The sequence below is a fragment of the Pseudoalteromonas sp. Cn5-37 genome, assembly GCF_021532495.1.
GTDB lineage: Bacteria > Pseudomonadota > Gammaproteobacteria > Enterobacterales > Alteromonadaceae > Pseudoalteromonas > Pseudoalteromonas simplex.
The window spans coordinates 403,700-461,370 of record NZ_JAKGBA010000001.1; the positions used below are offsets into that span (position 1 = coordinate 403,700).

The window sequence follows — 57,671 nt, forward strand, 5'->3', positions numbered from 1 at the left end:
GATGCAATGTGTGGGTAATTTGCAAATGTGCTTTCGATGTAAGTTTGCGAGAAAGTTACACCAATTTGACGCATGTATTTAGCGTAGGCACGAAGAATAGACGCTTCACGACCTGTTAAGCCACCCATTAATACTAAACGGTTGAAGCCATCATTTTCTAAACGGTTATTCCACACGTTCGTTAACGCTGCACGGAAACGCGCTGACACTTTATCAAAATCAGCAATGCCCTTGTTGTCAATTAGCATGGTGAAATCCATGATCCAATTAACTTTACCGTCAGTCGTTTTCACTGAGTAAGGTGTTTCACCAACTACGCGTAAACCAAAGTTTTCTAACATTGGCATAACGTCAGACAGGTGGATTGGCTCATCTTTATGGAATAAGCTTAAACGAACAACATTAGTGTTTGCTTCTTCTTGTGGACGGTAGAACAACATTTCTAGTTTGTTCTCGTCATTCAGAAGTTCTAGCTTTTCAATATCAACAACCGCTGCACTTGGTAAAACCTGATCTTTATACGCACTTGCAAACGCTTGTGCATATTTACGGTTTAATTCTTTACCGCGTGCTTCACCTGCGCTTTCAAGTAGTGCAGATTGGAGTCTATCTTCCCAAGTACGGGCAGCTTCAATTAGGTTGTTTTCGATGTCTTTCACGTTATATTCAATATTATTGTCAGTCACACGCACCGTGTAATGTGTACGGGCTAATGTTGACTCAGAGAAGAAAGTAGTAAATTCGACTTTATCGTCAGAATTAAATGCATTGGCTAAGATACGTTGCGTTTCACGACGTAGTGCTGTGTTATAGCGCTCACGCGGTACATAAACCATGCAAGAGAAGAAACGGCCATATGCGTCTTTACGCACAAAAATACGGCACATATCACGCTCTTGTACTTGTAATACGCCCATGGCAACTTCAAGTAGTTCAGCTTCACGTGCTTGTACAAGTTCATCACGTGGATACGTTTCTAAAATATTTAATACCGCTTTGTATGCATGGGTGCCTTTTGCAAAGTCACACATTTCCATAATGCGGTTAATCTTACTTTTCAGTACAGGTACATCAGCGGCGCTGTTGTTGTAAAAGCTTGATGAGAACAAACCAAGGAAGCGGTCTTCACCAATTACATTGCCCTCATCATCAAAACGCTTAATACCTACATAATCGATATACGCTGGACGATGTACACGTGACACTGAATTTGTTTTCGTTAAAATTAATAAGTTGCTGCTACGGGCTTCTTGGCGCGCTACTTCAGGTAACTCAGAAAGTAAACGGCTATGCTCTTCGTCTGTGTTTTTCATAAGACCAAGGCTGGTACCTTTTTTACCTTTTAACTGGTAATCACCCTGCACTGGCGAAAGTTCATACTCACGGTAACCCATTAGCGTAAAGTTATCTTTAGCTAACCAATCTAAAAACTCTACCGTTTCTGCAACTTCGCTTTCGTTATTGTTATGGTGGCGTTTTGGTAAGTCTTTCGTTACCGCAATAAGCTTTTCACGAATTGGCTGCCAATCTTCTACAGCGATAGATACGTCAACTAACACAGACTCAAGTTCTTTTTTGAAAGACTCAATTACTTTTGCATCTGTTTGACGATCAATCTCGATAAAGAACACAGTTTTTGTCGACGTTGATTCTTGCTCTGCTTTTAAGCTTGAAATACCGGTGATTTTAGCATTTTTATCACGTTGGATTTTCAGCGGAGAGTGAAGTAATAAGTGAGAAGCGATGTTTGCGCGAGTCATAGCCATGCGCACAGAATCAACGAGGAAAGGCATGTCTTTCGCGATGATTTCAACAATAGTGTGCGATGACTGCCAGCCATCTTTTGCTACTTCAGGATTGAAAACACGGACAACCGCGTCATCAGAATTATTTTTTTCTAGCGAGTTCCATAGGCTTAGTGCAGCGCCATATAAGTCACTATCGTTGCGATGAGCCAAATCCTCTTTAGACATATTGCTGTACAAGGCTTTGGCGAATTTCTCAACGAGTAACACATTATCAGCGTGAACTTTTTTCTGGATCAGCTTACAGACATTATCTAAGATAACCGAGGCTTGCCCTTCATTTCGTGTCATTGTATGTTCCTTAATCTATACTACTTATCGATTAGTAGAATATTTGTACAGCCATTTATTAGCGTGGAGTCAGGTAAATTCTAACTCTTTTACAGCTAATAAACAGCCTTTTCGATGAAATCATTTTAAGCTTTTCAGCTATTTGGTCATCTATTCACAAAATATAGATATAAATGGCCATTACTGGCCATATCGGAGCACAATTATTCACATTATTTTTTCTGGTCAGTCCAGAGGAAGCTACCAATTGCAGGTAAAAGTAGTACTGCACCCAACATGTTAACCAAAAACATGAAGGTTAAAAGAATACCCATATCCACTTGGAACTTCAGATCAGAGAAAATCCATGTGCTAACACCAATGGCTAAGGTAATACCTGTGAACAGCACTGCACTACCTCGCTCTGCTAATGCATTACGATAAGCGACTTCCAGTGCCACACCTTGTTTTAGCTGCCCCATCATTGATGAAAGTATGTAAATCCCGTAATCGACACCAATACCAACACCTAAAGCGATAACTGGTAATGTCGACACTGTTAAACCTATTTCAAGTTGTACCATCAACGCTTGCGCTAAGGTTGATACGATGTACAGAGGTAATACAACCGCGACCGTTGCCTTAACACTTCTAAAGCTAATTAAGCATAGCAGGATTACGGCGCCGTAAACGTAAAGCATCATAGGTAGCTGTGCAGCTGATACCGATTCGTTCGTTGCGGCCATAACACCGACAGGGCCTGACGCTAGCTTAAACTTTAATTCATCGGTTTCTTCTGCCTTAGCAAACTCTTTAACTTTCGCTACCACATGGTCAATCGTTTCTGCTTTGTGATCATTTAAGAAAATAATCACTGGCATTACAGAGCAGTTTCCATCAAGTAAACCTGAGCTTGTTTCAACCCGTGAAGTAGCTTGCACTAAACTTGCCGTATTGCGCGGCAGGCTTTGCCATTTTAAGTTACCTTCGTTGAAGCCGGCGTTCACAGATTGCGCAACTGAGCTTAAGCTCACAGCCGATTGTACCCCGGCAACGTTTTCCATCTGCCATTGGAAACGACTAATACGCTCCATAACATCATGCTCCGTACACGCAGCAGGATACGCTTCTACAATCACTTTTAGGATATCTGAAGAAATAGTGTATTTATCAGAAATCAAAAAGGTGTCTTGGTTATAGCGGGCATCTTGGTGCAAAGATGGCGCACCAGCATGTAAGTCACCAATACGCATTTTGTCAGCTTGCCAGTAACCCACTGCAAATAACACAGCCGTAAAGACGATAATAAAACCTGCCGTTTTACGATCTGTGGCTTTTACTAATAGCTCGCGTAACTTGTCTAGTAGATTTGGTTTGTCTGTGTGAGTACCTGCTTGAATATGCACAGAGCCTTCAAAGCGCATGTAGGATGCCCATACAGGTAATAAAATTAAATTAGTGAAAATAATTACCGCTACACCCAAACTTGCGGTGATAGCAAGTTCACGGATAATACCAATATCAATGGTGAGTAAGGTTAAAAAACCAATTGTGTCTGATAGCAGTGCAATACCACCCGGGATCAGAAGTGCTCTAAAGCTTGCCTGACAGCAAACCCGAGTTGAACTACCCGTAGACACTTTTTTGCCGATGTCATTGATCATTTGCACGCCATGGCTTACACCAATCGCAAACACTAAAAACGGCACTAAAATTGACATTGGGTCTAGACCAAAACCTAAGCTTGAGAGCAAGCCTAACTGCCAAACAACGGCAATGATTGAACAGGCAATCGGTAAAATTGTCAGTTTTAAAGAGTGGCAGAACAGCCAAACCATCACAAATGTGAAAGCAATGGCAATAGCAAAGAATAGCAGTACGCCCTTAGCGCCCTCTGCGACATCCCCTGCCATTTTCGCAAAACCGATAATATGAATACTAACCTTGTCAGTACTGAGCGGTTCACGAACTTGTGTTTCTAGCTTTTCTGCAAATGCTAAAGTGTCGAGTTTTTCTTGCGTTTGTGGATCAGTCTCAAGTAGCTGAGCGGTTACCATTGCACACGAATAGTCACTGGCAATCATACGGCCAACGACTTTTGCTTTTTCGATGTTTTCTTTTACAACCGCAAGACCACGTTTATCAGCAGTGAAGTTTGCCGGAATAATTGGACCGCCAGCAAAACCATCTTCAACTACTTCAACAAAACGCGCACTCGGTGCGAAGATTGAATTAACTAACGGGCGATTTACACCCGGAATAAAGTAAAGCTGATCATGAACTGCTTTAAGTTGGGTGAAAAATTCCTCATTAAAAATATCACCATCTGCATCACAGACAGAAATTAAAATGCTGTTAGCGCCGCCAAACTGTTTTTCATGTTTGGTGTAAACTTTCATGTAGTCATGATTAAGCGGAATATTTTTATTAAACGACGCGTCTAATTGAATTTGTGTTGCTTTGAATAATAAGAAACAAGTGATCAAAGCAAAGGAAATAATTGCGAATAAGCGATGACGAAACACCGCTCTTTCTAAAATATCTAAAAAACCACGCATTACGGATTCAACTCCTTCACTTTAATGCCATTTTCTGAAGCCATAACTAGTTTGTCTTGAAACACAACACCATCAAGTAACGATTTACCATCGGCCATTTGTTGTTCTGATAATTGGCCATCCTCAATTTGGAAAATCACCCCGCTGTTAGCAAATAATAACCACTGGTTGTTGTATTTAATCGCGCTATTTACGGTTGCATAATTGTCGTGTGGTATTTGTTGCCACTGTTCGCTGCCTGCTTGGCGAGTGAAAATGTTGCCTCGAAGGCCTGCAACTAGGTCTTCCCCACCTTGATCCGCAGTTGACGCAAACGTAAAGAAAGAGCCCATATATATCTCCTCAAGACGCTGCCAGGTTTGACCATTGTCGACACTTTGTGCCATTAAACCCATTTCACCGGCTAGAAATAGACTCTCATCGGTTTTAACGATGCGATTAAAGTGCGGCAGTATTGAAGCAGTTTCAATTTCATAGCCTTCTGGGTCACTGTCTTTTAAATCATTGAGGTATTCACGGTCTTCTTCAAATAACAGGCTATCTAAAAAACGTTTCTGCCAAGTTTGGCCACCATCGTTAGTTTCATAAAACATTCCATATGCACCGACTGCATACCCTTGTTTGTCTGTAGTAAATAAAATGTCTAAACATGGCTTATCCATGTTTGGTAATGATTGCTGTAATTGCCACGTTTTACCTGCATCTACGGTATTGATGATGGTAGCATCATGGCCACATGCCCAACCTAAATCGCTATTATAAAAATCAACGGCTGTTAGCAGCACTTGAGTAGGCACACTGGCTTGTTGCCAGGTTTGAGCGTCTGTACTTGTGATAACCACACCGTGTTTGCCAACTGCAATGAGATTTGGGCCAGCTAGTTCAATGTCGGTGAGAAGAGTTTTGTTTGCGTTAACAGCGCTAATGGCTTGTTGCGGCATAGGCATGTCTTGAGCAAAACATGAAGCACTATAAGCAAGACAGGCATAAAGCAAATACTTCATAAAGATAAATCGCCTTCGAAAAAATAAAAAGAGAAGTCAAAAAAGTCACTGGGAAACCTAATGCGTGTACTGATGACTTACGCGAATTGCAAAAGGCACCTGGAGTCAGGTGCCTTAAATGGATTAACGACCTTCGCGGCGTAATGCGCTTGAAGTAAACTCGTTATCGTTGAATGATTGTGAGAAATCATACATTTTTTCTTGGTTATCTAAACCAATTGCTAAATAACGACGAGAGTTAAGGTCATGATAAACTTCTAACGTACTCCAATGAGTTGGTACTTCATAGTAGTTAAGACCATGTGCCATCGCTACACGATACATTTGATCACGGTTATCATAGATATCCGCTACATGTACTTGCCAGCTATCCTCGTCAATATAAAAGACACGTTTCTTATAAATATGACGCGTGCCCTCTTTTAGGTTCGCTTCAACCACCCAAACACGGTGTTTTTCATAACGAACATGCTCAGGGTTGATATGACCTGCTTGTAGAATATCATCGTAGCTTAGTTTGTCGCTGTGAAGCTTGTAGCTGTTATAAGGAATATAAAGTTCTTGCTTACCTTTTAATGTCCAGTTGTAACGATTCGGAGAACCATTGAACATATCAAAGTCATCAGTCGTACGTAAGCTATCAGCTGCTGTTCCCGGTGCATCGTAGGCAACATTTGGTGCACGACGAACACGACGCTGGCCTGAATTATATGTCCATGCTTGGCGTGGTGTTAAAATTTGATCCATCGTTTCATGTACTAATAACGCAGTACCGGCAAGACGAGCAGGCTCAGTTACCTTTTGCTTAAACTTAAACAAGATATTAGATTCTTGAAGCTTCTCAGGTGTTGCTTCAGGTGATGAGTACTCAACTAACAGTTGCTCATCAAAACCTACATAGTTATATGAACCAGAGGCTGTCGGTGCAGCTTGACCACCAGAACGTTCAATTGATAGGCCACGGAATCGCAACAAGTGGTTCCAAATAGCTTCTAAACCATCTTTAGGAATTGGGAAAGGTACACCCACAGCGGTATTTTTAATACCGTTACCACCTTCAACTAATTCAGCTGTCGTCGCATATTTTTTAGTTGCATCATATACAAACTGTGGATATGACGCACTACGACGGGTTGGGTAAATGTTCATTTTGAACGTATCAGGATAGGTATTGAATAATTCAATTTGACCTGGGCTCAAGTAGTCTTTGTACTGGGCAACGTTCGATTTATCAATCGTGAATAAAATTTTATCATCAGCATATGGATCTGGATGGTGCATACCCGGTTTGTAACCTGCTGGCGGTGTTGTGATACCACCATCCCAAGCTGGAATAGAACCGTCTTTATTCGCTGCTTTTTCAGCGCCAATTGGCGTTAAATCACTGCCTAAACGTGCCGCTTCATCAGCGGTAATTTTTGCAAGTACACTTGAGCTTGCGAAAACGCCGCAAAACGCTGCAGCAATGAGGGTAGGTTTTCTAATAATCATAATTTACCCTTAGATTGAATATTTAATATTAAATGAAACATAATCGCGATCAGAGAAAGTATTCGTCGCGCCACCACCCCAGAATGAGTTGTAGCTAAAGTCGAATGACCACGCATTTTGGTAATTGAAGTTCATAGTAACACCGAGTGATTTACGGTCTTCAATAAATAAATACATTGGATCTGGTGTAATACCATTCACATCGTGTGAGAAAACAAAACGAGGTGAGAAGTTTACGCCACTAAAAATATTGTAGTAATCACCCTTAGCGATAAGGCGATAGCCCCATGCAGACGCTGTTGGGAATGGGTTTGTTTCAGGACCATTAGACAGACCTAGGTGAAGTGTTGAATAATCATCACTTAATGGGCCTTGCATAATGCCGCTTCGACCAGTACCGGAAACGTTTAAACGGAGCTCGTCATAATCCGGCATATCGTTAATTCTAACGCCACCAACTTCACCAACTACCGCCCAGCTATCAGCACCTAATGATGGACCAAATAAGTGTGTTGCAGTAAATTGTAATTGAGCAGTGTTACGAAGAATAAATCCTTGTGCTACTTCACCAGGACCTACAACGCTAGTTGCATCACCCGGACTCATTTGCGAAATACCTGCAAAATCAGGGCGAATACCTGCAACAGCCAATTGCTCTGGCATACCCGCGTAAAGTAACTCTACGTCATCAATTTGCAGAGGCTCATCTTGACGGAAAGCAAATTCACCAGAAAAAGCCGTTTCACCAATTGATGTATTGAAGCTCAAGCCATAAAGCTTAATGTCTTCTGGGTATTCTAGCTGGCCTTTGGTAAATGCTTGTAAACTAGTTACATTATCTTCAGTGATATCTGTTGTTAATAACATACCGATATCAGCAGCGATTGCCGCATCAGTGAAGTTTGATACCTGGCCTGAAATCACAGGACGACGGCTATGGTAGTTAATGTGGTATAACGCTACTTCAGTATCGTTTAACTCAGGTAAAAACATACCCAAGCGTAAACCGTATTGACCACCATCATCAGGTTCATTTTTACCTGCACCGCCCTTACCTTTCAACGCAACTTTGGTTGGGTAAGCGAGATACATTTGCGACATCATCGCTATGCCTTGTGCTGATGTAGGGTCAACACCTTGCGAGCGAACAATATCATCTAAATTATTTAAGCTTTCTGTTAAGAATGCTAAATCGATATCTGGGTTAGACGTGAAGCCTAATTGAATATTCTGCTGATAGCCATTTTCTGACGCGAAATCGTTCGTCGAGAAGTAAGTACCAGCCGCTGGAAGGCGTGTTTCATGCCATTCATATTGGTAGAAACCTTCTAGCGTTAAGTTATCTGTGATGCCTAGTGATGCCCAAAGCATACCAACAGGTATGAAAGCTTCTTTTAACTCTGCACCTGGCGCTTTTAAACGATCGATATCAACAGGGTTAACGTTAATACCATGAGAAATCAAAGTACTCTCACCCCAGTTCACAACCTGTTGGCCTAAACGAATAGACAGTGGGTTACGGCCTTCATTTAAATCAAAATTTGCCCAAACATAGGCGTCAAGTAAACGTAAATCAGCACATACTTGTTCTTTAGTGTCGTCATCATCACAAGGGTCAACTTTTTTACCCGACGTTGGATTGGTATAAGCAAAGTCACCATCCATTAAGGCAAAATCATAAAAGTACATAAAGCGAGTGAAGAAACCAAAGTTATCTTTACTGATAGAAAGCTCATGAGTGCCTTTTAATAACTTTGAGAATGAATCTCCACTATCAAAGTTTAAGTTTCCGGCATCACCATTATTTGAGTAAGCACCTGGTTGGTTCCAAACATCAGCTGAAGAATAAATAGGGTTTAGAGCTGAGTGATAACCCGTCCAATCAAATGATGGATTATTACTTTTACCTATGTGTTGAAAGTCTCGATCTTCAACACGAATGCTTTGACCATAAGAAAAGTTAGAGTCAAAACGTATGTCAAAGTCACCTAACTCGAAATTAGCCGCGTGCAAAGATGTGCTTGAGAGACCTAGTGTTGCTGCTGCAAGCCCCAAAGCTATTTTGTTTTTAACAAAAAGCGATCGTTTTATCATTGTGTTCATCCCCCTGTAACGGGTTGTTTTGTGATCAAATTGTTGTTTTTAGTATCTTTCTAACGATAGAAGCGAAACAGTAAAATTACAATATAGAACGCGTCTAATCGGTTAATATTTATTTAAAAATGTGACGTTTACGTATTGGTAAGACGTCATACCAGATAATTTATACACGTAAATTAACAATAGAACAAATCGAATTAACAAAAATATAATAAATTTAGCGAATTGGGGATAGATAAAATTAGTGTTTTTTATGAAAAATCATCAAAAAAAAGCAGCCGTAGCTGCTTTTTTAACTAATTTTCTCGAGTTTTAAAAACTGATTTTCAGCCGTTAATGTCAACCTAAAGCGCCCTCTTATTCCTAGCGAAGAAATAAAAGGACGCAAATGGTGAGCGTCAAAGCGAACTGTCTTACCACCATCCTCTGTAACTTGCACAGATTTATATTTACCATGATAGTAATCAAGACACTCTGAGTAACTCAGATACAAGGCAAAATAATATTCTGTCATTAACTTTCGAGTGCTTTCTCTACTTTTTCAAACAGATCATCACTAAGGCCATCTAAATCAGCTAAACGTTGCAATTGTGCTTTCATTGCCGCTGAACGATTTTCATCATAGCGTTTCCATGACATAAAAGGTGTCAGCATGCGCGATGCATTTTGCGGGTTAATATCATTTAGTTTCACTAATAAGTCACCTAATAGCTGGTACCCTTCACCATCAGCTCGGTGGAACTGAGTGATATTAAAGTGACTAAAGCTACCAACCAAAGCACGCACACGGTTAGGGTTACCAAAGTCAAAACTTGGATGATCATAAAGCGCTTTGATATCGCTGATACTCGTTGCTGAATCTTTCATCGCTTGCAGTGCAAACCATTTATCCATAACGAGTACATCATGACGCCATTTAGCATCAAACTCTGTTAAAAGCGTATCACATAGTGAGTGATTTGCTTTTACAACAGCACTTAATGCAGCAAGGGCATTGGTCATATTATTACTGTGGGCTGACTCTCTGATGAGGCTATTAACATCGCTGTGATTTGTTTTCGCTAAATAGTATAAACAAAGTTGCTTAAGAGCACGCACTGCAACGGCTGTAGCGGATGTTGAACCATCATCTTCAAGCACGTTATAACAATTAACCAATGATTCTGTTAGGAAGTTGGCAATTTGCGATTCAAATGCATTTTGTACAGCAATAATGTCATCAACAGGGATGACGGCATATTCTGCTGCAAGAGTATCGTAGCTAGGCAGTTTTAACAGCTCCGCAATCAATGCAAGGTCACCTTCACGATTATCAACTAGTAGCTTTAATGCCGACAAGATATCATCAGATAAGCAAGCTTCACCACTGGCAATCGCTGCTTTCATTTCATTAGTAAATAAACGCTGCTGAGCATCCCAACGTGAAAAGTCACTGCGAGCAAAACGCATAATATGTAACAGATCAGCGGCAGATGTATTTTGATTAACAATACATGGTGCAGAGAAATCTTCGAGTAGCACTGCTACTGGGCGCTGTTTAATACCTTCGAAAACAAACTGCTGCGTTTTTTCAGTGACATTCAATACAGAATCTTGCGGCTGATTATCAATCACAAGAGGTAATGACTGCCCTTCACTATCTAAAAGCTCAATAGCAAAAGGAATGTGCAGTAAGGCATTGTTAGGCTGATTATCAGGTGCAAACTGCTCAATGCTTAATGTGAAAGTCTGGTTTTGCTCATCATACGCCTGCTCTACATTGAGCTTAGGTGTACCCGCTTGACTATACCAACGCTTAAATTGTGTTAAATCAATGCCAGACGCATCACTCATGGCTGCAACAAAATCATCACAAGTAACTGCTTGTCCGTCATGGCGCTCGAAATACAATGCCATGCCTTGTTGGAACTTTTCTTCTCCAAGTAAGGTGTGCATCATACGAATAACTTCAGCTCCTTTGTCATACACAGTCACTGTATAAAAGTTATTCATTTCAATGACTTTTTCTGGGCGAATTGGGTGCGCCATCGGCCCTGCATCTTCACTAAACTGATGAGTACGCATGACTTTAACGGCATCAATACGATTAAGCGCACGTGAACCTAAGTCGCTACTAAACTCTTGGTCACGGAAAACCGTTAAGCCTTCTTTTAACGACAGTTGGAACCAGTCACGGCAAGTCACACGGTTGCCGGTCCAGTTATGGAAGTACTCGTGCCCTACAATAGATTCAATCGTATGGTAATCTTTGTCTGTGGCTGTTTCTTGATTTGCAAGAACACATTTAGAGTTAAAGATATTCAGGCCTTTATTTTCCATTGCGCCCATGTTGAAGAAATCAACGGCAACAATCATGTAAATATCTAAATCGTATTCAAGGTTAAAGCGCTCTTCATCCCATTGCATTGATTTCTTAAGAGATGTCATGGCATGAGGCGTTTTTGATAAATTACCTTTATCAACAAACAAAGCTAATTCAACTTTTCGTCCAGACTGCGTCGTGTAATGGTCACGTAATACGTCAAAATCACCGGCGACTAATGCAAATAAGTAGCTAGGCTTTTTATATGGGTCTTGCCATTTTACAAAATGACGACCGTCATCTAAGTTACCTGATTCAACTTGGTTACCATTGGACAGCAAGTGAGTGTACTTTTTGTCGGCAATAATAGTGACATCAAAGCTGGCAAGTACGTCTGGGCGGTCAAGGTAATAGGTAATCTTTCTAAAACCTTCAGCCTCACATTGAGTACAATAAGCACCACCCGACAAGTACAAACCTTCTAGAGAGGTATTCGTTTGCGGATCAATATGGTTTTCAATTTTCAGAATAAAGCTTTCAGGCAGGTTATGAATGATCAGCTTTTCATCTTCAAGCGTGTAATCATCATACGCTTTGTCATCAACCATCAATGAAATTAGCGTTAAATCAACACCATCTAGCAAAAGATCTGCATTGCTTTCATCGGTACGATTGATTGTCATGGTTGACTGCACTGATGTTTTTAAAGGGGCTAATTCGAAGCGTAAATCGATGTGCTGGATTGAGAATTGTGGGGCTTGGTAATCTTTTAAATATTGAGCTTGAGGTTTACTCGTAGCAGACATTACTGACTCCAAATGGCCCTGCTTAGCAGGGCCTATATAGTTTATTCGGCGTTAGCTTCTTGTTTAAGATGTTTTGGGGTAATACGTAAAATTTTAATACCAAAATAGGCATAAACAACCGCTAAGAATGGATTAATTAAATTAAAGAACGCGTACATTGCATAGTCAAATGGATTGATTAGTAAAACACTTTGCATGTAAGCACCACAGGTATTCCAAGGAATAAGTGGGCTAGTAATTGTGCCACCATCTTCTAATGTGCGAGATAAATTTACAGGCTTTAAACCGCGTTTTTCATATTCGTCTTTAAACATACGTCCAGGAACGACAATCGCGATATATTGGTCAGCTGCAACCGCATTGGTACCAATACACGTTGCAATCGTTGCTGTGATAAGAGAGCCCGTGCTTTTAGCAATTTTTAAGATGCTCTTAACGAACATATCAAGTAAGCCAGTTTTTTCCATGATAGCGCCAAACATCAAGGCCGTCATAATCAGCCAAGTTGTTGTTAACATGCCAGCCATACCACCACCGCTCAATAATGAATCCATTTTTTCATCGCCAGTGTCGATGCTGAAACCATCAAAGAACGTTGTCCAAACTAATTTGAAGTAACCAATTGCTTGGCCTTGTGATGCATCAATTTGGCTATTGATTAAATCAGATTGAAATAACATAGCCCAAATTGCACCTAACACCGCACCAATTGAAATAGCTGGGAAAGCTGGCATCTTACGAATTGCTAAAAACAACAACACCACCAGTGGCACTAGCATTTCAAAACCAATATTAAAGTTTTGCTCTAATAAATTAACGATTTCATCAATACGGCCCGCTTCTGTTGAACCACCGGCATTAAAGCCCATAAAGATAAAAATAATTAACGCAATAATGAAGCTTGGCACCGTAGTCCAAAGCATGTGATGAATATGCTCAAATAAATCAGCCCCAGCCACTGCTGGCGCTAGGTTTGTTGTTTCAGAAAGCGGGCTTAATTTATCACCAAAGTAGGCACCAGAAATGACCGCGCCTGCTGTAACAACTTGTTCAAGACCAAGACCAGTTGCAACACCTAATAACGCCACACCGATAGTCGCAGCTGTGGTCCAAGAGCTACCAATACTCATAGCCACAATGCCACAAATCAAGCAGCTAGCGGCATAGAACCAGCTAGGATTGATAATTTGTAAGCCATAGTAAATTAGAGTGGGTACAGTTCCTGATAACAGCCAAGTACCGATTAAGGCACCCACCATTAACAGTATAATGATTGCTCCAAGGGATAAGGTGATCCCCTCAATCATGGCTTGTTCTAGTTTCTTCCAGGTGTAACCATTTTTTAAGCCAATTAATGCCGCGGTAAATGTAGCGAATAATAAAGCGATTTGGTTAGGACCAGATGATGAGTTATCACCGAATAAATAAACAGCAGCGCCTAGTAGGCACACGAGCACAGTAATTGGGATTAAGGCATCTAAAAAACTGGCCAGTTTAATTGGCTTCTCTTCAATTGAATTCAAAAGATAGTCTCCTACACGTCTTATGTGGCGTGTTTAATTATTATTGTAAGCTTTGACGCAAAACTTCAGTGGCCTTATGCAGCCAGATTTTGTGATTATACCAATCTAACCTGTTTTAGGTAGCAAAAAAGGCGCTTAAGCGCCTTTTTATTAATCAATATTGCTAATTAATTGCTAATTATTTCTTAGCGATACGACCATATTTTATATAATCTTGGGTGATTAATGCCGCTTCTTCTAAGAAAGGGTCTAGCTCGTCAAGGCTATCAGGTAAATCGTCAAGCTTCTCAACTGGCTTTTCACCAAGGCGAACAAGTCGTTCATTAGCACGTTCTAACGCGCGTTCTTCACCTTCGTCTTTCTCTTTTAGACGCGTCGCTTCAACCAATGAGATAGTCTTACGGTCTTTCTCTTCTTGATAGCGTTTAATGTCAGCAAATACATAACCAAACTCAGGCTCATCTGCAATACGCGCATCATGAAGCTTATTAACGTAAGCAATCGCTGGTTTTAGGTTATCAACAGAGTTGTACTTAGCACGTATGATGCTATCCCAAGGTAGCGCGTTGTCTTGTTGACTCTCACCCCACTCTGATGGCTCAATTGCTGATGGGAATGACACATCTGGGATCACGCCTTTGTGCTGTGTGCTTCCGCCGTTAATTCGGTAGAATTTTGCAATGGTATACTGCACGCTACCTAATGGGTGGTCGTATAGGTCATAAGCACGGCCAAGTGGTTTATGCTGCTGTACAGTTCCCTTACCAAAGGTTTGCTCACCAATCACAATTGCACGGCCATAATCTTGCATTGCTGCTGCAAAAATTTCTGAGGCAGACGCACTGTAGCGATCAACTAACACTGTCAGTGGGCCATCGTAAAAAGTGACGCCATCACGGTCTTTTTGCTCTTCAATACGATTATTTAGCGTATGAATTTGTACAACTGGACCTTGATCGATAAATAAGCCAGAAAGTTGCGTCGCTTCGTAAAGTGACCCACCGCCGTTTTGACGTAAATCGATAATGATACCGTCAACTTTGGCTTCTTTTAACTTCGCAATTTCAACTTTTACGTCTTGCGATAAATTGTTATAGAAACCAGGGATTTCAATCACACCAATTTTGCTGGTTAAGTCTGAATATTTTGCTTCAAATACTTCAGATTTTGCAGCACGGTCTTCTAAGCGAATTTTATCACGCGTGATTTCAACCACTTTTGGTGTACCGTGAGCATCAGCCCCTTTTAAGTATTGCAGGCGAACTTTTGTCCCTTTCGGGCCTTTGATTAAATCAACGACGTCATCTAAACGCCAGCCAATCACATCAACAAACTCTTCACCTTCTTGCGCAACACCAATAATACGGTCATCTGCTTTTATTTGTTCAGACTTATCAGCCGGTCCGCCTGGGACTAAGCTACGGATTACCGTGTAATCTTCGTCATAACTGAGTACCGCACCAATACCTTCTAATTCAAGATCCATGTCCATCTTGAATTGCTCAGCGCGACGAGGTGATAAATAAGAGGTATGCGCTTCAATGCTTCGTGCGAATGAGTTCATCACGATTTGAAAAGCATCTTCACTGTTAGTTTGTACTAAACGCTTTTGTGCATTGTGGTAACGTTTGGTCAAGACTTCTTTAATGCCTTGCCAATCTTTACCGGTCATTTTTAATCGTAAAGCATCGTATTTAACGCGCTGACGCCAAAGTTCATCAAGCTCAGCTTGGCTTGTTGCCCAGTTTGCGTCTTCGCGATCAAACAGATACTCATCTTCTTTATCGAACTTCATTTCGTTTTCAAGTAACGATAAAGAATAGTCATAGCGTTCAAAACGACGTTTTAAACTTAAGTTAAAAATATCAAAGGCAAATCCCAATTTACCTGTCGACAATGCATTATCAAATTGGTCTTTATATTGCTCAAACGAGGCAATGTCAGACGCTAAAAACACATTTTTATTGTAGTCGAGAGATTCAATATAACGATCAAAAACCTTCTCAGATAATTCATCGTTAAATTTAATTGGTTTGTAGTGTGCACGAGTAAATAAGTTTGTCACCCGTTTGCTTGCCGTACTATGTTGGCTTTCTTGCTTGAGTACTGGCAGGTCTTTTTCAGTCAGATTGTCTGATGATGCCAGTAATGAACCTGAAAACAGGGCAGCGACTAACGGAATGAGCGTAAACTTTTTACTCATACACAACTCCTTTATTTTTTACAGCTATTAAATGATATACAGGCTGTCTGCTTTGGTCTTAACTTGCATCCCTGTTACTAACTCAACGTGAACTTCATCTTTATTCACTTCAGTAATAACCGCGTTTACAAGTGCTTGGCCAAGTTTAACTTTAACTTTGCTATTAACCTTGACCTCTGAGGCAGGTAAAGGTTCAACTTTTCCTGAACGTTTTGCAGGAGCAGCTTTAGCAGGCTTATTATTTACTTTAGCGCCTTTTTCGCCAGATTTAGCGTGGTGGCCACTATTCTTTTTGTAAGATTTTGTGTCACCGTCTTTACGTGGACGTTGTGGCTTCTTACGCTTTGCCATTTTAGCGCGGCTTTCTTCTAACGCTTTTTGTGCGTGCTCAATGTGTTCTTGTTCTACTTTTTCATCTTGATTACCATCAAGATCGATACGGAACTCAGACTTAGTCACCGCTTCTAAATAGCGCCAGTTTGAGGTGTACTTTCTTAGTGCTTGACGAACCTGAGTTTTACTTACTTTCTCAGAACCTTCAATACGCTCAGCGATATCTTTAAAGATACCTACTTTAAGCGGCTGAATACCGTCTTTTTGTTTAAAACATTGTGGAAATTCTTGGTATAAGAAATCCAATACTTCATTAATATCTTTTAGCTTGTTTGTGGTTTCCATGTTAGAACCTTTTATTACATCTTTTCATCAAGTGATGAATCGACATAGTGTGTTACCCAGTCGGTCAACTCTTCGAAGTCCGCTTCAATAAGCGCTAAATCACCACGAAGGTGTTCCCAAATACCATTTATAATTTCATCAATTGATTCACAGTCAAGGTCATCTGGTAGACGCTCCCATGCCATGTGAATCAAGTCGTTGAGCCTTTCGGCAACAACTTCTTCTTCCCCTTCCCAATCACCAACATCATGGATTGCAAAGAGGTAATCTTGCACATTTAGCAGATCTTTCATTTTAGATTTGCCTCAAAGCATTTTACCAATGCTTCTAAACCAGCTTGATCATCAGCATCGAATCGCGCAATGCTTGGGCTGTCGATATCAAGTACAGCAAATACTTTACCGTCTTTGAAAATCGGCACAACTACTTCAGAGTTAGATGCAGCATCGCAGGCAATATGACCAGCAAATGCATGCACGTCTTCAATGAGTTGTGTTTGTTGTGTTTGCGCGGCAGTTCCACATACCCCTTTACCTACTGGAATACGGATACATGCAGGATTACCTTGAAACGGCCCTAGCACTAATTCTTCAGGTGAATCCATTAAATAAAAGCCCGCCCAATTGATATCCTCTAAAGAGGTAAATAACAGCGCACTAATATTTGCCATGTTGGCAATAACATTTGATTCACCAGCGGTTAGCGACTCAGTTTGTTTAACTAATGACTGGTAAAAATCTTGCTTTTGCATACCAAACTACTTCTTATTAAACATACAGTAGCTAAAGGTACTCTTTGTAGACGACAAATGAAACCTTTTAAGGGCAAAAAAAAACATTTTGCCCTCAATTTCAGTCAGCTTGATTAAATATTCTGCTATTGATGAGAAGATTGTGTTGTAAGGCCCTGTCTTAAACCAAATAAAAACAGTCCAGCTGCCAGAGCAGACATCATAGCATTGACTACAAAAGCCATACCTGTTGTAGCGCTCAGTAAGTAGCTAAAAATAGCGCCACCTAGTAAGCCAAGTGTCAGAACACCTGAATAATTAACCTTTGCATATTTAAACATAAGTAAATAACCAGGCACTACAAATGCTGCCATAGTTAAGCCTACTATGTGTGCATTGGCAATTGCGCTAACAAGTAAATTAAAGAAAATGCTAAAACCATTTCCTTCAAGTGTGAATGCATAATAAAGGCCTAAGATACAACCGATGATTACAGGCGATAATAAAGAAAGTCCTACACTCTTTGCTAAACGATGTTTCATAAATTCCCTAATGTCACAAAGATAATACGAGAAGTGTTAAGCATGGACTAACTAGTTAAAATGCGAAATATCGACAATAGTCGTAATTTGCAGAACAAATGAGAAGCTTAAGAAACAAAAAAGCCGCTGAATAAATTCAGCGGCTTCAATGATGGTGGAGAGATAGGGATTTGAACCCTAGAGGGGCTACAAACCCCTGCCGGTTTTCAAGACCGGTGCATTCGACCACTCTGCCATCTCTCCGAATGCGAGAACCTACCCGCTTACGCCAGTAGTAAAAATAATGGTGGAGAGATAGGGATTTGAACCCTAGAGGGGCTACAAACCCCTGCCGGTTTTCAAGACCGGTGCATTCGACCACTCTGCCATCTCTCCGACGGCGTGCATAATAGATAAGGCAGCCGTGTTTGTGAAGCTTTTTTTCAAAAAAACTGTTTAAGTGATTAAAAAACAATTAATTTGCTCAGCATTAGTACAATAATGTTTAGATTGTGCGCAACATTGAACTTTTCAATTATTTATCTTGTCTATTGATCCACAATAGTTTGCCCAAATATATAACTCTTGATAGGCTTAGTTCAGTTTAATAATTGGAACTAACGAACGTATAAGTTCATTTAAAGGAGCTCTAACAATGGCGTTTAATCAATCGTACAATACTGCAAGACCAGTAATGTCGACTATTGAAACCAATAAAGTTTTAAAAAATACCTATTTCTTACTGGCAATGACACTGGCATTTAGCGCAGTGACGGCAGGTATTTCAATGGCAATGAATCTACCTTATTTTATGGGGATAGTATTTAGTTTGATTGCATTCGGTGTACTTTTTGTTGTTAACAAAAAGGCTGACAGTGCATCAGGTGTTGCTTGGGTATTTGTTTTCACAGGTTTGATGGGCGCAGGACTCGGTCCAATGCTTAACTACTATGCTGCAATGCCAAATGGCCCTATGCTCATTATGCAAGCGTTAGGCTCTACTGCGTTAATCTTCTTTGGTTTGTCTGCTTATGCACTTACCACGAAAAAAGACTTCTCATTTATGGGTGGCTTTTTAACTGTGGGTTTAATCGTAGTGATTATTGCAAGCCTAGTTAACTTATTCATCGGCAGCTCAATCACCTTTATGGTTATTAATGCTGCAGTTGTACTTATTATGTCTGGTTTAATCTTATTTGACACTAGCCGTATTATTAATGGCGGTGAGACCAACTACATCCGCGCAACTGTTGCTTTATACCTGAACGTATATAATTTATTTACGTCTCTTCTTCACCTACTTGGTGCAAGTGATGACTAATTAAATAGTTCTGCTAAAATAGCCCCTTTCTAGGGGCTTTTTTATTGGATGCGTTTTGGCACAATTTGTACTTTCTCTTCATACCGCGCCGACCGATCACGACACAACTCAACGGCTAATTAAATTTGCACAGGCCTGTCTTGACTCTGGTCACTCAATTGCAGCTATCTTTCTTTATCAAGCAGGTGTTTACCACGCAAGTAACCATTTAGAACTTGCCAGTGACGAGCTGCCAATTAATCGTTTGTGGCAGTCGTTGAGTGAGCAAGAGGTCCCCCTACTGCTATGTGTCACTGCTGCTGAAAAGCGTGGCTTAGATATCGATAACACAAGCGTGTTTACCGTCGCTGGGCTTGCAGAATTTGCGATGCTTGTCAGTGAAGCGGATAAATGGGTGCAATTTAAATGAAAAACATTTTAGTGATCAGCCAGCATGGCCCATTTGATGATCAACATATTCGTGAATCACTCGACACCACACTAATTTTTGCTGCTATTGAACAAAACATTAGTTGGCTACTCAGTGGTGAAGCTGTTTTAGCTTTGAAGAAAAACCAGCAGCCAGAGCAACTTGGCATTAAAAACTATTTTAAAACCATTAAAACGCTTGAATTATACGATGTTGAAAATATATATGTATGTGAAAAGTCGTTGATGGATTTTAACCTCACACAAGAAAGCTTAATTATTGATGTTAAAGTAGCTAACTTTGAGCAACAGCGAGACTTAATTAGCCAACAGCATCAAGTGGTGACACTATGAGTACCTTGCATATTTTTTCAAAACCTTTATCGCACTACTGCAATAATATGTTGGCCAATTTAATTTCTTCAGAAGATACAGTGCTACTTGTTAGTGATGCTTGTTATAACAACATGCAGTTTAAACAGTTCTCTTCAGCAATTCATTTCCTTGAAGAAGATGCTGCAGCTCGTGATATTTCATTCAATCAAGGCGATATCGCAATAAACTATACACAGTTTGTAGAAATGACTTTAAACGCAAAAAACACGATTACTTGGTAAACCATGCTTGAATTTAATAACAAACAGATTGAAACAGACAAACAAGGCTATTTACTTGATTCAAATGATTGGTGTGAAGAGCTTGCACCCATTATTGCTGAGCAAGAGAACATTACCTTAAGTGAGCAGCACTGGGAAGTTGTGCATTTTGTGCGTGACTTTTATATAGAATACAACACCAGCCCTGCTATTCGTATGCTGGTCAAAGCAATGGCCCAAAAGCTAGGTGAGGAAAAAGGTAATAGCATGTACTTGTATAAACTATTCCCTAAAGGCCCCGCTAAGCAAGCGACTAAAATTGCAGGTTTACCTAAACCGGCTAGGTGCATTTAATGGTTAACAAAGCCAATAGCAAACCACGTCGCAGTAGCGGTCGTACTTATTCAAGACCTACTCAAAAACGCCAAGTTAAAAAGGCAATTAGTCCAGAGCAGCGCAAAGTGGTGCTATTGAACAAACCATTTGATGTGCTTTGCCAATTTACTGATGATCAAAACCGCAAAACGCTTGCCGATTTTATTACTATTAAAGACGTGTATGCCGCAGGACGCCTAGACAGAGATAGCGAAGGACTGTTGCTCCTTACCAACTGCGGTAAATTACAACACACACTTACTGAACCCAATAAAAAAACAGCTAAAACTTATTGGGTGCAAGTAGAAGGTGATGTGACTGATGAGGCTATCTTTGCACTTAACAAAGGTGTAGAGCTTAAAGATGGCATGACCAAGCCTGCTAAAGTTAGGCGTATTGACGAGCCGTCAATTTGGCCGCGTACCCCGCCCGTTCGCGAGCGTAAAAACATTCCAACCAGCTGGTTAGAAATCTCTATCACTGAGGGGCGTAATCGCCAAGTTCGCCGTATGACAGCCCATGTTGGCTTCCCTACTTTGCGATTAATTCGTTACAGCATTGGTAACTATACCCTTGATGGCTTAGACAGTGGTCAATTTAAAATAGTGAACAACCCAGATGCATAAACCCAATGTCACAGTGGCCGCCATCGTCACATACCAAGAAAAATTTTTACTTGTTAAAGAGCGCGATAAACACACAGGTGAGATTTGCTATAACCAGCCTGCCGGCCATTTGGAAGCCAATGAAACCTTAGCTGAAGCAGCTCATCGTGAACTTATTGAAGAAACAGGGATTAGTCTAAATGCTAGTCACCTTGTTGGTATCTATAATTTACACGCCACGAATGGCATTCACTATATGCGTTTTAGCTTTGCTTTTAATAGCCCAGAGCTGTTTAAACCATCTCCCAAAGATGATGACATTCTCAGCGCAGATTGGTTTAGCCTTGAGCAAATTAAAAGCCTGCCGCTTAGAAGCCCTCTGGTTTTAAAATGCATTGAAGATCATTTAGCTGGTAAAGCCTACCCACTTAGTTTGATTTACCAATAAGCGCTGTGATTTTGGCTGGTTTGGGCGTCTAAAAGCATGCTATAATATCGGCCTTTCCATAGCAGTTAAAAAATGACAGCGAATATTATGAGCGAAAATAGTCACATTAAAGTCATCGTGGGTATGTCCGGCGGTGTTGATTCTTCTGTATCAGCGTATTTATTAAAGCAACAAGGCTATCAAGTTGAAGGCCTGTTCATGAAAAACTGGGAAGAAGACGATAATGATGAATATTGCGCTGCAGCTGAAGACCTAAAAGACGCACAAGCTGTGTGCGACAAGCTAGGTATTGAGCTTCACACTGTAAATTTTGCAGCCGAATACTGGGACAACGTGTTTGAGTACTTTTTAGCAGAGTACAAAGCAGGCCGTACGCCAAACCCAGACATCATGTGTAATAAAGAAATTAAATTCAAAGCATTTCTAGAATTTGCAGCACAAGCACTTGGGGCTGATTACATCGCGACTGGCCACTATGTTCGCCGCGAAAAACGTGGTGATAAATTTGTAATGTGTCGTGGCCTCGATGACAACAAAGATCAAAGCTATTTCTTATACACTTTAAGCCATGAGCATATTGCGCAAACACTTTTCCCTGTTGGCGATATTGCTAAGCCTGAAGTACGCCGCATTGCTGAAGAGCAAGATTTAATTACGCACGATAAAAAAGACAGTACTGGTATTTGTTTTATTGGTGAGCGTAAATTTAAAGACTTCTTACAAAAATTCTTACCAGCACAGCCAGGTAAAATTGAAGATACCGATGGCAACGAAGTGGGTGAGCACGAAGGCTTGATGTACCACACACTTGGTCAACGTAAAGGTCTATTAATTGGCGGCATGAAAGAAGGTTCGGGTGAACCTTGGTATGTAGTTGATAAAGACGTTGAGCGTAACGTATTAGTGGTTGGTCAAGGTAAAGACCACCCTCGCCTGTACAGCAATGGTTTAAATGCAAACCAGCTGCACTGGGTTGACCGCGAAGGTCCGAAAGGGACCACACGCTGCACTGTTAAAACCCGCTATCGCCAAGAAGATATCAGCTGTACTTTACTTGTTGGTGAAGATGGTATGGCGCGCGTACTATTTGATGAGCCACAAAAGGCAGTGACACCGGGCCAATCAGCCGTATTCTACGCTGACGAAGTATGTTTAGGTGGTGGTATTATTGATTCGGTGATCAAATAATGACAGAGCACCAAGTCATGGCTTTAGCTGCCATGTGTCAAGTTGCTAAACAAGTACAAAAAGTTGCGCAATATGGCCAAGGCAGTGATCACGAATTAGAAAAATTACTAAACTGTATTGTTGAAACATCACCAAATAGCCCTGAAGACGTGTATCAGGGTAAGCATAATTTACGTGAAGGCTATCGCATTTTGATTGCACAGCTTTCGGCTGGCGCCGACAAAGACGTCGAAATCGTAAAATATGTGGGTGGTTTAATGCAATTAGAACGTGCATTAAGTTCAAAACAAAACAGTTTAAATGAATTAGGTCGTCGCATTGATGATGTTAAACGTCGCCTCGACCATTTTGCTATCACAGATGATACTGTAGTAGCAGCGCTTGCTGATATTTACTCATCGGTGCTAAGCCCCCTTGGGCATCGTATTCAAGTGTATGGCAAGCCAGAGTTATTAAAACAGCAGCTCACGCAAAACAAAATTCGTGCCCTATTATTGGCCGGAATTCGTAGTGCCGTGTTATGGCGACAAATGGGCGGTAAACGCCGTCACTTTTTCTTTGCAAAAAGAAAAATCCTCGCCATTGCTAAACAATCAATTTAATTATCGTTCAAACTAGACAATTTAGGAGTCATTATGGAGCTTTCAGCGTTAACCGCTATCTCTCCGGTAGATGGTCGCTATGGCAGCAAGACCACGGAACTACGCAGCATTTTCAGCGAATTTGGTTTAATCAAATACCGTGTAACTGTTGAAGTTCGTTGGTTACAAGCTTTATCTGCAGCTAGCGCAATCAAAGAAGTACCGGCTTTTAGCGACGAGGCTAATGCTTTACTTAATGCCATTGTTGATAACTTTAGCGAAGCGGATGCAGCACGCGTTAAAGAGATCGAGCGCACAACTAATCATGACGTAAAAGCAGTTGAATACCTACTTAAAGAAAAAGTAGCTGATAACGCAGAGCTCAACGCAGTTAACGAATTCATTCACTTTGCATGTACTTCAGAAGACATCAATAACCTGTCTCACGGTTTAATGCTTACTGAAGCGCGTGACAAAGTATTACTTCCATACTGTGACCAACTTCTAAATGCATTAAAAGAAAAAGCAGTTGAGTACAAGTCAGTTGCGATGATGACACGTACCCACGGTCAACCAGCTACCCCTTCGACAATGGGTAAAGAGTTTGCAAACGTCTACATGCGCTTAAAGCGTCAACGTGACCAAATTGCTAACGTAGAAATGTTAGGTAAAATCAACGGTGCTGTAGGTAACTACAACGCTCACCTGAGTGCATACCCAGATTACGATTGGCACAACCACGCTGAGCAGTTCGTAACGAGCCTAGGTTTAACATTCAACCCGTTCACAACACAAATCGAGCCACACGATTACATTGCTGAGTTATTCGATGCAGTTGCACGTTTCAACACTGTATTACTTGATTTTGACCGTGACGTTTGGGGCTACATTGCACTAAACCACTTTAAACAAAAAACAATCGCAGGTGAGATTGGTTCATCAACTATGCCTCACAAAGTAAACCCGATTGATTTTGAAAACTCTGAAGGTAACTTAGGTATTGCTAACGCTATCTTTACTCACCTTGCGCAAAAACTACCTGTTTCTCGCTGGCAACGTGACTTAACTGACTCAACAGTGTTACGTAACCTAGGTGTTGGTATGGGCTACACACTTATCGCTTACCAAGCGACATTAAAAGGTGTTAGCAAGCTTGAAGTAAACGAAGAGCGTTTATTAGCAGAACTAGACCAAAACTGGGAATTACTAGCAGAGCCAATCCAAACGGTTATGCGTAAATATGGTATCGAAAAGCCATATGAAAAACTTAAAGACCTTACTCGTGGTAAGCGCGTAAACCAAGAAATCATGGCTGATTTCATCGATGGTCTTGAATTACCTGAAGAAGCAAAAGTAGAAATGAAAAAATTAACTCCGGCTAATTACATTGGTCGTGCTGTTGAGTTCATCGACAACTTAGCTTAAATTCAAATTAAGACTTAAAAAAGCGAAAGGCCTTCCTTTCGCTTTTTTTATATCAATTCGCTTAGGTCATGTTATGTATCAATTAACCATCAATTCATTAACCCAAGAGCAATTTTTAGCTGAGTATTGGCAGAAAAAACCATTACTTATAAAGCAAGGCTTCAAGGATTTTGCTGATCCGATTGAGCCCGAAGAATTGGCCGGTCTAGCCATGGAAGAAAGCATTGAATCACGTATTGTGACCAATCACTCAGATGATTGGCAAGCATACCATGGTCCTTTTGAAGACTTTAGCTTGCTAACTGAAAAGCACTCAACATTACTGGTGCAAGCAGTTGACCATTGGCATAGCGATGCAGCGCAACTATTGGAGCCATTTCGCTTTATTCCCAACTGGCGTATCGATGACTTGATGATCAGCTACTCTACCCCGGGTGGTGGCGTGGGCCCGCATTTAGATCAATACGACGTGTTTATTATTCAAGGTGAAGGTAAACGCCACTGGCGAGTTGGTTTACCTGATGCGAACTTAAAGCAATTTGCACAAAATAAGAGCCTGTTACAAGTTGAGCAATTTCCTGCCGTGATCGACTGTGTGTTAGAGCCGGGAGATATTCTCTATATTCCACCAGGTTGCCCACATGAAGGTTACGCAGTTGAAAATGCACTTAATTACTCTGTGGGTTTTAGAGCGCCAAACCAACGCGATTTATTATCACAATTTGCCGATCACCTCATCGATACTGAGCTTGGTAATCAACGATACGGTGATGCAGAGCTTAAGTTGCGCTCATCTAAAGGTGAGCTTAACCAAACTGAAGCAGAAAAAGTAAAGCAACTTATGATTGCTGCAATTAATGATGACGCAGTATTCAAGACTTGGCTTGGTAACAGTATGAGTCAGCCAAAGCATGACATGGATTTAGCGCCTTTAGAAGAACCATATACTTTAGATGAAGTAAATGACTTACTCAATGATGAAGACGTTGTTTTTGAGCGTTTAGGTGGTACCCGCGCTATCTATCAAGTAATTGACGATAAAATACTTTTAAGTATTAATGGTGTTAATTACATGCATGATTTAACTGACCTTGAATTAATAACAAAGCTCACCGATCAGACATGGGTGACCGCTGCTGACATAAATAGTTCAAAAAATAATCACATTTTCTTGAAAACCTTTACTACACTTTTAAATGAGGGTATTTGGTTTTGTTAGGAGTGTGTTTATGGGCTATCAAATAGATGAAGTTGAATGGAGTATCGACAAGGAACTCTTACAACAAATCCGAGAGCGGGTATTTGTATATGAACTACATATCCCAAGACACATTGAGTTTGACCATCTAGATAAAATAGCACATCACGTGCTCGTTACAGATGAAGGTAAACGCCCAGTTGCTACTGGGCGTTTATGTAATGATGGCCTTATCGGCCGTATTGCAGTTTTACCAGAACACCGTAATCGTTCGGTTTATAAATCATTATTGAATTACTTAGTTAATTTGGCTGAAAAGCAAGGCTGTGATTGTGTCAGCATTAATTGCATATTGAATGAAGTAGATAGATTCAAACAAAATGGTTTTTCGGCTGATGGTTTAGTGTTTATGGAAGCTGGTATTCCAAGGCAACGAATGCTCTGCCCGATTAAGCAATTTGATACGCGGCCATTCACTTTGGTGCATTAAGGTACATGTAAAACAAAAAAGCTGAATAACATTATTCAGCTTTTTTCTTAGAAGGTATGCAGAGTTAGTTATGCTGGCTCGTTTTGCCACATTTCTTCTTTTTCAAATAACTCATATAAGCCATGGGCACGGTTGATTAACAGATTAGCAAAATCAGCTTTGGTTTTATCTACCGCACCTGATTGCATTAGCTGATCAGCCTTCATTTGCCACTGCATTGAGAAATAACGTAATACTTCACGTGCATTGTTTGCTGCACTTGCTTCAGCGTGATCGGTTGGTAAACGACCTGTGATCACCCAATAGCTCTTACCGTTTTGTGCTTTAAATTTCCAAATAGCTACTAATGGCGCAATAAAACGGCTTTCTTTTTCTACAACAGTTTGCGGAATAACGCCTTTTTCAGCTAAATGCTTTTGTGCATTTTCGAAACATTCTCTTTGCCAAATAACACTTTGTTTTTGCGCTTCAGCTTGTTCTTCTGGTGTTAATGGTCTTGCTTGTTTTTGTTCCATGGTGGTTACTCTTTTACAACATTTCTGACACTTTAAGGTTTAAAATGGCGCTGTGCAAGTGTTTACAGGCAATCAAAGAGCATTTAAATTTACTTGCGTACTATTCAATCAACCTAGAAAGAAGAGTTAGGCTCAGTTAAAAATTGCAGTTCTTCAGGAGTTGATTCGCGACCTAAAATCTTATTGCGATGTGGGTAGCGACCAAACTTATCAATAATTATTTTGTGCTTTAGTTCAAATTCATAATTACTCATGCCTTTAAACAATTGCTCAGCCTGCTGGTGAATGATTTTAGATTCACTGTGCATAAACGGCATGTAAATAAACGCAGCTTTAGAGCTAGGTAATTTTTTATCAAAGCCAAGTTCAATTGCTCTTTGCGCTAAGCTTAGTGCTTGTGGATCTTGGCTAAAAGCCTGCGCCGTATTACGATAAATATTGCGTGAAAACTGATCTAACACGATAATTTCAGCTAAAGAGCCTAGGGCATCAACTCGCCAGTCAGCATGCTCGCCTGCGATAACCTGTAAAAGGCATTCTGAAAACTCAACCGTAATCAAGGCATCAACTTCATCAGATTGCTGATACCAAGATTCTGGGCCTAATTCATTAAACCAAAAATCGATAATCCTTTGCTTATTCATAAACACTCCTTAATTACCAAGAACTTTTGCAGGATCGACACGGGTTGCTTGCCAAGCAGGATATAATGTTGCCAAAATAGCGAGGATAAAAGTCACAATCACCGTAATAACGATATCTTGCCAAACTAATTTACTGGGTAAAAACTCAATAAAATAAACCCCTTGTAACGGGTTATCGCCAAATAAATTACTTGCCCAAGTGAACAGTTCACTGATGTTTAACGCAAGCATCACACCGATAATCGTGCCTAGAATTACCCCGATTAAAGCTTGTGTAAAACCTTGCATCACAAAAGTTGCTAAAATGGTGCTATCTTGTGCGCCCATGGTTTTTAAAATTGCGATATTTGCCTGTTTTTCACGTACTTCCATCACTAATGACGAAACAATATTAAAACTCGCTACCGCAATTATTAAAAACACCACGATATACACAATCGTGCGAACCATTTGAATATCTTGATATAAGCTACCCTGGGTTCTAAACCAACTCGAGACATAGACATAATCTGGTATAACTTGCCCCACACGCATCGCCGTTTGATGGGCTGCGAACACATCAGCTACTTGTAATCGTAAACCGGTTACTTGGTTTTCATCGAAACCAAGTACACTTTGCGCTTTATCAAGGCGAATAAAAGCCGCTGTTTCATCAATTGGCCCCCCCATTTTTATAATACCCGCAAGATTCAAGCTAACACGCTTTGGAGCCAATAAAGTGTTACTTTGCTGGTTTATCTGTGGGGTTAATAAGGTAACTGGGTCGCCAATTTTAAGGCCCAATCGGTTGACTATTTGTTGCCCTAAAAGCACATCTTCTTGTTGTAGCTGGCTAACTAAGCGCCCTTCTGTGAATTGGTTTAACGCCGACACTTGGTTTTCAAATTCAGGGCTAACACCACGCACTTCAACTGCTTTTAACTCACTTTTATATTGTGCCATGCCGTTGACACTTATAAACGGCGCAGCACCTGTTACACCGGCTTGAGAGCGTAGTAGAGCAACTTTTGACTGCCAATTATTGATTGGTTTGTTAGGGGCAACATATTCAACCTGAGGTACAACCGATAAAAGCCGATGTACTAGCTGCTGCTCAAAACCATTAATCACTGACAAAGCAACAATTAGCACAGCGACACCTAAAAGTATGCCGATTGTCGATGCTTTAGCGATAAAGCTAACAAAACCGTTTTGTCCGTCTTTTTGGCCACTATGGGCACGAAATCGTTTAGAAATAAAGGCACTAAGCAACATGCTGAGACTCTTTAATAGCAAGCTTACCATCATCTAAATAGGCAATTTTGCCTAGTTTATCTGCAAGTTCTAAATCATGGGTTACCACAACAAAACTGGTTTTTAAGCTAGTATTTAATTCTTTAATCAAATCGTAAATTTTAATAGCGTTTTGTTTATCTAGGTTACCTGTAGGTTCATCGGCTAGCACTAAAGCAGGCTCAGTAACTAATGCACGTGCGATTGCAACCCGCTGCCTCTCACCACCTGATAACGCCGAAGGTTTATGTTCGCTACGATGAGATAACCCAACTTTATCTAGCATGTTACGGGCTTTTTCGGTTGCCGCTTTTGCGCTTAAGCCTTTAATTAATAATGGCATTGCAACATTTTCGATGGCAGTAAATTCCATTAAAAGATGGTGGAATTGATAAATAAAGCCCAAATTTTCATTTCGGAAACTGGCTTGTTGTTTACGGTTTAATTTAGAAACTTGCTGGCCTTTAATTTCAACCTTGCCTGAGCTTTCGTTATCTAAGGTACCCAATATATGCAGTAAAGTACTTTTTCCTGAGCCTGAGCTCCCTACAACGGCTAACATTTCGCCTTGATTAAGTGCTAAATCAACCCCTTTTAATACCGCAACCTCGTTATCGCCATCTTGATAGACTTTATTTAACTGCTGACAATTGATAACTAAATCACTCATAACGTAATACCTCTGCTGGATTCACTTTTGCAGCTTTTCTGGCAGGATACAAGGTAGCTAAAAAGCTCATCGCAATACTCCCTGCGGCAATAAAACTCAAACTCATCACATCAAATTTAACGGGTAAACTCACGCCCGCTAGTAAATTGATGCCTAACATATTCAATAATTCATTAATGTTGCTACTTAATAGCACGCCAAGTAACGCACCAACACTAGTACCGATAAGGCCGTTATATAAGCCTTGAATCATAAACACATGCTGCACTTGTAGTGGAGTTAAACCCAGTGTTTGTAAAATAGCGACTTCACTTTGTTTTTCGCTCACCATCATGGTTAATGCCGACACGATATTAAACACTGCCACGAGCACGATTAAGCCAAGTAACATCGACATAATACGCTTTTCCATTGCCACAGCGGCAAATAGTGTCCCTTGGCTAGCTCGCCAATCAGTCACTTTGTAATCGTTTAAAATAGCTAACTGAGATTGTAATACTTGTTCAACAGCAAATGGTTCATACAGCGATAAACTCAAGTTGGGTGCTGCTGACTTTGCTAGTTTCAAAACTCTGCCTAACGAATAGCCACTGGTAAATGCCAATGACATATCAATTTCTGACTGTGTTTCATAAAGTGCAGCAACGGTAAACAAGCGCTGACTAGGTACTCGACCAAGGGGAGTATATGAACTGGCATTAGGCATGATCACCCGTACTTTATCCCCAAGCGAAATACCCAATTTTCGACTCAAGTAGCGGCTAATCGCAATATGGTAGTTGCTGTCCATTACTTGTGACCAATTGCCGGCAACAATTTTATCTTTTACGTTATAGATGGAGCTTCCTTCATCATAAAGGCCTTGTAACAATACGCCGTGCAAATCTTGGTTAGTTTGTAAAATGGCTTCGCCATGGCGGTATAAGTTAACTTGTTTAACATCTTGAGAATTTGCTAGTTGCTGCTTTAACTGCAGCATGGTTTCTTTCGATTTATCTTCGGCTGATACTTCAATATGAGGAATTAAACCTAGCATGTTGGTTTTAAGGTTATTTTCAAAGCCATTCATTACTGAACTAACTGTAAACAAGGCCATTAAACCAATAGCAATGCCCGCGATAGAGAAAAATGAAATAAATGAGATAAAGGCATTGCCCTTTGAGGAGCGACTATATCTCAGCCCTATAAAAAGGCTAACAGGTTGAAACATAATAAATTATGGGTATTCCAAGGGCTAAATATGCGCTCATGTTAGCATAGATTTAGCTAGCATGGGATGCGCGAAATTGTAAAAAATAATTATAAATCTGATACTTGAACAGTAGCAACCAAATGGTCAAGTAATGCTTTTACATTGGTTGCAATAAACTGCCTTGGTGGATACACCCCCCACACCCCTTCAGGTTCAGGTGCAACATTCGAAAGAACAGCAGTCAACCTGCCATCGGCTAAGTGTTCATGGACATAGTAATCTGGTAATTGCACGATGCCTAACCCTTTGATAGCAGCGTCAACCAATGCCCAACCACTGTTACAGGCTAAACGCCCAGCCACTTTGATGTGCTTATCTTGGCCCTGCTCTTTTACCCGCCAGTAACTGTTATTACCGATAAGGCAATTGTGCTGATGTAATTCACTGACACTGTGTGGTTGGCCGAATTTATTGATATATTCAGGGCTACAACAAATAACAAGCCTGCGCTGACTGATGCGCCGTGCTTTTAAAGATGAATCTTTTAAATGACCAAGGCGAATAGCCAGATCATACCCATCTTCTAATAGATTAACTTGCTCATTACTTAAATGGCTGATCACTTCAATATCTGGGTGCTTTTGCATAAACGAATGTACCGCAGGCATGATAAAACTTTCACCGTACATCACAGGAGCTGTTAGTTTTATACTGCCTTTGGGTGTCAATTGCTGCTCTGCAAGTAATGCCGTAGCATCATCCATGGCATGTTGTAATTGTTTTGTTTGATGCGCAAATACCTGCCCCTCTTGCGTTAGCACCACTTTACGAGTGGTTCGGGTTAGCAATTGGGTGTTCAATCGCTCTTCTAATTGGCTCACATAGCGGCTTACATGAGCCACTGACATACCCAATAGCTTACTTGCTTTTGTAAAACTGCCTGTTTCTGCTACCGCTAAAAACTCATCAATTCCGTGCCAACGATTCATTATTACCATACTGTAAAAGTGTTTTAATAAAACGAAGATTATCATTCATTGAGAAACAAATAAAATAGACTAAGTTTAATACTTACTTCCAACAACTATAAGGGAACGTTATGACTGATTTTATCAAATCAAAAGCGGCTATCGCTTGGGGTCCAAATCAACCACTATCAATTGAAGAAGTGGATGTAATGATGCCTAAAAAAGGCGAAGTGCTGGTAAAGATTGTTGCTACAGGTGTTTGTCATACCGATGCATTTACTTTATCTGGTGAAGACCCTGAAGGTATTTTCCCAGCAATCCTTGGCCATGAAGGTGGCGGTATCGTTGAAGCCATCGGTGAAGGCGTAACACATGTTGAAGTAGGCGATCATGTTATTCCACTTTACACTGCTGAATGTGGTGAGTGTAAAATGTGTAAATCGGGCAAAACAAACTTATGCTCCGCGGTACGTGAAACGCAAGGTAAAGGGTTAATGCCTGACGGAACAACGCGTTTCTATAAAGATGGTCAACCAATTTATCACTACATGGGTTGCTCTACCTTCTCTGAGTACACTGTATTACCTGAAATTTCACTTGCTAAGGTAAGCAAAGAAGCGCCGCTTGAAGAAATTTGTTTACTTGGTTGTGGTGTAACAACCGGTATGGGTGCTGTTACTAAAACAGCAAAAGTTCAAAAAGGCGATACCGTCGCTATTTTTGGTCTAGGCGGTATCGGTTTATCGGCGATTATCGGTGCGAAAATGGCGGGCGCAAGCCGTATTATTGGTGTTGATATCAATACCAGTAAGTTCGATCTTGCTACTAAACTAGGTGCAACTGATTTAGTCAATCCAAATGACTTCGACAAACCAATCCAAGAAGTTATCGTTGAAATGACTGATGGCGGTGTTGATTTCTCCTTTGAATGTATCGGTAATGTTAATGTAATGCGCTCAGCTCTTGAGTGTTGTCACAAAGGTTGGGGTGAATCGGTAATCATAGGTGTTGCAGGTGCAGGCCAAGAGATCTCAACACGACCATTCCAATTAGTAACAGGTCGTGTATGGCGCGGTAGTGCATTTGGTGGCGTTAAAGGTCGCTCAGAACTACCTGAAATTGTTGAGCGTTATATGAACGGTGAGTTTGCTTTAAATGATTTCATCACACACACCATGAAACTTGAAGATATCAATGAAGCTTTCGACTTAATGCACGAAGGTAAGAGCATCCGCTCAGTTATTCATTATTAATCTTTTATTTGGCGCTAGGTTGATACCTAGCGCTTTTGTTTCAAGGATATGGTTATGCTAGAAAACATAAGCTCAACAAAAGTCAGCGGTGGCTGGCATAAACAATATACCCACCAAGCGAGCAGCACGCATTGTGCTATGCGCTTTGCGATTTTTTTACCGCCCGGTGCCAGCGAAACGAATAAAGTACCGGTGATGTATTGGTTGTCAGGCTTAACTTGTACTGATGAAAATTTTATGCAAAAAGCCGGAGCATTTAAAAAAGCGGCTGAACTAGGTATTGCGATTGTCGCTCCAGATACTAGCCCGCGCGGTGAAAATGTGCCTGACGATGACAATTACGATTTTGGTCAAGGTGCTGGTTTTTATGTCAATGCGACTCAAGTGCCTTACAATGTGCACTACAACATGTACGACTATGTTGTTTCTGAGTTACCTGCACTTATCGAAGCGCACTTCCCTGTGACGACTAAAAAAGCCATTGCTGGTCATTCTATGGGTGGTCACGGCGCATTGATGATTGCACTTAAAAACCCTAAACAATACGTCAGCGCCAGTGCTTTTAGCCCGATTGTGAACCCGATTAATTGCCCTTGGGGTGAAAAAGCGTTCAGTAATTACCTAGGTAGTGATAAAGCAAGTTGGCTTGAATACGACAGCTGTGAATTAATGAAAAATGCCGTCACTGATGATTATTTACCCATGCGTATTGATCAAGGTGAGGCCGATAACTTCTTAACTGAGCAACTCAAAACGGAGAACTTATTTGCTGTCGTGAACGAAAAAGATTACCCAGCCGAAATTAACATGCACGCGGGTTATGATCATAGTTACTTTTTTATAAGCAGCTTTATTGATGAACACCTAATGTTTCATCAAAAGTATCTGTGATTAATACTTAATTTTTAGTGTGAGGGCTTAGCTTCCTCACACTCTTTAATACTGCGAGTGATTTGCCTGCAAACTAATTGCGGTTGTTCTTCATTTGGTTTGAGTAAACCAATAACAGCGCTATCAATTTCGAAGCCTAACTTTGCGAATGAAAAGCCGTCGGCATCGGTTACAGTACTGTTAGTTTGATTTGCATTTGTAGTTGCAAGATTTGTTGGTTGTGAGTTTTTTGCATAGCCATCGACTATTGACCCCGCCACTGTACACCCCACTAATTGGTAGCTAATTAAGCAAATAACAAGTTTTGAAAAGTTAATCTTCATTAAAACTATCCATTAATGTAGGTCTTTTTTTTGGCTCAGCTTTGACCTCAACACATTCCTTTACTGTGCGACTTATTTGGCGGCATTTAAGCTCAACGTCTTTGTCTTTACTACCGCTCTCCAAGCCTTCAATAATCGCTTTGTCGATTTCATAACCTAGCATCGTCATGGTCATACCATAGTTCACTCGGTCATTATCTTTTTTATCTGCATTGGCACTGGCAGGCTGTGCTTGGCTAGCACGCCCACCAATACCATCAGCAACTAGGCCAATTGCAGTACAGCCACTGAGCAAACTAACAGAAAGTAATAGATACAGAGATTTAAGCATTGGTCCTCCAATACACTTAAGCTTATTTTATAAGCATAATAACAAACGCGTAGTTTAACTGTAAAAAACTGTAGATTAATCACAAATATCGCGAATAAACTCTTTTAAAAACCCAACCAACTGCAATAGAAATATTAATAAGAAAGGTAAAGCGCCTAAAATTGCAACGCTACGATTTAACGGCTCATCTTGTAACATTAATAATGCAAAGCTGCATAGGAATAATGCTAAACACCATGCATAGAGGGTTACGCGGTTATTTTGCTCAGAGCTAACCAGTTCTCTTATGACTAATATTGCAGAGTCAGCGGATGTGGCAACAAATATCAACAGTAATAATAAGCTGGCCCAAATAAACACGGTTCCTTGCCAGTCTAGTTGATTAAAAAATACAAATAAGCCTTGGCTGTAATCTTGTTTTATTGCGACTAAAATGCCCGCTTGGTTAAGTCTATCCCATTCAATTGCTGCCCCCGAAAAGGTCGCAAACCAAATTATAGTGACTAAAGTTGGAATACACACAACCGCCAAAATAAATTGCCAAACCTTGCGCCCCTGACTAATTTTGGCTAGGAACACACCAACAAATGGCCCCCACGCTAACCACCAAAAGTAATAATTATATGTCCAATGAGTGGCCCAGTCAGGCGTTTTTAACTGGCTATCAAATTGCCAAGTGCCGGTTGCAAGTAACTGTAAATAGTAGCCAGTTCCATCAAATGCAATCTTTATAATAGGCTCAATTGGCACCACTATTAGCAACGAAACAAGCAGACTAAATGCTAGGAGTACGTTAAATATACTCAGTGACTGTACACCGCGACGTAATCCAAATTTAACCGACAGCGAATAAATAACGGCTAACAAACAAACGATTAATGAACCTACTAATAAAGTTGAAGTAACCCCCAACTCAATTTCTACGCCTTTACTAATCAATAAAGTTGAATTAGCTATGGTGCCGACGACCCCAAAAAAAATAGCAATTATCGCAATGAGTTTCACAACAAACGACACAGTAAATTTTGCAGATTTATCTATCTGATTACCAAGCGCCGTTAAAACAGGGGCACAAATATCACCTGACTTACCACTGTATTGCGTTAATCCACCAAGCACTAAGGCAAACACCGCATAAAGCGCCCAAGCATGAGCGCCCCAATTAACCAAGGTTAAAGCAAGGCTACTGGCCAGTCTATCTGGGTATAAGCTTTGTTTAAGTGGAGGGTCGAGAGAATGTAATGCAGGCTCTGCTACGCCCCAAAAAACCAAGCCAGAGCCCATTCCTGCTGCAAACAACATGGCAAACCAACCAAAGTTTGAATACTCAACAACAGCGTGTTCGCCACCTACTTTACGGCTACCGAGTGGGCTAATGGCTAAAATAATGATGGCAAACAATAAAAAATTCACCAATAAGAAAAAACTACTACCAGTCCATTTTAAAATCATTTGTACAAACGGCTGAACTTGCTCAGTGATAACATCAGGCAAAATCACAGCAATCAGTGCACCAAACATACACAGTGCAAGCGCGGTTTTTTCAAGAGAGGAGATGGAATGTTTCAATGTGAAGCCTATTTTGTCAGCGTGTTTAGCATACTGTTAGCATGGCTGAAATTCAAACAGCCAAAAGGCTGAAAAAATGACATAGCACTGCGTAAAAATCGCAAATTATAGCAAGGCATGCTTTTAAAAACCCGGCTACATGTCCCTAGTTTCCTCATTTTATTCAATTTGTTGATCGGGTATTGAAATTGCAAAGCTATCATAATCTAGATAGCAAGGAACAAAGCATGGACTTTAATATTGATTGGCATGAAATTCTCGACAACCTAATTCATTTAGGAGTTGCCTACTTACTAGCCCTTCCTATGGCATTTGATCGAGAAAAAACCAGTAATGGTGCAGGTCTTCGAACATTTCCATTAGTCGCTGTTGCATCTTGTGGTTATGCATTAGTGGGTATGTCTGTTTTAACAAGTTCAGAGGCAGAATCAAAAGTACTCGAAGGGATCATCACGGGTATTGGTTTTATTGGCGGTGGTGCCATTTTGAAGAACAAGAATTCAACGTATGGAACAGCCACAGCAGCCAGTATTTGGAACATGGGACTCATCGGCATTGCTGTGGCATTTAGTCGCTACGAAATCGCTTTTTTAATGGCGTTGATTAATTTCGTAACGCTAAGGTATGTTAAGCGCTTAAAGTAAACGATTAACTCGCGTCATATTTAGAGTTAACGATGGCATAGCCAGTTTGTTTCACTTTAATCTCAGCAGGGTTTGCAGATTTAACTAATAAACCGCACCGTCTGCTTTGCTCATCAATAACGTAGTTAACCGATTCACTCGCTTCAAGGTCAACGACTTGATCAGCACAGCGGATCTGTAATTTAGTGACATCGCTCGCGCCCTCTATTTTGATAGAACCACGAGATAAAGATAAATAAGACAGCTTATCTTTTGAAACATTGATTTGTGAGTTAATCTGCGGTGTGCGCGCCAATAAGTCATCAATTTGCTTGATGGTGGCAAGTTTGTTTTCTTCTGAAAACTCTTTTCCTTCGATATTATCTAACGCATAAATAGCATTGTAAGCAAGATTAAAATCGCCCTTAAAGCTGTACCATTGTAGCGCACTTTTAGCGACTAAATATTGTATATCCGTTGGCAACTTAGCTCGCAGTAAATAGGCTACAGACAACTGCTCATCAAAGCCAAACCATTGTTGTTGATGATAATAATATTGGCTTTTCAACCAAGCAAACAATGCCTGCTCAGAGGTGTTTTTAGTATGGTCTTTGTATAACTCAGCCAATGCTTGCTCAACTTTATTAAACTCTTTTGCTTGTAGCATTTTATTGATTTCATCGTATTCATTAATGAAGCCACGGCTCGCTTTATCATTTGAGTAACCATTAAAATACTTACCTACTTCAAATGAAAATAGGTAACCCCCTTCTACGGTTTTACCTTCTTTTGTAGCGGGTGCAAACTCTAAGTTGGTTAAGTATTTTTCTGCATTTTCTTCACTACCCCGAGTATCAGATGCCATAATTACTTCAATGTCTTTTGCCTTACCTTGTGTATCAACCACATAAGACATTAATGCCCAGCCTTCTAGACGAGAGCCGTTATAACTACCTGGGTAACGTTTGTTTGAATTTTTAACAATATAGGCAGAGGTAGCAGCTTGAACATCAACACCTAAGTCGTTGACGTCTCGTGCTAAAGCCTGTGTTGGTAATGCGATAAGTGAACAAAGTGCTGCGAGTTTAGTGAATTTAATCATGGCAATGGCTCCAATTCCCTTTGATAGGAACATTTATAGCACTAAAAAAGGCGCTTTAAAAGCGCCTTGCTGTCAAGAATGTGCTTAAACATGCCTTGATCTTAAAACATATCCTGGTAAGGGTTTGGTTTTGATAATAAAACTTTTTTATCAAAACCAGGGATTGTCATTGAATCTTCACTAATCTCAATGTCACTTTCATCAATTAAGCCATCACCAAAACGATAAATTAGCTCATATTGACCTAAATCTGCCTGTTGCTGATAGTCAGTTTGTGCTTGGAATACCTGAGTATGACGGTCTTGATATTGCGCCATAACCTCATCACCATGACGCTTTGCAAGCATCTTTAATGTAATTGCAGGTGATAACACAGTCGCTGTAGCATTGTTACCGCCAAACCCTTTTGAATTTATAAAGGCAATATCCATGGCATCACATTGATAATGTTCAGTGCGAATATCTAAATGCTCGCTATAAACATCATCTGCCACTTTATCAATTGTGGTTATACCCGGCATAATATTGTGACTAAACACACCTAATGCCATAGCTAATTGGTCACCACTGGCAGGAGCTATAGTATGGCCAACATACGCTTTAGGTGCAGCAACCTTCCAATTATCAATTGCAAAAGTCTCTGCCACTTTATGATAGATCAGTGATTCTGTTACGCGGTTTTGTGGTGTACTTGAGCCGTGAGCTAAAATGAAACTACGCTTTTGTACTGCTTCTTGACCAACAATACTGCTCGCTAGTGCAACAGATTTGGCCATCGTAATGTAGTTACCAGGGCCCGGTGCTGTAATTGATTTTTTAATGCCATCGGCATTTACAAACACATCTGCAACACTGCCTAAGACATCTGCACCTAACTCTAATGCCAATGCATCATCCATTAATATAGCAACTTGTGCGCCTTCACCAATTGTAAAACCACAGTTTTCACCAAATGGACGACTGGTACGACGGTGATCAACCACATCTGTATTATCAAGACGCTTAAGGCCCTCTTCATTAGCAAGTGCGCTCATATTGCCAAAACCTTCAACGATTTCAGGTGTAATAGCACACTCAACAGACGCCACAATAGCTACACGCGTACGTCCTGCTTGAATATCGTTTACTGCTGCACGTAGGTTATATAAAAACGTGGCACATGCCCCTGATGTAGTAAAAGTTGTGCCCACATTGCCAGTTACATAAGCATTGATAAAGTCAGTCGACATGGTGTTTAAGCCAAGTGCAAGCTGTTTTGTACTCACACGGTCGCCCTGCTGACGCGCACGAATAAGTCCACCAAATCCTTCATCATCAACTTGACCAGCCACAGAAGCTGAGTAAGTGCCAATTTGATCAGGCTCAACGCTATTCATTACCTGCTGCCACGCCAGACCTGTCGAACGAATTGCATCGGTTGCGGCAAAGATAGTCGCTTGCAAGCCTCTTGGTTGATAACGGCTGTTATACATAGCCGAAGGTTCAAAACCTGTTGGTAATTGACCGGCCGCTTTAATTGGATTATCGCGCGTACTGTCATGCTTAATAGCAAGATCAGCACTAATTGTAACTTTCACTTTTTTATCAGTTAATTCTTCAACCTGCCAAGCACTTGGTACCGGCGTTGGTAAATCACGGCGGCGCGTTTCAAAAACAATCTGCTGTTCATCAGACGCTGTTAACGTCATTTTTTGCTGCCATGGCGTTGCATCAACATCGAAGTGATTTTTTTCAATTTTACGAATAAGTGTACCAGCTAAAATTTGTTCACCGAACTTAGCTTCGATGTCTGATTCGGCAATGGTATTGCCGTCAGCATCTTTTAGTAAACCTTCAGTAAGGGTGACTAAGTTCATTAATGTCGCTAAGCCTAAGAATGTCTCCTGACGGGCTTTAGCGTCCAAGCTGTCTAACACGATACGACGATAACCTTGATGAAAAGAAGTGCGGCCAGCGGCATTAATACCACCCATACCGACAATAACGGGTAATGCTGTCATAAAAAACCTTGAGAAAACGTGTTATGAGAATTAAGCCAAGTTTAAATGGATTAATTAACACGCTTTATGCTTAAATAGCCAAATAACCTGCATAACAGGCCAAAAATAACTGGTCGGAGCAATTAGAGTGACGAAACTTCAACAAGTAAAAGCTATTGAAATTAGTATTTTGGTTTATCCCCATTTATTAATAACCAGTTTAACCCTGCCTATCGAAATGCTCAGAGCTGGCGAGGCCTTTGCTAAAAGCCATCGTCAGCAAAACGAATTTAAACCCTTAAACATCAATTTAGTTGCAAGTAGTCTAGAAGCGATCCCCAATCGTACTGGGCTTTCAATTATGCCCGATTGTGAAACCGTCACAGCGCCTGTAAGTGACTTAATTATCGTTCCTGGGATTTGGCGAAACCCGCGTCCAGTAGTAAGCAAACAAAAGAGTTTGGTGAACTGGCTTGGTGATTCTTGGCAGCAAGGCAGCCATATCATTGGTGTTGGCACAGGTAATTGTTTAGTTGCCGAAGCGGGATTACTAGATGGCCACCCTGCTACCACTCACTGGCACTACGCAGAACAATTTAAACGTGACTACCCTAAAGTACAGCTTAAGCCTGACTTTTTCATCACACAATCTGAGCGCATGTACACCGTTGCGAGTTTAAATGCCCTTGCCGATGTTATTGTGCATATTATTAGTCAATATTACGGCCGAGAAGCGGCGCAACATGTTGAGCGTAATTTCTCCCATGAAATTCGTAAACCTTACGAAGATCAGCGCTACCTTGAAGGTGCCGTTGATAAACACCCAGATGAGCTCATTGCACAAATTCAATTTTGGCTGAAAAACAATTTAACCTCAGAATTAACCCTGCAAGAAATTGCAGCGCAATTTAGTTTAAGCTACCGCACCTTTACGCGCCGATTTCGTCAAGCCACCAGCCAAACTCCTGTTGAGTATTGGCAACAGCTTAGAGTACAAACTGCAAAAGAGTTATTAGCGTCTTCAAATTTATCTATTCAAGAAGTTGCCCTGGAAGTAGGTTATAACGACCAAGGTCACTTAACACGAGTTTTTAAGAAAGTGCTTTCGCAAACACCCAGTGAATATCGCACAGTTGTTAGACGAAAACTATTTGGCTAAAACTAAAGTATCTAAATATATTTCAGGCTAAGTCAGATTAATCATATTTAAGTTGCTGAATTCAAGATTATTACTATCCTTTGACTTGTTGTATTAGTAATTGAGTAAATTTGATAAATGTATCAGCCAAATTATGATGAGTTAGTACAAAGTTGGAATAAAACGCTCGCTGTTTTAGCCCTGATTGCTGAAGTGCCCGTCGCATTAGTAATGAAAATAGAAAACAATATTATTAGTGTGTTTTCAAAAAACGATAACCAAGCAAATCCTTATGAAATTGGTGACAGCGAAGAGTTAGAAGATTCAGGCCTCTATTGCGAGCATGTCGTAAAAACGCAGAACTTACTGAATATTCCAAACGCACTTATTGATGATGATTGGAAAGAAAACCCTGATATCAAGTTGAATATGATTTCTTATTTGGGTTTACCAATCTGTGCTGGAGATACTACCCCATTTGGTACTATTTGTATCCTTGATAGTAAACCCCATGAATATAATGAGCCAATAATAAAGCTACTCGAAACCATTAAACAAAGCTTCGAGACGCAACTAAAATTATTACATCAGCAAAAACAAGCGTTTGAGCAGCAACAGTTTACTGAGCTCGCGACTTTAATTCGAGGCATTGCTCATGAGATTAATACTCCTTTAGGTAACTGTATTACAACCGTTGATGTAACCAAACTTGCCTTAAATGACACTAAATCCCTACTAGTAAAAAAACAATTAAGCCAACAAGCACTACAAAACACATTAGATACATTAGAGAACACTAATGAACTGCTAGATAGAAATTTAACCGCATGTGCACATAAAATACGAATTTTACAAGATTTGCTGTATACCAAATCACAATCTAGTAAAACTGTCATTACCTTAGCTCAGCTTTCAGAATCACTTCAAGAACACTTAAAAGAGCAAATAAAATATCGTGCAATTAAATTAGACATTAATTATCAAAACCCACATAGCCAATTTGAAGTTGAAATAGAGCTACTCAAGCAAGTACTCATTATTTTGCTACAAAACTCAATGGAGCATGCGTTCAACAATATTGCAGACCCTGCTATAGAAATTAATATTTTTAATTTTGATGAGGTGTTAAAAATTCACTATAAAGATAACGGCAACGGTATCAGCAGCAATGAACTAAGCTCAATTTTCACCCCTTTTTTTAAAGGTAGCAGCAATCAATCAGGTATAGGGCTAGGCCTGAGTATTGCGAAGAAAATAGTTAGCCAACAACTGCAAGGCGATATTTGTGTACAAGAAAGTGATGCAGGCGCCCATTTTTTAATTAGTTTGCCTAAGTAAGTTGATAAGTTTAAATGTCTTTCGTAAATAAAATCTTACTAGTTTGTAGGCTGCCTCTGTCTTCATAACCTACAATTGAATAGCCATTTTTGATAAGCAGACTCAGCATTGCAGGAAAACGGTTCATCGACTTAACCTTAATGGTTCGGTAATTGTTGGCTTTAACCCATGCTTCTTGCGCGTTTAATAAAGCCTGTGCAATGCCCTGCCCTCTACATTTTGGTGCAACCGCACCAAGCCAGCTATAGAAAGTGTTTGAATCTAACGCATAACCCAGTTTGTAGGCCACAGGCTCATTATCGATATAAGCCACTAAAGCTAGGTGGTCAACATCTGCACACTGTGCTTGTAATTTACTGAGGGTATTTCGGCCATCAAACTCTGGTATTTGACTACCTATAAACAACAAATCTTCTAATCTAGCTGGCTTTATTACGTAAAGAGGCTCCATGAATAACTCTAATCTGATATCTTATGTCACTTTTCTTTTCGATAATACAACTTTGAGTAGCGTTTTACACGGGCATGCACACCACGACCTAGGCTCTTAAATTTAGCTTCAAGAACATCTACGCCATATAAAATCCCCACCACTAGCACTGATAGCTTTATCGCAGCGAGTAAGTTGTCAGTGGCAATGACAACACCAATTGATGCTAATACCCAAATCGTTGCAGCGGATGTTACACCAACAACCGCACCATCTTTTGCAAGCATCACCCCGGCACCCAAAAAGCCGATACCAGTAATGATCTGGCCAACGACACGTGAATGATCAATATCTTCACCATGTAACATAAACGCTGTTGATAGAAACAAATAAGTACCCAACACAATGAGCGCTGAAGTACGAATGCCCACAGGTTTGCCGCGTAATTGACGCTCCATACCAATAATTGCGCCGCAAAATGCGGCGCTACCTATTGCTGACCACGAATAAGGAGCAATATCAAATAAACTACTTAGTGTCACTGCACTTCCAAATCAAAATTATAAATAAAAGGCCATCGCAGTACTGAGACGCGATGAACCAAAACTAGCCATTTTAGTAAAATCGGCTTTAGCTATTGGCACATGCTGACAATCAATCGCCAATTGCTTTTCGTTCTCACAAAACGGGTCATGCACGTACAAGCAATGCTCATCAATATGGGTTACACACACCCAATGCGGTGACTTTTTACCATCAAATCGATAAGTGCTGATCAATAACACCACCGCTTTACCCTCAGCAAGCCAATCTTCAATGGAGGCCAAGGTTAACTCTTGATACCTCACTGGCAGCTTTGCAGCTATTGCTTCGGCTACAAATTGATTGTGTACGGTATGCAAAATGGCTTTTTTCTTTTCGCTTCTGACACCATCAATAAACAAGGTATCACGGGTATTTAAAACTACATCAGCTTTAAAACCACGTTTCATTGCAGCAAGTGCTAACCCTAGAGGGTGGCAACCACCATGCCCTGAAGTCATGAAGATAGTCGTGGCTTCACGCCAGATATCCAGCTCTTTTAGTTGGCTCATTGCGGTATCATTCAATGATGACATTGCCATTAATAACGCCGCAGGACCACAGGTAAACTCGGTAGTTTGCTGATACCAAGGCGTGTGTTTATCGGCATTAAATTCGATATTACGACGAATGTTTTTTTGCATTCGATGAGCATCACTATGGTCATCATAATAATCACTGTAATGACCAAACACCTGATAACCCAGTTTTTCATATAAACGAATTGCTGATTGGTTGTTTACCGCAACTTCTAAGCGCATGTATAAACGGCCCCGTTTAGCCGTTTCACTTTCAAGCGCAAGCAGTAACTGCGCAGCAATACCTTTACCTTGCTGAGATTGCAAAACCGCCAGTGAATATAACCGAGCAAGGCGTGTCCCTTTGTGACACCACACTAAGCCATATCCAACTAGTTGATTATCTACCTCGGCCACCATCAGTAAGCCGTGAGTTGCGCTGATCCAGCGTTTTAAACTACGGCTACTTAATCTATCTTGGCTAAAGCTTTGCTCTTCAATGGCAACAAGAGCCGTCAAATCCGTGGCCTGTGCAAAGCGGATTTGACAAACAGATGCGTTCATTAACCGCGGCCTCGTGCTTCTAGGCGTTGTTTAAACTCATCCATAATGATCATATAAAGCTCATCACCTAAATAGGCATCTTCGACTTTATGGTCGATACTTGGGTTGTCATTCACTTCTAACACGTATGCTTTACCTTGATGCTCTTTAACATCAACACCATACAAACCTTTACCTACCGTTTTACAGGCTTTTAATGCTGCATCGAGGACCACTTTAGGTAGCTCAAAGGTAGGCAAGGTTTCAAAACCACCTGAGAAGAATCGTTTTGCATCATGGTTGTAAATTTGCCAGTGATTACGCGCCATTAAATAACGACATGCATAAATTGCACGACCATTTAACACCCCGACACGCCAGTCATATTCGGTATACATGTACTCTTGCGCAAGCACAAGTGCACTGAACTCAAACAGCTCTGTTAACTTAGCAACTAACTCATCACGATTAGCGACTTTAAATACGCCTTTCGAAAAAGAGCCTTCTGGCATTTTTAATACCAGCGGATAGCTAAAGTTTGCTTCTAAATTGTCAATTGTCTCTTCACTTGTATCAGCAACAACATGCGTTTTTAAACTCGGCACTTTTTGATAATTAAAGGCATCGTGCAAAAACACTTTATTACAACAGCGTAGTATTGACTCAGCATCATCAATGACCACTAACCCTAAGCTTTGTGCTTTACTTGCTAAGCGATAAGTTGGATGGTCGATAGCCGTTGTTTGACGAATAAATAACGCATCAAATTGTGCAATATTGGTTATTTCATCAAATGTCAGTGCTTGAGCATAAATACCATGTTTAGCGGCTGCTTTGATGAATTTAGCAATGGCATCTTTATCACTTGGCGGCACTTTTTCTTGGTGATCAACCAAAATAGCCATATCCCAACGGTAACGACGTTTTTTATCGTGAATACGCCATACTGACTCTGTAAAACTACTGAGCTGTTTTACAAATTCTGTAAAGGCTGTGTCATCTAATGATGCAATCGTGCCTTGCTTAACAACTCCTTGCTCATCACACACTAAAATAGGTGCGGGATATTGTGAGAATAGTGCTTTGGTTGCTTTACTATGCTGCTCTTGATCTGTATGGCCAAAAAATACAGTGCCACCAGCAAGTTCTTTATGACGCGAGCTGTGCTCATCGCTACGTAGCGCATTAATTGTTTTTACACTCGGTAATACCTGATGCTTTCTCGCTTCAGCAAGCAAAGAACAATAATAACCTTTACTTAAATACTGCCCTGTATCACACAAGTTTAAAATGCGCGTTTTTGGCTCATTATGTTTTGGATAATCACGTAAGTAGGTGTCAAAGGTAATGACATTTTCGAAATTTTGAGCAATACGTTGCTCATTGTTATCAACCACTATCAAGGTTTTAAACACGACTTTTCCTAAATTAAGTCTAATGAGAAAAATGAAAACACCCAACCAATTAAGTGAACGCATGAGGCTAAACTTCACTTAACTAGATGGGTGCTTGAAATACCAAAACACAATAATTGGTAATTAAGCGTATTGGTATAAGCCTTAAGCTTGATGTGATTTATAGAGGTTTTTTTGCTTTGTGACCAACGAGATATTTTTTACTTGAAGATGAAATTTACTGATTAAAAATACCAATAATTAAATTAACTGATCTATGCTGTACAGTTGTTTATTGCCAGCTATTGAGAGTTCAACTTCATCATCAAGGCTCTTTCCAATCAATTGCTTACCTAACGGCGCTTCTCGGGTTACAACATAAATAGGCTGCTCTTTTACGGTAACCACTAAGCCACCTGCACTTGGGCCCATAAAAAACCACTTTGCGTTATCTTGCTCATCGATAAGACACACTAATGCACCTTCACGAACCTTATTAAACTCGCTTTCTTTAAACACCGCATTGAATGCCTGAATATCACGGTAGCATTCATTAACTCGCTCAGCTTGCCCTTGGGCTAAATAAGCGGCTTCTAAACCCAAGGTATCGTATTGAGTTTCAGCAACACTTTCTTCGTGAGTTGCTGCATCATGGGCCGCTTTTGCCGCTGCTTTGGCGTTTTGCAGTTGTGCCTCTAGCGCAAAGCGTAAATGTTCAATTACGTGTGTTTTATTCATATCAAAGTAGCTAAAACAGAAAAGCCGCTATTCTATGGAAAAATAGCGGCTGATGAAAGTAAGTTATAAAACTGGCTTACGGCAACTCCATATAGGCTTTAGTTTTATCATCCAGTGTTTGGGTGTAATTTTCTGAACTTAACCCCAATAACTGCGGCAAGGTCGCGGCGATACAAATCGATGAGAAGGTCCCTACCACAATACCCACAAATAACGCGATAGCAAAACCCGTTAATGCAGCCCCTGCAAGCAGCCAAATACAAGCAATGGTCGCAAGTGTTGTGCCTGAGGTGATCAATGTACGTGTTAAGGTAGAACCAATTGCATCGTTAATCACAACATGGGTATTTATGCGTTGATTGTCTGGCTGAATACGTAAAAGCTCTCTAACTCTGTCGCCAACAATAATTGAGTCATTCAATGAATAACCAATAATAGCCAGTAAACTCGCCAGCACGGTTAAATTAAACTCAAGACCAAGTAAGGAAAATAAACCGAGCACTAAGATTAAATCATGTAACAGTGCAACCACTGAACCTACCGCGAGTCGCCATTCAAAGCGCACAGCAAGATAAACCATAATTGCAATCAGCGCTGCAAATAAAGCTAAACAGCCCTGTTCAAAAAGCTCATCACCCACTTGTGAGCCTAAAAATGAGCTAGATAAAACGGTATAGTCTACCCCTTGCTCATTCCGCTCTGCTTGCCAAGTACTGGCTTTACTAACCTCTGGTGCTTCTCTTAAAACAAAGTGATATTCACCCGCTTTACTTATAGTTAATTTACTCGCAACCTCAGGGCTTAACTTTGCCTTTAAATCTGTAATTGTTGTGACTGACGCTGTGTTAATTTCCGTGATGTAGCCACCTGTAAAATCAAGACCAAAGTTTAGCCCTTTTACAGATAAAACACCTAAGCTCGTAATGACTAAAACACAACTAAGCAATAATCCTAAAACGCGCGCTTTACTAGCTGCAGTTAATGTTGACCAACTCATGCTTTAGCCCCCATTAAATTAGTTAGTTTAATGTAGAGTGTTTGGCTAAGCGCTTTCGAAATATAAACGCCTGTAAAGACACTAGTTAATAGCCCAAGCGCCAATGTGATTGCAAAGCCTTTCACCGGCCCATAACCAATGGCATATAAAATAATTGCCGTGATCATCGTAGTCACATTGGCATCAAAAATGGTCGAAAATGCTTGGTTGTAACCTTGCTCTATCGCTTGATAAGTAGGCCGGCCTTTACGCTTCTCTTCTTTTATTCGCTCAAAGATAATCACATTGGTATCAACTGCCATCCCTATCGTCAGTACAAGCCCAGCAATACCCGGTAAGGTCAGCACAACCCCCGGTAATAACGACATTAAACCAACTAAAGCCGTTAGATTAAGCAATAAAGCAATATTGGCAATCAGCCCTAAGCGACGATACCAAAGCGCCATAAAGGCAAGGGTAATTCCGATACCCAGCATTAACGCTGCTAAACCGTGTTCAATGTTTTCACTGCCTAAGCTTGGGCCTATGGTTTGTTCTTGAACAATTGTCACTGGCGCTGTGAGCGACCCAGCGCGTAGTAAAAGCGCTAGATCATAGGCTGCTTGCGGGCTTTTCATATTAGTAATGCTAAAACGTGAACTTAAATGCTGGGCAATGTTTGCTACATTTATCACTTCGCTTTTTTTCACAACGTCGCCATTTGCATCCCGCGAGTATTCAGAATACACAGTGGCCATAGGCTTACCTATGTTGTGCTTAGAAAATGCAGACATGGCATCGCCACCTTGCGAATCTAAACTAAGCTGCACTAAAGGCTTGCCCCATTCATCTTTGCCAACACTGGCATTATTAATGTGATCACCTGAAAGAATCGCAACAGGATTTAAATTAACAACGCCACCACCTTGCACATTAAACGCTTTACCACCTACTTCGACGACTTGGTAAAAATCAAGAGTCGCAGTTGCACCAATAATACGTTTCGCTTCTGATGGGTCTTGCACACCGGGTAACTCAATGCGAATACGCTGCTTACCTTGTCTTTGCGTTACCGCTTCAGTGATACCAAGCTCTTCAATACGACCACGCAGTGTTGTTAAGCTTTGCGCCATAACTTGTTTATTAAATTCGCTTTGGCTTTGCTCATTAAAATGCAGTAATACCGTGGTTAGGTTATTCGTTGTTGATTTAGTTTGCATCAGGCCTTTAAATTGACCTTGTAACGTTGAAACAAGCCCTGCGAGTTGCTCCTCGCCGCTTGGTAAAATTTGTAGCTCAACCCCTTCTTTTACAACACTTGCCCGAATACCACGAATTTTGTCTTTACGAAGCGTTAATTTAGTTTGTTGATAGACACTGTTTAAGTGCTCTTGCATTGCTTTATCTAGATCAACATCAAGCACAAATAACACCCCACCATTTAAGTCGAGTCCCAACTTAATCGGTGAAAGCCCAAGTTGCTGAAGCCATTGTGGGCTTGTCGCATGCTCAACAATTTTAGCCTCTAGCTGTGGGTATTGCGTTTTTATAAAGCTCAACGCATTAGCACTTTGAGTCGGCTCAGCTAATAAAATAGCCAGTTGTGCTTGGCTATCATTGGCTTCAGTCACTTCAAAACCATGTTGATTTAGTGCCGTTGTCACACTTTGCAGCGTCACAGTCTGATCTGGCAAGCTAATGTGCAACCAAGATTTGTTAGGGTAAAGGTTAGGTAGTGCGCTAACCGCTAATAAAATACACGCCGCTATCATAGCGACATAACTCATTTTTAGACGACGCCATAGCGCCGGCTTTGATTTATGTGACATACATGACTTCCTTCCGGCATTGTCAGCCGGTAAAAATTTAATTCCAAAAAATAAAAAGTAACGAAGGAAGTCGTTTAGCTATGGTAGGTCGTATTGGCTTTGTACAAGAGATTAGCGTCTTTCCAGCCACTAATGCGGGATTTACGTTGAGTGGCTAATGCAAACCATGGGATCACACGCACAGCACCTGGCGGCGCTAAAAAGTGCTCTTTCCCCCAATCTTCAGCAAAGAATTCAATTAATAGTTCGTAATCAGGATCAACCTGACTATGATAAAGAAATAATGATGAATTACTGGCAGTTAAACGCGGCATAAGGGTATCAAACCCCGATGGTTCATCCGGTTTAGGATGCTCAGCTGTATGAGTTTGGGAAATAACTGGTGTTTTAGTCAGCTCGACTTGGAACAATTTAGTTGCAGAAAAGTGTGACTGAGTGTCAGGCATAGCCATGCTCTGTGCACTAAAGAACACAGTAAAGAGCAAGATAATGACTGAGAAAAACCGTAACAAGAACTGACCAATAAATTAAGCGGATGACAGGGATATAATGAGGGTAAAAAAATAAAACACAAGGTATTACTTAAATAAAAGTGACTAAAACAAAAAGCGGACCTAATTAGGCCCGCTTAGTCATTTAACTTTGTTAAACTTCTAATGATGACATGTCGATAACAAAGCGTGAGGCCATATCACCTTGCTTTAATTTATCGAATGCGTCGTTAATTTGGTCCATTTTGATCATTTCAACTTCTGGCAGAATATTATGTAACGCACAGAAATCGAGGATCTCTTGGGTTTGCGCTATACCGCCAATTAATGAGCCAGCAACACGGCGACGCCCCATTAATAACGGCACTGAGTTAGACTCAGCAAGCTCACCTACTTGACCAACCAATACTTGCGTACCATCAATATCTAAAAGCGGAATATACGGCGTAAAGTCGTGTTTTACCGGAATAGTATTGATGATCACATCAAATTGATTAGCATGCGCTTGCATGGCAGCTTCATCACTCGATACCAATAAATCTTTTGCGCCATAAGATAAAACCTGCTGTTTTTTCTTATCACTACGGCTAATTGCCGTAACATGTGCGCCCATTGCAGCTGCGATTTTAATCGCCATGTGGCCTAAACCACCTAAACCAATCACACCAACACGACTACCTGGGCCGACATTCCACGTGCGTAGTGGCGAATACGTTGTGATACCCGCACATAAAATTGGTGCACATTTAGCAAGGTCTAAGCCTTCTGGCACACTTAATACAAACTCTTCACGCACCACAATGTGTTTTGAATAACCACCTTGAGTGAGTTCACCACTAATGCGGTCTTGTCCTGAGTAGGTCCCTACCATACCTTCGCGACAAAACTGCTCTTCACCGTGATGACATTGGTCACAGCTTAAACAGCTATCAACCATACAACCCACAGCAACATTATCGCCCACTTTATATTTAGTAACGCCGCTGCCTACTTCAAGGACGCGACCAACGATTTCATGGCCTGGTACCACTGGGTACTGAGTCCAGCCCCAGTCGTTTTCTGCGGTGTGTAAGTCTGAATGGCACACGCCACAATATAGAATTTCAATTGATACATCTTCATCACGAAGTGCACGGCGTTCAAAATGATACGGCTCTAATGGTTTTTCAGAATCATGTGCTGCATAACCGACGGTTTTCATGCTTACTCCTTAGTTTTCTTCGTGTTTTACTCATGCATTTAACTAATTTGCTAATGCGCTTGTGTATAATGCATTCAGTATAGAGGTAAATTAACAAATTACACTTGCCTAAAACACGAAAGCTTTTGCCTATTTTTATCAAATTGATTCAAGAGACTCCCAATGCGTGGAATGAGCCGCAAAGAACAGGTAACGAGATCGCCTGATGCAATGAACCTATCACAAAGCATCAAAACACTTTGGCCCTATTTAATGACCTTTAAAGGCCGCGTTATTTTAGCCGTCTTAGCGCTTATTGCTGCAAAAGGCGCCACATTGCTGATGCCTTGGGCACTAAAAGAAATAATTGACGCGGTTGATGCGAGTATCAACCCGCTATTAAGTGTTCCTATTGCCTTGCTGATCGCCTATGGTTTACTGCGCTTTGCCAGTGTATTTTTTGGTGAAGTACGCGATGCATTATTTGGCCGTGTTACAGAGCACGCTATGCGCCATATTGGCCTAAAAGTTTTTAAACACTTGCATAGTTTAGAGCTTGCTTTTCACCTGGATAGGCAAACAGGTGGTATCAGTCGCGATATAGAGCGTGGTACAAGTGGCCTCAGCTTTTTAATGCGCTTTTTGATGTTTAACATCGTGCCAACCCTATTTGAAATAATCACTGTAGCGATTATTTTTGCGACCTTGTTTTCACCTTGGTTTGCACTGGTCACATTAATTGCCGTCACTACTTACATTGCTTTTACTGTGATAGTAACTCAGTGGCGTAACCGATTTATTCGTGAAGCAAATGCTGCCGATAACAACTCAAACACCCGTGCAATCGACAGCTTACTAAATTACGAAACCGTTAAGTACTTCAACAATGAACAGTATGAAGCGAGCACCTACGACGGCTTTTTAGCTAAATGGGAGCAAGCGAGGCTTAAAAATCGTTTATCGTTACTGGCACTTAATTCAGGGCAAGCACTTATCATCGCCGCGGCTATTACAGCGCTAATGTGGCTCGGTGCCAGCTCAGTGGTCAACAAAGAGCTAACAATAGGTGAGCTTGTGATGATCAATGCTTATATGATCCAGTTATTTTTACCGCTTAACTTTTTAGGTTTTGTTTATCGTGAGATACGCCGTGCGCTGACTGACCTTGAAAACATGCTCGGGCTGTTAAATCGCAAAGCCGCCATTAGCGATGACAAAGATGCACAACCATTAAAAGCAACCAAAGCAGCTATTCGATTTGAAAATGTGTCGTTTAGTTACGACAAACAACGGCCGATTTTAAATAACTTAAACTTTGAGGTTACTTCTGGCAGCAAAGTGGCGATTGTGGGTGCCAGTGGCGCAGGTAAAAGCACCTTAAGCCGTCTTCTCTACCGCTTTTATGATGTTGATGCAGGTAAAATTTATATCGATGAGCAAGCAATCAACACAGTGACACTTGAAAGTTTGCGCCAAGCTATTGCCATCGTACCGCAAGATACCGTGCTATTTAATACCAGCATTCGCGAAAATATCGCCTACGGAAACCCAACAGCAAGCGAAGGTGAAATTGATAAAGCCATAAGCCTTGCCCATTTAGATGGATTTATTGCCAGCCTAGATAAAGGTGATAAAACCCTTGTTGGTGAGCGCGGTTTAAAAGTATCAGGCGGTGAAAAACAACGCATTGCAATTGCTAGAGCCATTTTAAAAGGTTCACCCATTTTATTATTTGATGAGGCAACATCGGCGCTAGATTCGCATTCAGAGCAAGCCATTCTCAGCGCGATGCGTGAAGTCGCACAAAGACATACCAGCTTGGTTATTGCACATCGTTTATCAACAATTACTGACGCAGACAAAATTATTGTTATGAAACAAGGACAGGTTGTTGAGCAAGGTCAGCACCATCAACTGCTTGCAGCGAATGGTGAATACGCACGAATGTGGCAGTTACAGCAAAGCGATGAATAAACACTGTTAACTAGTAGGTTAAATGATTAGAATAACCGCTTTATTTTTATCTATAACAAAAAGGCAACACGCAGATGGGCAGAGCTTATCAAAACAAAAAAGACTCAATGGCAAAAACTGCGGGTGCAAAAACCAAAGTTTATTCAAAGTACGGAAAAGAAATTTATATCTGCGCTAAGAATGGTGGTGTTGATCCCGATGGCAACTTAGCGCTTCGTCGCTTAATTGAGCGTGCTAAGAAAGACCAAGTACCTACGCATGTAATTGAGCGTGCAATCGATAAAGCCAAAGGCGGTGGCGGCGAAGATTATGTAGCAACTCGCTATGAAGGTTACGGCCCGGGTAACTGTATGATCATTGTTGACTGTTTAACCGACAACAACAAACGTACATTCGCTGACGTACGTGTTTGTTTTACTAAAGCAAATGCAAAAATTGGCGCGCAAAACTCAGTATCACACTTATTTGATCACCTCGCTATTTTTGTCTTTGATGGTGATGATGACGAAGCTGTTTTAGAAGCTCTAATGATGGCTGATGTAGATGTAACGGATGTAGAAGTTGAAGACGGTAAAGTGACGGTATTCGCGCCACACACTGAATACAACAACACCCGTACAGCACTTGAAGAAATGGGAGTTACTGATTTCCACGAAGATCTAATTGCTTTTGTGCCGCAAGTAGAAGCACCCATTGAAGGTGAAGACGTTGAAGTCATGGAACGCTTTTTAGCCATGCTAGAAGACTGTGACGACGTACAAAACGTTTACCATAACGCACAGTTTTAATTAAAAAGGCCAACCAAGTTGGCCTTTTACCTTTTAGCCCAAAGGAATCAACATTGAATACCCTCGAAGAGTTAAAAGCCGGATATCTACAAGGTTGTACACGGCTTCAGCTTGTTGCAAAACTAACCGAGTTCCCAAAAGAAATTTATACTCTAGCCGATACGTTAGAAATCCTCGATTTATCTAATAACCAGCTAAGTGATTTACCTGACGATTTTTACAAATTAAAAAATCTCAAACGGCTGTTTTTATCATTTAATCAGTTTAAACATATTCCAGACGTGCTAAGAGAATGCCCTAACTTAATCATGGTGGCATTTAAAGGTAATCAAATTACTGAATTTAAAGCGCACTGTTTGCCAACGCAGATTGAATGGCTGATCTTAACGGATAATCAAATCCCCGCTTTACCTGATTCATTTGGTGAGTACAGCAAGCTTAAAAAGCTCGCACTGGCAGGTAATCAGTTAACTCATTTACCAGCTTCAATGGCTAATTGTAACGAGCTTGAGCTAATACGTTTAAGTGCCAATAAGCTTACAAAAGTTGAAGATTGGCTTTTAGCTTTACCGAAACTTGCTTGGCTTGCCTTCTCTGGTAACGATTTAAATCGCTCAACTAGCTTACACTGTGAGCAGTTTAGCAAAATCACACTGGATGAAATCCAAGTTAAAAAGCAGATTGGCCAAGGTGCGTCTGGGGTTATTCATTTGGCCAATTGGCATCAACGTCCTGTTGCCCTTAAGTTATTTAAAGGCGAGATCACCAGTGATGGCTATCCACTCGATGAGCTAAATTGTTGTTTAAAAGCCAGTGAGCATCCAAATCTCATTAAAGCATTGGGCTATGTCGATGAAAAGGAACAACTTGGTTTAGTGATGGAGCTTATCAGTAAAGAGTTCACGAATCTTGGTTTGCCACCTTCCCTTGTAACTTGTACTCGTGATACCTTCGAAGACAACTGCCAGTACGCGCCAGAAGTGGTGCTAAAAATCGTCAAGCAAATGGCAAGTACCCTCGCTCATTTGCATCAAAAGCAAGTAAGCCATGGTGACATTTATGCCCATAACAGCATGATCAATTCACAGGGCGAGTTATTATTTGGTGACTTTGGTGCAGCAACCGACTTATCCATGCTGACGCCTGATCAACAGCAGCGATTAGAAGGCATTGAAGTACGCGCCCTTGGTTATTTCATCGATGATTTGCTCACTGTAGTCACTGAACAAAACGACATTACTAAGATGCTTTCTGACATCGCTCAAGAGTGCTTGGTACTAAACTCAGACAAACGCCCTCGCCTTTCTGAGCTAGTTTCGCGATTATGAGTGTAGTGTAATTATAAATAAAGCCTCTGTGAGGCTTTATTTTTGCTTTTTAAACGGGAACACCTGCTGCTTTAACATACCTTCGGGCATGTAATCGCCAACCACACCATATTTATCGGGCCACTCTGCTTGACCTTTGACAGCAGTGCCAAATAGATAATCTAAAAAAGAAAAATGCGCAGCATAGTTACGGTCAATGGCCGCTTTATCAGATGAATGATGCCAATGATGAAACTGAGGCGTAACGAGCACGTACTTTAACCATCCAAATTTTACCCGAACATTAGCGTGGTTAAACACTGCCTGAAAGCCAACAATAATAACATAGAGGCTAATGACATCCGATGGAAAGCCGAGCACAAAAATTGGCGTAAGCACTAAGCTGCGCGTCACGAGTATTTCTAAAATATGTTGACGAGAGCCAGCAAGCCAATCCATCTCTTTTGCACTGTGATGCACGGCATGAAAACGCCAAAGCAGGGGCACTTCGTGATAAGCCCTATGCACAAAGTACTGCATTAAATCAGCAACTAAAATGATTAAAAATAATTGGAGTAAAAATGGCAGTTGAATAATAAAGCCTTGCACTGTATCAGACACAGCCCAGCCAAAAGCATGATGCACGAACTGATTGGTTGCCAGCAACACAAAACCAATAATTAAGTGATTAACAAAGAAATGATTTAAATCACCCTGCCACTCAGAGCGGAGAATTTTTTGTTCTTTACGGTGCGGCAGTAGCTTCTCAATTAGAATAAAAATCAGTGTGGAGCCAAGTAAGTCAAGAATGAACCAATCCAGCCCCAAGTACGGCGTGTTATCTTTAAAGTCGCCCACTTCAACATTCGGACCGCCAAATGCAATTGCCACAACTATAAATACCCAAGCCGTTGCACCCAGCCGTTTATTAGTATTACGAACAAAATTCAAAAGCCCTAAACTGCCCGAAATAATTAATGCCACAAACATTAGCTGACGTAAAAACTCAACACTGTAGTTTTGCCTGAGCTCTGGGGTCGTTAAGTACTCTGGAAAATGAAAAGCTAATACCCCTAAACAGGATAACACCGCTAAGAAGCAAGCAATATAACCACTGATATTGCCCTCACCCACTTGAAACTGCTCAGCTCTAAATAGCCGATGATAAAGACGTGTCATGATATAAAAATCCATTTATCAATTTTTCGCAGCATAACACAGAAGAATTTAGGAACAAATATACGTTAAGCCATCACAAACATGTGTATACAACAAATTGAGACCAAGCTCAAAAAAACCAAAACGAAACTGCGTTCAGGTAAGTAATGAATAATCAACGCAGGCATGTCAATAATGTGCGAAGCCTTTGGCCTATAGCACAAACTATGTTTTTCAAACCTCATGAAAGCGTTTTTTAGCCTTTCCAGATAAAGCTTTATTCCAGCCAAATGAATAAGCACAAATGTCGATGGACCTAAAAACTCAAGTAGCGCCATGAGCTCATACCCCATCATTAACTCAGGCCCTGCAATGAGAATGACTAAAACCAATGCAATTGACCTATATAACTTATTAGCGAATAACTGGTTAATTTTATTGAACATCCATATCCTTATGAAACGAGTTAGGCTTATAAAAGAATAAGCCTTTTAACTATTATTGAAATGCTTTATCAAACTTATCTTGATCAAGGTATTTATCAAACGCCCCTAAAGCATTACCAACACTTGGCTCAGCCATTAACTCTTGCATTGCAACTTCACCAACAATACCGAATGCGTTTTCCATTGCTCCCTGACCACCGACTTCAATCGCCGCTTTTGCTTGCTTTGGACAGTCTTCGGTTAATAAACGCGTAACTAATGCACCAACATAGCGATTAGTGTCATCCATATCTTGCTCTGTCACATTCGCGAAAGGTTTAATAATACTGTGCGTCGACATACCTAGATAAATCCACTTAGCGAGGTTCTTTCGTTCTTTGCCATTTAGTGAATCTGTTAAACACACTGCAAGTTGCTGTGCTTCTTCTGATGCTGAAGCATAACTAGGCAGTAACGAGGTTATAAATAGTGAGGTAGTTAATAAGATTTTTTTCATTATCTTTCCTTGAAAATAATTACGCACAATAAAGTAATGTGAATCAAAATTAATTTCCAGTAAAAACCAAAAAAGCCACGATAAACGTGGCTTTGTTGGATAAAGCTTAAACTTTTACTGTTCTATTATAAGAACTGACCTAGCGCTTTAACTTGGTCTAACATGCGGTTTGAGAAACCCCACTCGTTATCGTACCAAGCCATCACTTTAACAAGCTTACCATCTACTTTAGTTTGGGTAGAATCGAAGATTGAAGACGCTGGGTTGTGGTTAAAGTCGATAGAAACAAGTGGTAGTTCGTTGTATTCAAGAATACCTTGCATTGCACCTTCTGATGCTGCTTTAACTACTTCGTTGATTTCTGCTGCAGTTGTTTCGCGCTTAGCA

Annotated in this window: 57 protein-coding genes and 2 tRNA genes (2 of these 59 running past the window's edge); 20 read left to right on the forward strand and 39 right to left on the reverse strand. The window is 40.7% G+C overall.

The genetic code is table 11. From position 1 onward, the window contains the following. From L1266_RS01870 to L1266_RS01940, 15 genes are all read right to left on the reverse strand, one after another. Positions 1–2,096, reverse strand: partial view of an NAD-glutamate dehydrogenase gene (locus tag L1266_RS01870; protein ID WP_187489256.1) — the 5' portion only. Its footprint begins 2,743 nt before the window's first position; only the first 2,096 of its 4,839 coding nucleotides appear in the window; its start codon is at positions 2,094–2,096; the stop codon falls past the left edge of the window. Positions 2,097–2,308: 212 nt separating this feature from the next. Then, positions 2,309–4,633, reverse strand: a complete 2,325-nt coding sequence (locus L1266_RS01875) for an efflux RND transporter permease subunit (RefSeq protein WP_054551390.1) — start codon at positions 4,631–4,633, stop codon at positions 2,309–2,311. Continuing rightward, the gene (locus L1266_RS01880; RefSeq protein ID WP_138600646.1) at positions 4,633–5,637 is read right to left on the reverse strand and encodes a WD40/YVTN/BNR-like repeat-containing protein; all 1,005 of its coding nucleotides are present in this window, start codon (positions 5,635–5,637) and stop codon (positions 4,633–4,635) included. The genes L1266_RS01875 and L1266_RS01880 overlap by 1 nt, the downstream gene beginning before the upstream one ends. A gap of 123 nt (positions 5,638–5,760) precedes the next feature. Further along, on the reverse strand, positions 5,761–7,125 hold the full coding sequence (locus L1266_RS01885; protein ID WP_138600718.1) for a DUF1329 domain-containing protein: 1,365 nt from the start codon (positions 7,123–7,125) through the stop codon (positions 5,761–5,763). A gap of 12 nt (positions 7,126–7,137) precedes the next feature. Further along, the gene (locus L1266_RS01890) at positions 7,138–9,222 is read right to left on the reverse strand and encodes a DUF1302 domain-containing protein (RefSeq protein ID WP_054551392.1); all 2,085 of its coding nucleotides are present in this window, start codon (positions 9,220–9,222) and stop codon (positions 7,138–7,140) included. Between the two features lie 298 nt (positions 9,223–9,520). Next, on the reverse strand, positions 9,521–9,742 hold the full coding sequence (locus L1266_RS01895) for a DUF2835 domain-containing protein (RefSeq protein ID WP_082401568.1): 222 nt from the start codon (positions 9,740–9,742) through the stop codon (positions 9,521–9,523). After that, complete coding sequence (gene pepN, locus L1266_RS01900; protein WP_235376701.1) at positions 9,742–12,336, reverse strand: aminopeptidase N; 2,595 nt, start codon at positions 12,334–12,336, stop codon at positions 9,742–9,744. The genes L1266_RS01895 and pepN overlap by 1 nt, the downstream gene beginning before the upstream one ends. A gap of 41 nt (positions 12,337–12,377) precedes the next feature. Beyond that, positions 12,378–13,859: a Na+/H+ antiporter NhaC gene (gene nhaC, locus L1266_RS01905; protein WP_235376702.1), complete on the reverse strand. Its 1,482-nt coding sequence runs from the start codon at positions 13,857–13,859 to the stop codon at positions 12,378–12,380. Between the two features lie 178 nt (positions 13,860–14,037). Continuing rightward, on the reverse strand, positions 14,038–16,062 hold the full coding sequence (gene prc, locus L1266_RS01910) for a carboxy terminal-processing peptidase (protein ID WP_054561591.1): 2,025 nt from the start codon (positions 16,060–16,062) through the stop codon (positions 14,038–14,040). Between the two features lie 27 nt (positions 16,063–16,089). Beyond that, positions 16,090–16,740, reverse strand: coding sequence for an RNA chaperone ProQ (gene proQ / locus L1266_RS01915; RefSeq protein ID WP_054551396.1), 651 nt, complete (start codon positions 16,738–16,740; stop codon positions 16,090–16,092). A gap of 14 nt (positions 16,741–16,754) precedes the next feature. Continuing rightward, on the reverse strand, positions 16,755–17,033 hold the full coding sequence (locus L1266_RS01920; RefSeq protein WP_054551397.1) for a hypothetical protein: 279 nt from the start codon (positions 17,031–17,033) through the stop codon (positions 16,755–16,757). Then, positions 17,030–17,491, reverse strand: a complete 462-nt coding sequence (locus tag L1266_RS01925; protein ID WP_235376704.1) for a GAF domain-containing protein — start codon at positions 17,489–17,491, stop codon at positions 17,030–17,032. Before L1266_RS01925 ends, L1266_RS01920 begins: the two co-directional genes overlap by 4 nt. A 125-nt stretch (positions 17,492–17,616) precedes the next feature. Next, positions 17,617–18,012, reverse strand: coding sequence for a hypothetical protein (locus L1266_RS01930; protein WP_054551399.1), 396 nt, complete (start codon positions 18,010–18,012; stop codon positions 17,617–17,619). A gap of 152 nt (positions 18,013–18,164) precedes the next feature. Next, positions 18,165–18,255, reverse strand: a tRNA-Ser gene (locus tag L1266_RS01935). 41 nt (positions 18,256–18,296) lie between these two features. Next, positions 18,297–18,387, reverse strand: a tRNA-Ser gene (locus L1266_RS01940). A gap of 259 nt (positions 18,388–18,646) precedes the next feature. On the opposite strand from L1266_RS01940, the gene L1266_RS01945 reads away from it, so the two are divergent. From L1266_RS01945 to L1266_RS02000, 12 genes are all read left to right on the forward strand, one after another. Next, positions 18,647–19,312 carry a Bax inhibitor-1/YccA family protein gene (locus L1266_RS01945; protein ID WP_199529680.1) on the forward strand — a complete coding sequence of 222 codons (666 nt, stop codon included), beginning with the start codon at positions 18,647–18,649 and terminating at the stop codon, positions 19,310–19,312. 55 nt (positions 19,313–19,367) lie between these two features. Beyond that, positions 19,368–19,721 (forward strand): sulfurtransferase complex subunit TusD, encoded by a 354-nt coding sequence (gene tusD / locus L1266_RS01950; protein WP_187489259.1) that lies wholly within the window; start codon positions 19,368–19,370, stop codon positions 19,719–19,721. Continuing rightward, on the forward strand, positions 19,718–20,074 hold the full coding sequence (tusC, locus tag L1266_RS01955) for a sulfurtransferase complex subunit TusC (RefSeq protein WP_235376706.1): 357 nt from the start codon (positions 19,718–19,720) through the stop codon (positions 20,072–20,074). Before tusD ends, tusC begins: the two co-directional genes overlap by 4 nt. Continuing rightward, a complete protein-coding gene (locus tag L1266_RS01960) occupies positions 20,071–20,337 on the forward strand; it encodes a DsrH/TusB family sulfur relay protein (RefSeq protein WP_235376707.1) in 267 nt (88 codons plus the stop codon). Before tusC ends, L1266_RS01960 begins: the two co-directional genes overlap by 4 nt. 3 nt (positions 20,338–20,340) lie before the next feature. Continuing rightward, the gene (locus tag L1266_RS01965) at positions 20,341–20,670 is read left to right on the forward strand and encodes a TusE/DsrC/DsvC family sulfur relay protein (RefSeq protein ID WP_138600632.1); all 330 of its coding nucleotides are present in this window, start codon (positions 20,341–20,343) and stop codon (positions 20,668–20,670) included. Then, positions 20,670–21,317, forward strand: coding sequence for an rRNA large subunit pseudouridine synthase E (locus L1266_RS01970; RefSeq protein ID WP_235376708.1), 648 nt, complete (start codon positions 20,670–20,672; stop codon positions 21,315–21,317). The genes L1266_RS01965 and L1266_RS01970 overlap by 1 nt, the downstream gene beginning before the upstream one ends. After that, positions 21,310–21,744, forward strand: coding sequence for an NUDIX hydrolase (locus L1266_RS01975; protein WP_235376709.1), 435 nt, complete (start codon positions 21,310–21,312; stop codon positions 21,742–21,744). Before L1266_RS01970 ends, L1266_RS01975 begins: the two co-directional genes overlap by 8 nt. An 87-nt stretch (positions 21,745–21,831) precedes the next feature. Next, positions 21,832–22,932, forward strand: coding sequence for a tRNA 2-thiouridine(34) synthase MnmA (gene mnmA / locus L1266_RS01980; protein WP_119852693.1), 1,101 nt, complete (start codon positions 21,832–21,834; stop codon positions 22,930–22,932). Beyond that, complete coding sequence (gene hflD / locus L1266_RS01985; protein WP_054561602.1) at positions 22,932–23,534, forward strand: high frequency lysogenization protein HflD; 603 nt, start codon at positions 22,932–22,934, stop codon at positions 23,532–23,534. Before mnmA ends, hflD begins: the two co-directional genes overlap by 1 nt. 33 nt (positions 23,535–23,567) lie before the next feature. Next, positions 23,568–24,938, forward strand: coding sequence for an adenylosuccinate lyase (purB, locus tag L1266_RS01990; RefSeq protein WP_166340281.1), 1,371 nt, complete (start codon positions 23,568–23,570; stop codon positions 24,936–24,938). Between the two features lie 73 nt (positions 24,939–25,011). After that, the gene (locus L1266_RS01995) at positions 25,012–26,157 is read left to right on the forward strand and encodes a cupin domain-containing protein (RefSeq protein ID WP_235376710.1); all 1,146 of its coding nucleotides are present in this window, start codon (positions 25,012–25,014) and stop codon (positions 26,155–26,157) included. A 10-nt stretch (positions 26,158–26,167) separates the two neighbouring features. Continuing rightward, positions 26,168–26,626: a GNAT family N-acetyltransferase gene (locus tag L1266_RS02000; protein ID WP_138615853.1), complete on the forward strand. Its 459-nt coding sequence runs from the start codon at positions 26,168–26,170 to the stop codon at positions 26,624–26,626. Between the two features lie 68 nt (positions 26,627–26,694). Here the strand turns inward: L1266_RS02000 and L1266_RS02005 are convergent, their stop codons facing one another. From L1266_RS02005 to L1266_RS02030, 6 genes are all read right to left on the reverse strand, one after another. Further along, positions 26,695–27,141 (reverse strand): DUF4826 family protein, encoded by a 447-nt coding sequence (locus tag L1266_RS02005; protein ID WP_054551411.1) that lies wholly within the window; start codon positions 27,139–27,141, stop codon positions 26,695–26,697. Between the two features lie 113 nt (positions 27,142–27,254). Then, a complete protein-coding gene (locus tag L1266_RS02010; protein ID WP_235376711.1) occupies positions 27,255–27,785 on the reverse strand; it encodes a DUF924 family protein in 531 nt (176 codons plus the stop codon). Positions 27,786–27,794: 9 nt separating this feature from the next. Next, a complete protein-coding gene (locus L1266_RS02015) occupies positions 27,795–29,039 on the reverse strand; it encodes a lipoprotein-releasing ABC transporter permease subunit (protein ID WP_235376712.1) in 1,245 nt (414 codons plus the stop codon). Further along, entirely contained in the window at positions 29,029–29,727 is a 699-nt protein-coding gene (gene lolD, locus L1266_RS02020; RefSeq protein WP_054561609.1) for a lipoprotein-releasing ABC transporter ATP-binding protein LolD, read from the reverse strand. The genes L1266_RS02015 and lolD overlap by 11 nt, the downstream gene beginning before the upstream one ends. After that, positions 29,720–30,937: a lipoprotein-releasing ABC transporter permease subunit gene (locus L1266_RS02025; RefSeq protein ID WP_235376714.1), complete on the reverse strand. Its 1,218-nt coding sequence runs from the start codon at positions 30,935–30,937 to the stop codon at positions 29,720–29,722. Before L1266_RS02025 ends, lolD begins: the two co-directional genes overlap by 8 nt. Positions 30,938–31,026: 89 nt before the next feature. Beyond that, positions 31,027–31,908 (reverse strand): LysR family transcriptional regulator, encoded by an 882-nt coding sequence (locus L1266_RS02030; RefSeq protein WP_235376716.1) that lies wholly within the window; start codon positions 31,906–31,908, stop codon positions 31,027–31,029. A gap of 110 nt (positions 31,909–32,018) precedes the next feature. On the opposite strand from L1266_RS02030, the gene L1266_RS02035 reads away from it, so the two are divergent. Further along, positions 32,019–33,140: an S-(hydroxymethyl)glutathione dehydrogenase/class III alcohol dehydrogenase gene (locus L1266_RS02035; protein ID WP_054551417.1), complete on the forward strand. Its 1,122-nt coding sequence runs from the start codon at positions 32,019–32,021 to the stop codon at positions 33,138–33,140. Positions 33,141–33,194: 54 nt separating this feature from the next. Beyond that, entirely contained in the window at positions 33,195–34,031 is an 837-nt protein-coding gene (gene fghA, locus L1266_RS02040) for an S-formylglutathione hydrolase (RefSeq protein ID WP_235376717.1), read from the forward strand. A 14-nt stretch (positions 34,032–34,045) separates the two neighbouring features. Here the strand turns inward: fghA and L1266_RS02045 are convergent, their stop codons facing one another. The 3 genes from L1266_RS02045 to L1266_RS02055 all read right to left on the reverse strand — a co-directional run bounded on the left by L1266_RS02045 (position 34,046) and on the right by L1266_RS02055 (position 36,254). Further along, on the reverse strand, positions 34,046–34,354 hold the full coding sequence (locus tag L1266_RS02045) for a hypothetical protein (protein WP_235376718.1): 309 nt from the start codon (positions 34,352–34,354) through the stop codon (positions 34,046–34,048). After that, complete coding sequence (locus L1266_RS02050; RefSeq protein WP_235376719.1) at positions 34,344–34,685, reverse strand: hypothetical protein; 342 nt, start codon at positions 34,683–34,685, stop codon at positions 34,344–34,346. Before L1266_RS02050 ends, L1266_RS02045 begins: the two co-directional genes overlap by 11 nt. Positions 34,686–34,760: 75 nt before the next feature. Then, the gene (locus L1266_RS02055) at positions 34,761–36,254 is read right to left on the reverse strand and encodes a BCCT family transporter (protein ID WP_235376720.1); all 1,494 of its coding nucleotides are present in this window, start codon (positions 36,252–36,254) and stop codon (positions 34,761–34,763) included. Between the two features lie 227 nt (positions 36,255–36,481). On the opposite strand from L1266_RS02055, the gene L1266_RS02060 reads away from it, so the two are divergent. Beyond that, positions 36,482–36,898 carry an MgtC/SapB family protein gene (locus L1266_RS02060; RefSeq protein WP_054551420.1) on the forward strand — a complete coding sequence of 139 codons (417 nt, stop codon included), beginning with the start codon at positions 36,482–36,484 and terminating at the stop codon, positions 36,896–36,898. A 4-nt stretch (positions 36,899–36,902) separates the two neighbouring features. Here L1266_RS02060 and L1266_RS02065 read toward each other — a convergent pair whose 3' ends face one another. Together L1266_RS02065 and L1266_RS02070 are read right to left on the reverse strand one after the other, a co-directional pair. Further along, entirely contained in the window at positions 36,903–37,979 is a 1,077-nt protein-coding gene (locus tag L1266_RS02065; protein ID WP_235376722.1) for an energy transducer TonB, read from the reverse strand. 101 nt (positions 37,980–38,080) lie between these two features. Next, entirely contained in the window at positions 38,081–39,979 is a 1,899-nt protein-coding gene (locus L1266_RS02070; protein ID WP_199529695.1) for a beta-ketoacyl synthase, read from the reverse strand. A gap of 127 nt (positions 39,980–40,106) precedes the next feature. On the opposite strand from L1266_RS02070, the gene L1266_RS02075 reads away from it, so the two are divergent. Further along, on the forward strand, positions 40,107–41,117 hold the full coding sequence (locus L1266_RS02075; protein WP_138615863.1) for a GlxA family transcriptional regulator: 1,011 nt from the start codon (positions 40,107–40,109) through the stop codon (positions 41,115–41,117). Between the two features lie 117 nt (positions 41,118–41,234). Beyond that, positions 41,235–42,434, forward strand: a complete 1,200-nt coding sequence (locus tag L1266_RS02080) for a GAF domain-containing sensor histidine kinase (protein ID WP_235376723.1) — start codon at positions 41,235–41,237, stop codon at positions 42,432–42,434. Positions 42,435–42,444: 10 nt separating this feature from the next. Here L1266_RS02080 and L1266_RS02085 read toward each other — a convergent pair whose 3' ends face one another. The 9 genes from L1266_RS02085 to L1266_RS02125 all read right to left on the reverse strand — a co-directional run bounded on the left by L1266_RS02085 (position 42,445) and on the right by L1266_RS02125 (position 51,136). Then, complete coding sequence (locus L1266_RS02085) at positions 42,445–42,885, reverse strand: GNAT family N-acetyltransferase (RefSeq protein WP_235376724.1); 441 nt, start codon at positions 42,883–42,885, stop codon at positions 42,445–42,447. A 26-nt stretch (positions 42,886–42,911) separates the two neighbouring features. Next, positions 42,912–43,406, reverse strand: coding sequence for an MgtC/SapB family protein (locus L1266_RS02090; protein WP_054551426.1), 495 nt, complete (start codon positions 43,404–43,406; stop codon positions 42,912–42,914). 18 nt (positions 43,407–43,424) lie between these two features. After that, entirely contained in the window at positions 43,425–44,528 is a 1,104-nt protein-coding gene (locus tag L1266_RS02095; protein WP_054551427.1) for a GNAT family N-acetyltransferase/peptidase C39 family protein, read from the reverse strand. After that, the gene (locus L1266_RS02100) at positions 44,528–45,922 is read right to left on the reverse strand and encodes a RimK family protein (RefSeq protein ID WP_199529697.1); all 1,395 of its coding nucleotides are present in this window, start codon (positions 45,920–45,922) and stop codon (positions 44,528–44,530) included. The genes L1266_RS02095 and L1266_RS02100 overlap by 1 nt, the downstream gene beginning before the upstream one ends. 240 nt (positions 45,923–46,162) lie before the next feature. Continuing rightward, complete coding sequence (locus tag L1266_RS02105) at positions 46,163–46,639, reverse strand: transcription elongation factor GreAB (protein ID WP_054551429.1); 477 nt, start codon at positions 46,637–46,639, stop codon at positions 46,163–46,165. 76 nt (positions 46,640–46,715) lie between these two features. Beyond that, positions 46,716–47,636, reverse strand: a complete 921-nt coding sequence (secF, locus tag L1266_RS02110; protein WP_235376725.1) for a protein translocase subunit SecF — start codon at positions 47,634–47,636, stop codon at positions 46,716–46,718. After that, complete coding sequence (gene secD / locus L1266_RS02115; protein WP_235376726.1) at positions 47,633–49,444, reverse strand: protein translocase subunit SecD; 1,812 nt, start codon at positions 49,442–49,444, stop codon at positions 47,633–47,635. Before secD ends, secF begins: the two co-directional genes overlap by 4 nt. A gap of 74 nt (positions 49,445–49,518) precedes the next feature. Then, positions 49,519–49,896 (reverse strand): hypothetical protein, encoded by a 378-nt coding sequence (locus tag L1266_RS02120; RefSeq protein ID WP_054551432.1) that lies wholly within the window; start codon positions 49,894–49,896, stop codon positions 49,519–49,521. A gap of 193 nt (positions 49,897–50,089) precedes the next feature. After that, positions 50,090–51,136: an NAD(P)-dependent alcohol dehydrogenase gene (locus tag L1266_RS02125; RefSeq protein ID WP_138600590.1), complete on the reverse strand. Its 1,047-nt coding sequence runs from the start codon at positions 51,134–51,136 to the stop codon at positions 50,090–50,092. 210 nt (positions 51,137–51,346) lie between these two features. On the opposite strand from L1266_RS02125, the gene L1266_RS02130 reads away from it, so the two are divergent. The 3 genes from L1266_RS02130 to L1266_RS02140 all read left to right on the forward strand — a co-directional run bounded on the left by L1266_RS02130 (position 51,347) and on the right by L1266_RS02140 (position 55,205). Further along, positions 51,347–53,089 carry an ABCB family ABC transporter ATP-binding protein/permease gene (locus L1266_RS02130; protein WP_442960593.1) on the forward strand — a complete coding sequence of 581 codons (1,743 nt, stop codon included), beginning with the start codon at positions 51,347–51,349 and terminating at the stop codon, positions 53,087–53,089. Between the two features lie 74 nt (positions 53,090–53,163). Next, positions 53,164–53,877 (forward strand): YebC/PmpR family DNA-binding transcriptional regulator, encoded by a 714-nt coding sequence (locus tag L1266_RS02135; RefSeq protein WP_135924910.1) that lies wholly within the window; start codon positions 53,164–53,166, stop codon positions 53,875–53,877. A gap of 53 nt (positions 53,878–53,930) precedes the next feature. Continuing rightward, on the forward strand, positions 53,931–55,205 hold the full coding sequence (locus L1266_RS02140) for a protein kinase (protein WP_235376729.1): 1,275 nt from the start codon (positions 53,931–53,933) through the stop codon (positions 55,203–55,205). Positions 55,206–55,241: 36 nt separating this feature from the next. On the opposite strand, the gene L1266_RS02145 is transcribed toward L1266_RS02140, so the two are convergent. The 4 genes from L1266_RS02145 to gap all read right to left on the reverse strand — a co-directional run. Beyond that, a complete protein-coding gene (locus L1266_RS02145) occupies positions 55,242–56,363 on the reverse strand; it encodes a sterol desaturase family protein (protein WP_235376730.1) in 1,122 nt (373 codons plus the stop codon). Positions 56,364–56,428: 65 nt separating this feature from the next. Beyond that, on the reverse strand, positions 56,429–56,788 hold the full coding sequence (locus L1266_RS02150; protein WP_235376731.1) for a hypothetical protein: 360 nt from the start codon (positions 56,786–56,788) through the stop codon (positions 56,429–56,431). Between the two features lie 52 nt (positions 56,789–56,840). Then, complete coding sequence (locus L1266_RS02155) at positions 56,841–57,284, reverse strand: hypothetical protein (protein ID WP_235376732.1); 444 nt, start codon at positions 57,282–57,284, stop codon at positions 56,841–56,843. Positions 57,285–57,409: 125 nt separating this feature from the next. Next, positions 57,410–57,671 carry the 3' portion of a type I glyceraldehyde-3-phosphate dehydrogenase gene (gap, locus tag L1266_RS02160; protein WP_054551438.1) on the reverse strand. It continues 743 nt past the right edge of the window, so 262 of the gene's 1,005 nt are visible here — the last part of the coding sequence; its start codon lies beyond the right edge, outside the window; the stop codon is at positions 57,410–57,412.

Bases quoted from the DNA above. Each gene is read 5' to 3' on its own strand.
- L1266_RS01995 (WP_235376710.1), top strand. From the start codon at position 25,012: ATGTATCAATTAACCATCAATTCATTAACCCAAGAGCAATTTTTAGCT.
- L1266_RS02000 (WP_138615853.1), top strand. From the start codon at position 26,168: ATGGGCTATCAAATAGATGAAGTTGAATGGAGTATCGACAAGGAACTC.
- L1266_RS02035 (WP_054551417.1), top strand. From the start codon at position 32,019: ATGACTGATTTTATCAAATCAAAAGCGGCTATCGCTTGGGGTCCAAAT.
- L1266_RS02070 (WP_199529695.1), bottom strand. From the start codon at position 39,979: ATGACAGCATTACCCGTTATTGTCGGTATGGGTGGTATTAATGCCGCT.
- L1266_RS02045 (WP_235376718.1), bottom strand. From the start codon at position 34,354: ATGAAGATTAACTTTTCAAAACTTGTTATTTGCTTAATTAGCTACCAA.
- L1266_RS02150 (WP_235376731.1), bottom strand. From the start codon at position 56,788: ATGTTCAATAAAATTAACCAGTTATTCGCTAATAAGTTATATAGGTCA.
- L1266_RS01930 (WP_054551399.1), bottom strand. From the start codon at position 18,012: ATGAAACATCGTTTAGCAAAGAGTGTAGGACTTTCTTTATTATCGCCT.
- L1266_RS01890 (WP_054551392.1), bottom strand. From the start codon at position 9,222: ATGATAAAACGATCGCTTTTTGTTAAAAACAAAATAGCTTTGGGGCTT.
- mnmA (WP_119852693.1), top strand. From the start codon at position 21,832: ATGAGCGAAAATAGTCACATTAAAGTCATCGTGGGTATGTCCGGCGGT.
- L1266_RS02080 (WP_235376723.1), top strand. From the start codon at position 41,235: ATGTATCAGCCAAATTATGATGAGTTAGTACAAAGTTGGAATAAAACG.
- L1266_RS02030 (WP_235376716.1), bottom strand. From the start codon at position 31,908: ATGAATCGTTGGCACGGAATTGATGAGTTTTTAGCGGTAGCAGAAACA.
- L1266_RS01965 (WP_138600632.1), top strand. From the start codon at position 20,341: ATGCTTGAATTTAATAACAAACAGATTGAAACAGACAAACAAGGCTAT.
- L1266_RS01960 (WP_235376707.1), top strand. From the start codon at position 20,071: ATGAGTACCTTGCATATTTTTTCAAAACCTTTATCGCACTACTGCAAT.
- L1266_RS01925 (WP_235376704.1), bottom strand. From the start codon at position 17,491: ATGCAAAAGCAAGATTTTTACCAGTCATTAGTTAAACAAACTGAGTCG.
- secF (WP_235376725.1), bottom strand. From the start codon at position 47,636: ATGAGTTGGTCAACATTAACTGCAGCTAGTAAAGCGCGCGTTTTAGGA.
- L1266_RS02105 (WP_054551429.1), bottom strand. From the start codon at position 46,639: ATGAATAAAACACACGTAATTGAACATTTACGCTTTGCGCTAGAGGCA.
- L1266_RS02015 (WP_235376712.1), bottom strand. From the start codon at position 29,039: ATGTTGCTTAGTGCCTTTATTTCTAAACGATTTCGTGCCCATAGTGGC.
- L1266_RS02120 (WP_054551432.1), bottom strand. From the start codon at position 49,896: ATGGCTATGCCTGACACTCAGTCACACTTTTCTGCAACTAAATTGTTC.
- proQ (WP_054551396.1), bottom strand. From the start codon at position 16,740: ATGGAAACCACAAACAAGCTAAAAGATATTAATGAAGTATTGGATTTC.
- L1266_RS02065 (WP_235376722.1), bottom strand. From the start codon at position 37,979: ATGATTAAATTCACTAAACTCGCAGCACTTTGTTCACTTATCGCATTA.
- L1266_RS01945 (WP_199529680.1), top strand. From the start codon at position 18,647: ATGGCGTTTAATCAATCGTACAATACTGCAAGACCAGTAATGTCGACT.
- purB (WP_166340281.1), top strand. From the start codon at position 23,568: ATGGAGCTTTCAGCGTTAACCGCTATCTCTCCGGTAGATGGTCGCTAT.
- L1266_RS02095 (WP_054551427.1), bottom strand. From the start codon at position 44,528: ATGAACGCATCTGTTTGTCAAATCCGCTTTGCACAGGCCACGGATTTG.
- L1266_RS01875 (WP_054551390.1), bottom strand. From the start codon at position 4,633: ATGCGTGGTTTTTTAGATATTTTAGAAAGAGCGGTGTTTCGTCATCGC.
- L1266_RS01975 (WP_235376709.1), top strand. From the start codon at position 21,310: ATGCATAAACCCAATGTCACAGTGGCCGCCATCGTCACATACCAAGAA.
- L1266_RS01920 (WP_054551397.1), bottom strand. From the start codon at position 17,033: ATGAAAGATCTGCTAAATGTGCAAGATTACCTCTTTGCAATCCATGAT.
- L1266_RS02145 (WP_235376730.1), bottom strand. From the start codon at position 56,363: ATGACACGTCTTTATCATCGGCTATTTAGAGCTGAGCAGTTTCAAGTG.
- L1266_RS02050 (WP_235376719.1), bottom strand. From the start codon at position 34,685: ATGCTTAAATCTCTGTATCTATTACTTTCTGTTAGTTTGCTCAGTGGC.
- L1266_RS01970 (WP_235376708.1), top strand. From the start codon at position 20,670: ATGGTTAACAAAGCCAATAGCAAACCACGTCGCAGTAGCGGTCGTACT.
- lolD (WP_054561609.1), bottom strand. From the start codon at position 29,727: ATGAGTGATTTAGTTATCAATTGTCAGCAGTTAAATAAAGTCTATCAA.
- L1266_RS02060 (WP_054551420.1), top strand. From the start codon at position 36,482: ATGGACTTTAATATTGATTGGCATGAAATTCTCGACAACCTAATTCAT.
- L1266_RS02125 (WP_138600590.1), bottom strand. From the start codon at position 51,136: ATGAAAACCGTCGGTTATGCAGCACATGATTCTGAAAAACCATTAGAG.
- L1266_RS02155 (WP_235376732.1), bottom strand. From the start codon at position 57,284: ATGAAAAAAATCTTATTAACTACCTCACTATTTATAACCTCGTTACTG.
- tusC (WP_235376706.1), top strand. From the start codon at position 19,718: ATGAAAAACATTTTAGTGATCAGCCAGCATGGCCCATTTGATGATCAA.
- pepN (WP_235376701.1), bottom strand. From the start codon at position 12,336: ATGTCTGCTACGAGTAAACCTCAAGCTCAATATTTAAAAGATTACCAA.
- L1266_RS02085 (WP_235376724.1), bottom strand. From the start codon at position 42,885: ATGGAGCCTCTTTACGTAATAAAGCCAGCTAGATTAGAAGATTTGTTG.
- fghA (WP_235376717.1), top strand. From the start codon at position 33,195: ATGCTAGAAAACATAAGCTCAACAAAAGTCAGCGGTGGCTGGCATAAA.
- L1266_RS02135 (WP_135924910.1), top strand. From the start codon at position 53,164: ATGGGCAGAGCTTATCAAAACAAAAAAGACTCAATGGCAAAAACTGCG.
- L1266_RS02010 (WP_235376711.1), bottom strand. From the start codon at position 27,785: ATGAATAAGCAAAGGATTATCGATTTTTGGTTTAATGAATTAGGCCCA.
- secD (WP_235376726.1), bottom strand. From the start codon at position 49,444: ATGTCACATAAATCAAAGCCGGCGCTATGGCGTCGTCTAAAAATGAGT.
- hflD (WP_054561602.1), top strand. From the start codon at position 22,932: ATGACAGAGCACCAAGTCATGGCTTTAGCTGCCATGTGTCAAGTTGCT.
- L1266_RS02130 (WP_442960593.1), top strand. From the start codon at position 51,347: ATGAACCTATCACAAAGCATCAAAACACTTTGGCCCTATTTAATGACC.
- L1266_RS02025 (WP_235376714.1), bottom strand. From the start codon at position 30,937: ATGTTTCAACCTGTTAGCCTTTTTATAGGGCTGAGATATAGTCGCTCC.
- L1266_RS01880 (WP_138600646.1), bottom strand. From the start codon at position 5,637: ATGAAGTATTTGCTTTATGCCTGTCTTGCTTATAGTGCTTCATGTTTT.
- L1266_RS01895 (WP_082401568.1), bottom strand. From the start codon at position 9,742: ATGACAGAATATTATTTTGCCTTGTATCTGAGTTACTCAGAGTGTCTT.
- L1266_RS02005 (WP_054551411.1), bottom strand. From the start codon at position 27,141: ATGGAACAAAAACAAGCAAGACCATTAACACCAGAAGAACAAGCTGAA.
- prc (WP_054561591.1), bottom strand. From the start codon at position 16,062: ATGAGTAAAAAGTTTACGCTCATTCCGTTAGTCGCTGCCCTGTTTTCA.